Below are 57,541 nucleotides of genomic sequence, written 5' to 3'. Positions count from 1 at the left end.
GCACCCCGGGCAGCTCGACCCGTTGCGAGGCGCGGAGTTCCCGGCCGCGGCCGTGGAGGAACTGCTGCGCTGGACGCCGGGGCCGGTCAGCGGCGGCACGATCCGGATCGCCACGGAGGAGGTGAAGATCGGCTCGACGGTGGTACGGCCGGGGGAGGCGGTCATCCCGTCCACGGCGTCGGCCAACCGGGACGCGGACATGTTCCCCGGCCCCGACGTCCTCGACCTCGGCCGCACCGAGAACCGGCACATCGCCTTCGGCCACGGCATCCACCGCTGCCTGGGGGCGCCGCTGGCCCGGGTGGAGCTCCAGGTGGCGTTCGGGGCGCTGCTGCGCCGGTTCCCCGGGCTGCGGCTCGCGGTCGACGAGCAGGAGCTGACCTGGGGTGCCGGAATGATCCGGGGACTCAGCTCGCTGCCGGTCGCGTGGTGAGCGACTGCCCGCCGGCGGCCGCCGCGCCGGGCAGCGGCCCGGCCGGCGTCCCCGGCAGCGTGCGGGTCAGGTCCCGCAGCAGCTCGTTGACGCGCAGCGAGAACCCCGCGATGACCTCCAGCTGGTCGTCGTCGTACGACTGGAGTACGGCGGTCATCGCGTCCGCGAGCGGGGCGAAGGCCGCGGCGAGTTCCTGCTCGCGGCGGCCGGTGGAGGCCACGATGACCCGGCGCCGGTCGTCGGGGTCGCGGACCCGCTCGATGAAGCCGGCCTTCTCCATCCGGTCGAGCACGGCCGTGGTCGCCGAGGTGCTCATGCCGGTGATCTCGGCGAGCCGGCCGGCGGTCAGACGGGGTTCGCTGCGGGCCAGGTCGACGCACTTCATGTCGGTCGGGTTCAGCCCGAAGCGGGCGGCGATCGCCTGGTGCAGCAGCTGTCCGCGGCCGCCGTTGTCCCGCACCGCGTCCTCGATCGTGGCGATCAGTTCCGGCCTGCGGTGACCGTGCGGGGTTGACATGACGCACCTCCGGGAGCAAAGTATTTCGATGTATCGAGATTTCCGAATCATCGAGAATTCCTGTCTGTAGGACGAGCTTAGCGGTGAGGGGTGGGCATGAACACAGCTGCGGGTGACCAGGCCAAGTGGCGCGTCGAGGGAGTCGTCGAGGCGCCCGTGGAGCAGGTGACCGAGGCCCTGCTGAACGTGCGCGAGGGCGCGGCCGGGGTGGACGGCAACGCCCTGGTGCTGGCCGGCGACCACGTCCGGGAGAGCGGTGCGGTGACTCTGGAGGGCGGCCCCGAGAAGTTCACCGGACGCTTCGGCACCTCCGGCGAGGACTACCTGGAGCTGACCGTCGACCGCGCGGCCGGCGCCGTCGGCGTGCAGACCTGGTTCGGCGGCACCTACACCGTCGAACCCGCGGACGGCGCGAGCCGGGTGGTGCTGCGGGTGCACAACCTGGTCCCGGGCGCCGGACGCCTGGGCCGCAAGGTCGCCGAGATCGGCATCGACGCCCGCCTCGAACGCCTCCTGCTGTCCGTCCTGACGGCCCTGTCCGCCCACCTCGGCGCCCCCGCGCCCACCGGGGTCACCGTCAAGTAGCCCCAGCCCGGCGCGGATCCGAGCCGCAGTCCTGCCTCCTCGCGGATCCGCGCCTCCCCGAACCACAGCCACCCGGTGCCTCATCCCCCGCGGCCCCGGGTGGCTGTGCTGTCACCGGCCGGGTGCGCGTGCCCCGGCCGTAGCACCCGACAGCGGTGTCCTTCACGCCAGTTGGCCGGTTCGAGGCCCATTGGAGCAGTGCGCGAGGCGCGGGTGTGACCCTCTCGGCGACCGTGCGCCACCCGGCGCCGGGCACGAGGAGGCAACATGAGAACGGACCGAACGGCCCGTGCGCGGGCCACCCGCGGGGCGCTGCTGGGCGGCGCGCTCGCCCTCGTGGCGGTGGGTGCCGCACCCGGCCCCGCCGGGGCGTCCACTGCCGGCGAGACCGTCCTGGTCAGCGTCGGCCTGGGCGGCGCACCGGCCAACGGCCCCAGCGAGCGGGCGTCCGTCAGCGCCGACGGCCGCCTGGTGGTGTTCACCTCGCACGCGAGCAACCTGGTCCGCGGCGACCACAACGACTGCAGCGACGTGTTCCTGCGCGACCTCCGGCGCGGCACGACCGTCCGCGTCGGCCGGGGCGTGGACGGGCGGGAACCCGACGGCTGCACCGGCATCGACCCGACCATCAGCGCCGACGGCCACTACGCGGTGTACTCCGCCGACTCCACCAACCTGGTCCGCGGGGTCCGAGACGGCCGTTCCCACATCTACCGCACCGACCTGCGCACCGGCGCCACCGTCCTGGTCTCGGCCGCCGCCGACGGCACCCCCGGCAACGGCGACAGCATGCGCCCCACCCTGTCGGCCGACGGACGGTACGTGGCCTTCGCGACCTCCGCCGACAACGTGATCCCGGGCGACACACCGGCGAGCACCTGGGACACGGTCGTACGCGACATGGTGACCGGCACGACCGTCCGCACCAGCGCCGCCGACGACGGCACCCCCGGCAACGCCGCCAGCGACGGCACCCAGCTCAGCGCCGACGGCCGGTACGCCACGTTCTTCTCCAACGCCACCAACCTCACCCCGGACGACACCAACAAGAAGGTCGACGAGTTCCTGCGCGACCTCGGCACCGGCCGCACCACCCGGCTCAGCGTCTCGGCCGCCGGGGTCCAGTCCGACCAGATCACCATCGGCGGCACCATCAGCGACGACAACCGCTACGTCGTCCTGAACTCGCACGCCACCAACCTCACCGCCGACAGCCCCGCCACCGGCCAGAACCACATCTACCTTCAGGACCTCCAGGAGGGCACCCTGCGCCTCGTCGACAAGGGCGACGACGGCGTGCCCGCGCCGGGCGGCACGTTCTGGGCCAGCATCTCCGGCGACGGCCGGCACATCCCGATGGCGTCCGCGGGACCTCGTCTGGTGCCCGACGACACCAACAACGTGCGCGACATCTTCGTCGCGGACCTGCCCGGCGGCGAGCTGCGGCGGGTGAGCGTCGGCGCGGGCGGCATCCAGGCCGACGCCGCGAGCTACTTCCCCGACGCCGACCAGCACGCCGACACCGTGGTGTTCGCCTCGTACGCCACCAACCTCGTGACCGGCGACACCAACGGACAGCCGGACATCTTCGCGCACCGCGAGAAGCCGTGAACCGCCCGTCCGGACAGCAATCGCAGAGAGGGAAGCAGACCATGGGGATCACAGTCGGCCGCTACCGGCGCACGACGGCGCTCGCCGTGACCACGGCGCTGACCCTGGGCGGACTCGCCCTCGGCGTCACCGGGGGCGCCACCGGATCGACGGCGGCCGACCGGACGGTGCCCGGCACCGTCGTCGTCCAGGAGAACGCGCACGGGCGGGTGCTCACCGCCGACCCGTCGGTGCGCGACAAGCGCGGACTCGTCGCGGCCGTCCACGAGGAGCGCCTGGCCCGGCAGCAGCCGGCCGGTGCGCCCGCCCCGGCGACCACGGCCACCGGCGGCGACGGCGGGCACGGCGACCAGTCCGGGTTCCCGGTCCGCGACCAGTGGCTGAACTCCGCCGGGCACCGCAGGGTCGCGGTGCCCGGCGGACAGGGCGCGCTCGCCGCGGCCGGCGCCAGCTACGTCAAGGTGCCGTACATGGAGTACTACGCGCTGTTCACCGACACCTCCTCCGACGTGTCCTGGCTCGGCGACCGGCCCTTCACCGCCGACAGCATCGAGCACACGGACACCTGGGACGTCGGCTCCGTGGGCGCGCCCTTCTGGGTCGTCGGCGCGCCCCAGGGAGCCGCGGTCAAGAGCACCGGCAGCACCGCGGAGGCGTCCTGGACCACCACCGTCCAGGACAACTGGTACAGCGAACACGCCTACGACCAGGTGGCGTTCTACCCGCCCAGCCAGGACGACTACTCCAACGTGTTCCGCATCAGCCACTCGGTCACCGGCACCTTCCAGTTCGGCTCGTCCTTCTACACCGTGACCAGCCGCGACCGGGCCTACAGCTGATGACCCGGCCCGCCCCGCGGCGCCCGGGCCGCGCGCGCAGGGCAGGACCGCTGGCGGCCCTCACGGCGCTGCTGGCCGTGGCGGCCGGCGGATGCGGCCCGGCCGGCGCCGGCCGGGCGCCCGCACCGGGCGGCACGTCCGGTCCGGACGCCGCGCCCGCGCCCGTCCGGGTCGACGCGCGCGCCCTGCTGCGGGACTCGTGGGTCACCGACGGGCGGCGCGGCTGGTTCATCGACGGTGCCGGCGCCGGCCCGGCCGCCGTGCCCGCCCCGGCGCAGTCGCCGTTCTCCCTCTACGAGACCGACTGGCGGCTGCGGATCGCCGCCCTCCCCGACGCCCGCACCGGCACGCGGATCGACCCCGGCCGGCTGGGGGTGTGGGCCGCGGCCGCGGAGACCGGCCGGCTGGCCTCCTCCGGGCTGCCCGCCCTCGCCCAGGTCGACCTGGCGGTGGACGCCCTCCGCACGGCCGGCGGCACGGTCGACCGCGCGGGCGTCGCCCGCACGCTGGAGTCGCTGCGCGCCGGCGGCGCCTACCGCACCGGGCCGTCCGCGCGTCCCGGCCCGGGCGGCACGGCGGTGGCCGTCCGCGTCCTGACCCGCCTCGGCCTGCCCGTCCCCGCACCGGTGAGGGCCGCCAACTCCCTTGCGTTGAACGGCCTTTCGGCCTGGGACGCGGTCACCGCGCCCGGCGAGGTGGTGCCGGTGCTGGAGACCGCGGCCGCCCTGGGCGTGACCGGCGCCGACCGGGACCGCGCGGCCGCACTCGCCGTGGCCGCGGAACGCGCCCTGAGCCGCCTCGGTATCGACCCGGTGCGGCTCGCGTCGGAGGCGGCGCTGCGCACCGCGGCGAGCCGCCTCCGGGCACGGCTGCCGCGCTTCGCGCCCTCGGCGTGCGACGGACGCACGCTGCCCGACGGAGGCATCGGACTGCCCGGCGCCGGACACGGCGACCCGCAGGCCACGTACTGGGCGCTGCGCCTCGGCTGCTCCGCCGTCCGCGCACCGGCGGCCGGGGCCCACTCCCGGGCCGGCTGGCCGGCGGCGGGCGCCCGGGAGTCGGCGCTGAGCGCCTCGGCGGCGGCCATGGCGGTGGCCCGCTCCACCGGGCTGACGGCCGAGTTCGCCGGGCCGCTGGCCCGCCAGGTGCGCGAGGTGTGGCTGCCACGGGCGGACGGTCCCGCGCCGTACGACACCGCGGACCTGGTGGACCGGGTGAACCTGCGGCTGATCGCCGGCGCGCTGGGCGGGCCGGTGGCGCGCGAGGTCGGCCGCGGACTGCCGGCCCCGACGCCCCGCGCGGTGCGGCCCGGGGACGACGCGGGGCTCCTGCTGAGCACCCTGGACGCCCGCGGTTCGACGGCCGCGGAAGGCGCCCTGTGCGGCGCGCGCTCACCGCTGCGTACGGCGGCCCGCCGCACCGGCGGCTCGATCCTCCGGGCGACCTGGCTCGCCGCCGCGGCCGACCTGTGCCACGACCCGGACCTGCGCGCCCGCGCCGTGGCCCTGGCCCGCGCCCGGCGGGTCACCGGCGGGGTCTACCGGGCCGGCCCCGACCCGTCCTTCGAGGCGTCGGTCCTCGGCACGTGGATCGAGCGCCCCGCCACGGACGCGCTCACCGCCTGGACCCGCGCGGGCCTGTGCCGGGGCGACCGCTGCGCGGAGACGGCCCGCTCGCTGCCGGCCGCGGACCGGACCCCGCTGCGCACCCTCGCCGTCCTGCTCACCGCCCGCACCGGCCACTACGAGGACCTGTTCCCGGTGTCCTTCTGACCGGGCGGACACCGGGCGAGCGGGGGGCGGCGCCGTGCAGGCGAGCAGGGGAGGCCGGAACCGGGCCGGTGCCGGTGGCCGTGCACGCGAGCGGCAGAGGCCGGAACCGGCGGCCGTGCACGCGAGCGGGGGAGAGGCCGGGGCCGGGCGGACACCGGGTGAGGCGAGCGGGGGAGAGGCTGGAACCGGCGGTCGTGCACGCGAGCGGGGAGAGGCTGGGGCCGGGCGGACACCGGGTGAGGCGAGCGGGGGAGGCCTGAACCGGGCCGGTGGCCGTGTACGCGAGCGGGGAGAGGCCGGTGGCGGGTGGACACCGGGTGAGGCGAGTGGGGGAGAGGCCGGGGCCGGCGGTCGTGCACGCGAGCGGGGGAGAGGCCGGTGGCGGGTGGACACCGGGTGAGGCGAGCGGGGGAGAGGCCGGGGCCGGCGGTCGTGCACGCGAGCGGGGGAGAGGCCGGTGGCGGGTGGACACCGGGTGAGGCGAGCGGGGAAGAGGCCGGGGCCTGCGGCTGAGCACGCGAGCGGGCGAGGCCGGAACCGGCGGTCGTACGCGAGTGGCGAGCTGGGCAGAGGGCGAGGCCGGAACCGGCGGCCGTACACGCGAGCGGCGAGCGGGGCAGAGGGGGGCCGGAACCGGCGGCTACGCACACGAGCGGGAGAGCCGACGGAGAGGCCGGCACCCGCGGCCGTACACACGAGCGGGGCCCGTCCACTTCGGTGGGCGGGCCCCTTCGGGGGCCGGGCTGGGCAGCGGTCAGGCCAGGACCGCCGCCACGTGCCGGTCGAGGGCCGCGCCGTCGCGGATCCCGCCGCGGAAGGAGACATAGCCGTCGGGGCGGACTAGGAGCAGGGCGCCGTCCGCCGCGCCGAGACGTGTGCGCAGGCCGCCCGACGGGTCGGTGAGGGTGCCGTCCGGACCCCGCCCGGCGGTGACCACGCGCACCGGTACCCCGGCCCGGCCGGCCCCCGCGGCGGCCTCCTTGGCGGCGACCTCGGCGGCGGCCGGGTCGGCCGGGTCCTCGGGGAACGCCAGCAGCGTCCAGTCGCCCCGGCCCAGCAGCCGGAACAGCCGGTCCGCGCCCCCCTCGCCCTCGACGTCCGGAACCCGCGCACCGGGACCGGGACCCCCGCCGGCGGGGGCGCTCCCGGCGCTGAGCGGACTGTCCGGGTAGCCCAGCGGCAGCCCGGTGTGGCCCGCCCCCGCGTCCCCGCCGCCGGCCCCGGTGAGCCGGGAGCGCAGCAGCTCGAAGGGCGGCACCGGGCCGACCCCGCCCCAGTACGTGCGCTCGTTGCGCTCGGCCAGCGCCAGGGCGATCGGCCTGCGCTCCGCCTCGTAGCTGTCCAGCAGCCGCGCCGACGCCCGGCCCCGGACCACCGCCGCCAGCTTCCAGCCCAGGTTGAACGCGTCCTGCACGCCGGTGTTCATGCCCTGCGCGGTCACCGGCATCACGGTGTGCGCGCTGTCACCGGCCAGCAGACACCGTCCGGCCCGGTAGCGTCCGGCCACCGCGTTGTACAGCCGTACCCGCCAGTTGAACCGGCCGTCGTGGAAGCGCAGGTCGGACACGCCGCTGACGCGCCGGACCGCGTCGAGCACCTCGTCGGCGTCCGGGTCGCCCGACCGGCTGGGGTCGGGGTCGGCGACACCGGCGTAGAAGCGGTGGCGTCCGTCGGGCAGCGGGGCGGTGCCGAGCGAACCCGCCTCGCTGAGGAACAGATGGCAGTGCGCGGGGTCGCCGGGCAGCGAGCCCGTCCAGCGGGCGTCGATCTGCAGCAGCTGGGTGCCCGGGCAGGGCCGCTTCTCCCAGCTCGCCCCGATCGCGTCCCGGACCGTGCTGTGCGGGCCCTGCGCGCCCACCACCCAGCCGGCCCGCACGATGTGCGCGCCGCCGTCGGCCCCGGTCAGCCGGACCGTGACCCGGGCCGGCCCCTGCTCCAGGGAGACCGCGGTCAGGCCGCGCTCGACCCGCACGCCGAGTCCGGCCAGGTGCCGGGTGAGCATCTCCTCCGTCTGCGACTGCCCGATCAGCAGCGGCCGCGGGTAGCGCGTCCCCGGCTGCCCGGCGGGCCTCACCAGCGGCGGCAGCCCGGCGAAGTGGTGGGTGCGGTGGGTGTAGTCGACGCCGGAGTCCAGGTAGGCGTCCACCGGCAGGCCCATCAGGTCGAAGACCTCCAGGGTGCGCTGCCACACCGTGCAGGCCCGCGTCCCTCGGCGCGGTTCGGTGCGCCGGTCCACGATCCGCACGCGCACCCCGCGCCGGGCCAGCTCGATCGCCGTGCACAGGCCGACCGGCCCGGCACCGACCACCAGGACCTCGGGGTCGGTCTCCGCGGCCGTGCTCACGCGCGCTCCCACAGCAGCAGCGAGTGGTGGGACGCGAGCCGGGTGACGCCCGCCGGCCGCAGCCCGGCCTCGGCGGCGAGCGCGGTGAACTCCTCGACCGTGCGCTCGCGTCCCTTGTTGAACACCAGCATCCGCAGGTCGTACTCGGTGTTGAGCTGCTTGCCCTCGTCCTCGGCGATGACCCGCTCGACGACCATGACCCGGCCGCCCTCGGGCAGTGCCTCGGCGCACCGGGCGAGGATCGCCACGGACTCCTTGTCGTCCCAGTCGTGCAGGATCTGGCTCAGCACGTAGACGTCGGCGCCCGCGGGCAGCGGGTCGAAGAACGACTGCCCGACGACCTCGGTGCGCTCGGCGAGCCCGGCGGCCGCGAACCGTCCGGCGCCGCCCTCGACGGTGCCCGGCAGGTCCACGAGCGTGCCGCGGGAGTCCGGCGCGGTCCGCAGGATCGCCTCCAGGAGGGCGCCCGTGCCGCCGCCGACGTCCGCGATCCGGCGGGCCTCGTGCCAGGGGTGGGCGCCGGCCACCTCGGGGGCGAGCCGGCCCTGCACGGCGGCCATCTGGGCGTTGAAGGAGTCGGTCAGTTCCGGCCGGCGCTCCAGGTCGTCCCAGAAGGGCAGGCCGAAGACCGCGTCGTAGCCGGGCTCGCCGGTGCGCACGGCGTGCAGCAGCCCGCCGCAGGCGGCCAGGTCGATACGGCCGCTGGCGCCCTCTAGGTCCAGCCAGTGCCGCATCCGTGAGGGGTGCGTGTCGAGCAGCAGGCGCGAGGTGGCGGTCAGGCCGTACACGCCCGGCTCGTCCTCGGCGAAGACGTCCCGGCAGGCGAGGAAGCGCAGGAGCCGGCCCAGCGCGCCCGCCTCGGTCGACGTCCTCTCCGCCAGCTCGTCGCGGGTGCGCGCGCCCGCCTCGATGTGGTCGGCGATGCGCAGCGTGGCCGCCACGCGCACCGCGATGGGGGTGAACACGTCGACGAAGGCCGGACGCCCGCCCGGCCCCGGTCGCGTGGGCTGCTGCGTGTGCTCCGTGTGCGTGTCGATGGCAATGCACCTCTTCCGGAAGTCCCGTGTGCGGACCCGTGTGCTCCGCGGGCGGTGCGCCGATGGTCCTGACGACGCCTCGACGGGCGCTCAAGCGCGGCTGGGCGCCGCGCCTGAGGGCCGGGCGCCGGGGCCGCTGGGAGGGGCCGGGGGCACCCGCTTGACATCCGCCGACCTATCTCTCTAAATTAGAGATGCACGGAAAGAGAGAAGAACGAAATTAGAGCGTTCAATCGTGGCGCCGCCGCACGCGGCCCACCGCCGACCGAGGGAGAACCGACATGAACACCACCCACGACACGCACGCGACCCCCGTCGCCGGACTCGACGCCCGCGCCGTCCTGACCGGCCTCGCCGACCGCTGGGACGCCGCCGACGGACCCGGCTACGGCGCCCTGTTCACCCCGGACGCCAGCTACGTGCAGTTCAACGGCGTCCTGCTCGACGGCCGCCAGGAGATCGCGGACATGCACGGCCTGATGTTCCGCACGATGCTCTACGGCACCCGGCTGGTGACCCACGAGATCGAGAGCGTCCGCCCGGCCGGCGAGGACCGCGCGATCGTGGTCTCCACCGGCGCCGCCCTCTACCCCTGGCAGAAGGAGGTCACGCCCAAGCGGTTGTCGAGGCAGACCCTGATCCTGGAGCGCGTGGACGGCCGCTGGCTGGTCGCCGGCTTCCAGAACAGCCGGATCAAGCCGTTCCCCACCAGCGGACCCCTCTTCGAGGTGGCGAGCAGGGCCGTCCGCCTGCGTGTCGACCGCGCCCGGCGCGCCGCCTGACCCGTGTCCGCCGCGGGCGCGGACGACGGCGGACACGACCCGGCGAGGCGTGACCGCCGCCCGACGGCGGAGGCGGCCGCGTGACGTGAGCGCCGGACGGCGGACGCGTGACCGCGGCGCCCGACCGCGGAACCGTGACGGCAGCGCCCGACGGCACAAGCGACACGGCGCACGCGCCAGTACGCTGGCCGGAACCGAACGGCAGGAAGGCGACGCGACGATGCGACCGCACGGCGAAGAGGACCGCGAGGACCGCTCCCTGGGCACCCTCATGTCGCTGGCCACGGCCCTGCGGGTGCAGGCGGCCAGGACGGTTCTGTTCCAGTCCGCGGTGGCCCAGTCGGTCGGGCTCAACGCCACCGACTTCAACTGCCTCAGCCTGCTGGACCTGGAAGGCCCGATGACGCCCGGTCAGCTCGCCGAGCGTGCCGGACTGAGCCGCGGCGGAGCCATCACCACGGTGATAGACCGCCTCCAGAAGGCCGGCTTCGTCCGCCGCAGGCCGGACGCCGGGGACCGCAGACGCGTCATCGTCGAAACCGTCCCCGAGGCCTTCGCCGAACGGGTCGACACCGTCTTCACCGACTACCGCGCGGCACTCGGCAAACTACTGTCCGAACTGACCCCCGACCAGCAGGAACTGCTGCTCGACCTGACCCACCGGGGCAACGAGATCTTCCACGCCGAGACCCTGCGGCTCCAGGGACGGGCCTGACGGCCTGCCCCACCACCGCACTAGCGCGGCACGCCACACTCCGGGCGCCCGGCAGCACCACCAGCCGGACCACGCGACCCGGACGAGGTGACCCGCCGTGCTGACCGCCCACTACTCGATCCCGCTGCCCGCCGACTACGACATGGACGTCGTCCACCGGCGAGTGGCGGACCGCTCGGCCCCCTGGGACACGCGGGCCGGGCTGCTCCTGAAGGCGTTCTGCGCCACCGACGCCACCGACGGCGACGGCCACAACAGCTACGCCCCCTTCTACGTCTGGGCCGAACCGCACGAGTTCGGCCGCTTCCTCACCGGCGCCGAGTACGCGGGACTCTGCGCCGCCTTCGGACCGGTGCCGGTACGCACCGGCACCGTCCTGCAGTGCCACCTCGGCTCCGGCCCCGCCGGACACCTCGTCAGCGAGAGCGAGCCGCTCGGGCCCGTCACGGACCTGCGCGACACCGTCCGCGCGGAGGCGGAGCGGCACCGGGCCGTCCTGGCCGACCCGGCCGTCCACTCGCACGTCGTGGACCTCGACCCGGCCACGATGACGCTCACCCGCCGCACGCTCCTGCGCGCCGGGGGAGAGACCCCCCGGCCGAAGAACGGCGAGCGGGTCCTGCGCGTACTGCACCTGTCCCGACCCCCGCAGTCCACCACCGGCTGACGCCCCGTCACACACGGTCGGCTCCACCGCGGCTCAAGCCGCACCCGACGCCGCCGTGACACCTCTGGGCGCACTGTCTCAACAAGGAGTGCATGGTGACCACTACTCCGGTCCGGGGCGACACCCCCACCACGCCGCCACCCCCACACGGCCGCTCCGTCCTCGAGCGCACCGCCGGCTTCGCCCAGCACCACCGGTGGACGGCCCTGCTGCTCTGGGTCGTCGTCCTGGTCGGTGTCTGGACCGCGGCCTCCGCCGTCGGCGACGCCTACCGCGACGACTTCTCCCTGCCCGGCACCGAGACCCAACAGGCGCTGGAGACCATGGAGAAGCACGGCTCGGCGCAGGCCGGCGACACCCTGGAGATCGTCCTCCACGACCGGCAGGGCCTGACCGGCGCCGACACCCGCGGCCGGGTCACGGCCATGCTGGGCAAGGTCGCGAAGCTGCCCCAGGTCGCCGACGTGCGCAGCCCCTACGACGACCGGCAGGCCGTCTCCCGGGACGGCACCGTCGGCTACGCCACCGTCGTCCTCGACGGCAAGTCCGAGGACATGGCCAAGGCGGACACCCAGCGGATCTACGACACCGCCCGCACCGCCCGCTCCGGCGCCCTCGCCGTCGAACTGGGCGGCGACGCGGCCCGCAAGCTCGCCGAACCCGAGGGCGGCGCCGCCGAGGGCATCGGCATGCTCGCCGCGCTGGTCATCCTCGGCCTGATGTTCGGCACCGTCATCGCGGCCGGACTGCCCGTCATCGCCGCGGTGTTCGCCGTCGGCAGCACCCTCGGCGTGATCATCCTGCTCTCGCACGTCTTCACGATCGCCAGCTACACGCCGTACATCATGATGCTCGTCGGTCTCGGCGTCGGTATCGACTACGCGCTGCTGATCTTCGCCCGCTACCGGGCCGAGCTGGTGCGCGGCGCGTCCCCCGACGAGGCCGGCCGGCGCGCCCTGGACCTCGCGGGCCGCACCGTGTTCTTCGCCGGGTGCACCGTGATCGTGGCCCTGCTGGGCCTGGTCGCGCTCGGCCTCGGCTCCCTCCAGGGCACCGCCGTCGCCGTGGCGCTCACCGTGCTGGTCACCATGATCGCCTCGCTCACCCTGCTGCCCGCGCTGCTCGCCCTGTTCGGCAAGCGCTTCGCCCGGCAGTTCACCGCCAAGGCCCGCAAGCGCACCGCGAAGGGCAGGCCGGTCGAGGGCGGGGACCGCTGGCGTGCGTGGGCCCGCCTCGTGCAACGCCGGCCCCTGATCTCCCTGTTGCTGGCCGTGGCCGCGCTCGGAGCGCTGGCCGCCCCGGCGCTCGACCTGCGGCTCGGGTTCGCCGACGCGGGCAACGACGCGGCCGGCACCACCAGCCGCAAGGCCTACGACCTGCTCGCCGACGGCTTCGGCCCCGGCTTCAACGGCCCGCTGATCGTGGTCACCGAAGGCAGCGACAAGGCGGGCGCGGCGCTCTCGCGGAAGCTGAACGACACCCGGGGCATCGCCGCCGCCACCGGACCGATCCCGTCCCGCGACGGCAGGGCGACCACCGTCATCGCCTTCCCCGACACCTCGCCCCAGGACGAGCGCACCACGAAACTGGTGCACACCTTGCGCGACGACGTCCTGGTCCAGCTCCGCAAGGACACCGGCGCCCGCTACCTGGTCGGCGGCGCCACCACGGCCGTCATCGACTACGCCGACACCGTCTCCTCGCGGATGCCCCTGTTCATCGCCATCGTGGTCGGCCTGTCGCTGCTGATCCTGGTCCTGGTGTTCCGCTCGGTGCTGGTCCCGCTCAAGGCGGCGCTGCTCAACCTGCTGAGCATCGGAGCGGCACTGGGGGCGATGACGCTGGTGTTCCAGAAGGGCATGTTCGGCCTGGAACCCGGCCCGATCGAGGCGTATCTGCCGATCATGATCTTCGCGATCGTCTTCGGCCTGTCCATGGACTACGAGATCTTCCTCGTCTCCCGCATCCGCGAGGAATGGAACCGCAGCCGGGACGCCACCGTCGCGATCCGCGAGGGCCTCGCCCACACCGGCTCGGTCGTGCTGGCCGCCGGCGCGATCATGGTCGCGGTCTTCGGCGCCTTCATCCTCGGCGGTGACCGGATGCTCCAGCAGTTCGGCTTCGGCATGGCCGTCGCGGTCTTCGTCGACGCGGTCGTCATCCGCTGCCTGATCGTGCCGGCCGCGCTCCAGCTGATGGGCCGCCACGCCTGGTGGATCCCGGCCTCCCTGGACCGCCGGCTGCCGAAGGTGGACATCGAGAAGCACGGCTGACAGCGGGGCCGTACGAGACGGCCCTCCCCGCACCGGAGCCCGGACGCCCCTGACAGCGTCCGGGCTCCCGCGCTGCGCGCTGCGCGGTGGGCGGTGCGCGGGCGGTGGGCGGCGGCGGTGCGCGGTGGGCGGTGGGCGGTGGGCGAGTGCGCCGCGAGCCGGTCGCGAGGGACGGGGCGTTGGCTGGGGGTGTGAGGCGGGACGGCCACCGGTTCGAGGGCACCGGAGACCGGGCCGACCCCCCGGGCCACGCGACGGCACCGCCGTACGTCACCCGCGGTCCACCCCGTCCCCTCACGCCCGTGGCGCCCGGCGGCTCCCCCCTGCCGGGCGCCACGCGACACCCACGATGGAGGTCGCCCGCACGTACGGCGCCGGCGGCCGCCCCTCGCCGCCGAACGCACGGCGGCGGCCCGGCCCGAGTGGTTCTCGACCAGTCGTCCAAGGGGCCCGGCGAGTCTCACCCCGTGCCCGCCCGACGTCCGCACGGAGGAGCCATGGCCGCCCCGTCCCGACCGCCCGCCGCCGACCCGCGGCCCGCCCCGACCGGCACCGCCCCCGGTGCCGGCCCGCACGACAGCGCCGCCCGGCGCACCGGCCCCCTGCGCCGCCCGCGCTGGTTCACCACCCTCTTCGCCACCGACATCTGGGAGCGCTTCAGCTTCTACGGCATGACCGCGATCCTCGTCCTGTACGCCACCGAGGACACCCGCCACGGCGGCCTCGGCATGGGGAGCGGCGACGCCACCCTGCTGTACGGCCTCTACATGGCCGCCGTCTTCCTGGCCTCCGTGCCCGGCGGCTGGATCGGCGACCGCGTCCTGGGCGCGCGGCGCGCCGTGCTGCACGGCGGCGTCCTGATCACGCTCGGCCATCTGTCGATCGCCGTGCCGGTCACCGGCTCCCTCTACCCCGGCCTGCTGCTGATCGCCTGCGGCACCGGACTGCTCAAGCCCAACATGGCGAGCCTGCTGAGCGCGTTCTACGACCGCGAGGACCGGGCCGGCCGCGACGCGGGCTTCGCCGTCTTCTACATGAGCGTCCAGGTCAGCGCCCTGCTCGCACCGGTCGTCGTCGGCGCGCTCGGCGAGGGGGTCGACTGGCACCTCGGCTTCGGCGCCGCCGCCGTGGGCATGGCCGCCGGCCTTCTCCAGTACGTCCGCGGCTCCCGGCACTTCGGTGACACGGGCGCCGCCCCGGAGCGCTCCGCCACCCCGGCCGAGCGCACCCGGGTCCTGCGGACCGGCCTCGCCGCCATCACCCTGGCCGTCCTCGGCTACGGCACCGACGCGGCCCTCGGCACCTTCCGCATCGCCCATCTCATGGCGCTGTTCGGCCTGTTGTGCGTGGTGGCACCGGTGATCTGCTTCTGGCGGCTGCTGCGCAACCCGCTGCTGACGGCCGCCGAACGGCTCCGGGTGCGCACCTACGTGTGGCTGTTCCTCGCCTCGGCCGTGTTCTGGGCGCTGTTCCTCCAGGGCGGATCGGCCTTCGCCCTGTTCGCCCGGCACGCCACCGACCGCGAGGTGCTCGGCAGGACCGTGCCCGCGAGCTGGTTCCAGGCGGCCGTGCCCCTGTTCGTGCTCGTCCTGGCACCCCTGTTCGCGGCGGTGTGGACCCGCGCGGGCGACAGGGTGCCGACCGCGGTCAAGTACGCGGTCGGCATGGGCACCACGGCAGCCGCCTACCTGGTGATGGCCGCGGCGGCGACACGGACGGCGGACGGCGCCCGCGTGTCGCCCCTGTGGCTGCTGCTGGCCTTCCTGCTGCTGGCCGCCGGGGAGGTCTCCTTCGCCCCGGTCGGGATGAGCGCGTCCACGGCGATCGCCCCGGCCACCTTCGTCAGCCAGATGGTGGCCCTGTTCTGGCTGGCCGGCGCGCTCGGCGGCGGCATCGGCGGCAACGCCCTGAAGATCTCCGGCGACCGGGTGCCCGGCCCCGGCTACTTCCTCGCCCTGGGTACGGCGGCCCTCGTGACCGGCGCGGCCCTGCTCCTGTACCGCCGCCCCCTCACCAGCCGCCTCGGAGTCTGACGAGGGCCGACCCACCGGGGCCGGCCGCCGCCACCAGCACGACGCTCCCGCCCCGAGCGGCCGTGCACCCGGCGGCGCGGTGAACCCGCGAGCCGCGGAGCCGTCGGCCTCAGGGGAGGCGGCGTCCCCGCTTCGCCGCCCGGCGGTCGTGGCCCTTGGTGTCCCACCACTCCTCCAGCAGGGCGTGCACCAGGCCCACGAGCTGCCGCAGCCGGTCGGGTTCGGGGACGGAGGCGGTCAGCACGTCCGTGAAGGACCGGTTGGCCAGGGGCAGATCGACCGCCCACCGCTCGTCCGGCCGGCCCGCACGCTCCACGGTGATCCGGTACGCCGGCACCGCATGGCCGTTCGGGCGGTGGTCCACCGACAGGGCGGCGACGCCGAACCTGACGCCGCCGTCACCGGCACTGTACGAGCGAGCCAGGGCCTGCTCGGCCGGCGTCCGGACCGCCATGGCACCCCGGCCCTCCTCCGAACGGCTCCTGGACGGCGTGCGGGCCTGAGTGGTGTGCTCACCTGCGTGTGAGCAGGCCGCCCACGAACGAAAGTCGCCAAGGCGCTCGCTGTCGGTTCTCAGATGTTCTGGCTGGTTGCCGTCCATCGGTGCCAACGGCCGTCGTGATCCACACCGGCGGCCATATGACAGGCAGTCAGGTGACTGCCGACTGGATGTTCCAAAATCCCCGCTCGATGGTCGCCTCGGTCAGCGGGGGCTCACCGGCCGGAGCACGATCTTGCCGTGGGTGTGCCGCCGTTCCAGTTCGCGGAACGCGTCGCGCACCTGATCCAGCGGATAGACGCGGGCGATCGGTACCTCCAGCTCCCCGCAAGCGGCGAGCCGGGCCAGCTCGCCGAGCACCACCGCGCTCGCCGCCGAGCCCTCTCCGTAGGTTCGCGCACCGACCCTGGCCGCGGCCTGCCAATCGCAGATCGTGTTGATCCGCTCGGGGCGCACGCCCAGCTCCACCGCCAAGTCCACGTAGCCGTCGCCGAACGTGTCGATGAACGCGTCAATGTTGCCCCCGGACGCCTGCCGGATCCGTTCGGCCACGCCCTCCCCGTACGTGACCGGGACGATACCGCGCTCCTTCAGCCAGGCGTGGTTCCGCTCGCTCGCCAACCCGATCACCGTTGCGCCGCGCCGCCGCGCGAGCTGCACGGCGAGGGATCCGACACCACCCGCCGCCCCGGACACCACGACCGTTTCGGCCGGTCGGGGGTCCACCGCGAACACGGTGGCGTATGCGGTCGTGCCGGCCACATACAGCGAACCGGCCACGTCCCAGGAAAGCCCCGCCGGACGCGACACCAGATTCACGTCGTCGACCACGACCAACTCGGCGTGGCTCGCCCGATGGTGGGTGAACCCCAGGACCTCGTCGCCCACTCCGAAACCGCGCACGTGCGGGCCGACCTCCACCACGACTCCGGCGAGGTCGCTGCCCTGCCCGGAGGGGAACGTCGCCGGCCAGCGATCGTGCCGGGCGCCCTCGCGGATCATCACCTCGCCCGGTTGGATCCCGGCCGCGCGGACCTCGACCAGTACCTGCCCAGGGCCGGGCGCGGGCCGCGTCACCTCCTCCACCCGCAACACGTCGATCCCGCCGTACGTATGGAGCCGTACCGCCTTCATCGCGTGATCACCGCACTTCCTCGCTCGGACAGGGCTCGGACGGCCACGCGTCGGCTGGCTGCACAACGACCGTGCCGCGGCATTCAATGGCCCAGGGGCGGAGCGGTATTCCCACGAGCACGGCCCCTGGCGACATCACCCACCACAACAAGCCGTCTGTGACCCGACGAAGAAGGAGGTGGTGGTTGAGGCGGTCCGGGCGTACGTCCCCAGCTCAGCAAGTCATGTCGACTGCGATGAACCGTCGTTGACCGTGGCTGACCGCCCGATGTGGCACGGCTGTGGCACGGGCCTGAACGACAACGGCCCGTGCGGCTTGCCCTCCGGGCGTATCTGCTCAAGACCCGAGACCGGCGGGCCATCCCGTACCGGCGCTGTCCGTCCCGGCTGGCACACTGCCACCATGGACACCACGCCCGAGCAAGTAAGCTCCCGGACAGCCGCCGCATGGACTGTCGCGCTCGCGGTCCTCGGAGGCTTCACCGGCTTCGCCTGGGGCGGACCGTTCCTCGCTGTCACCTGCGGCCTTTCCGTGGGAGGCGGGGCCGCCGTGGGCACGGCCCTGTCCCGCCGTCGCATCGTCGCAACCGTTCGGGAAGGCCAGGGGAAGGCCGCCGCGCTCGGGTACGCCGACGGCATCGCGGACATGATGGTGCTGGGGATATCCGCATACAGGGCCTCCGTCTTTCCGCTGTCCGGCCCCGACGCAGTGGACGCCGCCGAGCGCATGGCGCGTCGCAAGGCCGCCTACCAACTCACGGCCGCCGAGGGGCTTCCCCATCACATTCGTGAGGTCGCGGCCGCCGCTCTCGGAGCGATTGACGAGGGGCGTGACCGCGACACCCAGTCCGCCATCGAGGACCTGATGAAGGCCGTCCAGGAGCAGAGCCGCGGCACCTGACTGAGGGGCCCTGTGCTTCCGAGGACAGCGGTGTTGGGGGTTCTCCTTATGCCGCTGCGTGCAAGTACCCGCCCGGCTCCCAGGTCCCCTCTGTGCGGACGCTGTCCGAAGACCTGGGCATCGGCCGTACGGCTCTGCGTCAGGTGCTGGCGAGGCTCGTCACTGAGGGCGTCATCGAGGTACACGGCCGTAGCTGGGGCAGCTGCCTGACCTGAAAGGCGACTGGAGGCCGCGGGGACCTACCCGAGCCGCCTGACGCGGGCTGAGCCGTCCCGCCGAAAATTTCGACACGTGTTCGACAGGGCCACCCGCGAAAACCTGGTGACAGCCGGACAGCCCCGGGAGCTTCCCCTGATCATCGGGGGAGGGGCCGGGGCTTCGTCGTGTCGCGTGAACCGTGCTCTGAACAGCAAAAACGCCCTCCCAAAGGGAGGGCGGAGACTTGCGCCCCCGGCAGGACTCGAACCTGCGGCCAAGCGCTTAGAAGGCGCCTGCTCTATCCACTGAGCTACGGGGGCCGGGTGTGGTGGCCTCTGTCGTGGGTGCCCGGGTGTGGGCCGTTCCGTGACGTTGCCGGGGACAAGGATAGGGCTCCCGCGTACTTGTCCCTGTTGCTTCGCCTCCGTGGCTTGATGTGGAGGTTCGGTGAAGCGGTCCTGATAATCGCAGGCAGGTACGAATCGTGCACCGCTTTTGGCGCCCCGCGCACCGGGTGTTGTGCACTCGTTATGCCTGGACTGTGGCCGTGTCCCAGTCGTCCCTTCCGCCCGTTGTGTCCTGTCGGCGCGCAGACATGCGCATATGCTTCAGAATTCCCCTAAAATTGGGCATTCTTCGCATGTGGTGACCTTGGACGTACGGCCTCAGCTGCTCGACGCACTCTCCGCCCTGCGCGACCGTGTCGCCGCCGCACGCTTCCCGCTGCCCCTGCCAGGGGCCCCACGCGCGCGTGCCAACCGCGACGAACTCCTGGCCCAGCTCGACGACTACCTGGTGCCCCGGCTGAGAGAGCCGGACGCACCGATGCTGGCCGTCGTGGGCGGATCCACGGGGGCCGGCAAGTCGACGCTCGTCAACTCCCTGGTGGGGCGGCGCGTCAGCGAGGCGGGTGTGCTGCGGCCCACGACACGGACCCCGGTCCTGGTGTGCCATCCGGAGGACCATCACTGGTTCAGCGGGATGCGCGTCCTGCCCGACCTCACGCGCGTGTGGCGGCCTCCGCAGGAGGCGGACGACGACCTGCTGCCCCCCGGCGAGGACCCGGGGCGCGTGCTGCGCGTCGAGACCGCCGACACCCTGCCACCCGGCCTCGCCCTCCTCGACGCACCCGACGTCGACTCCTTGATCGCCGACAACCGGGTCCTCGCCGCGGAGCTGATCTGCGCGGCCGACATCTGGGTCATGGTCACGACGGCCGCCCGCTACGCCGACGCCGTGCCCTGGCACCTGCTGCGCACCGCCAAGGAGTACGACGTCGCCCTCGTCACCGTCCTGGACCGCGTACCGCACCAGGTGGTGTCCGAGGTGTCCCGGCAGTACGGCGCGCTGCTCACCAAGGCCGGACTCGGCCACATCCCCCGGTTCACGGTGCCGGAACTGCCGGAGTCGGCCTGGGGCGGCGGCCTGCTGCCGGCCACCGCGGTGGCCCCGCTGCGGACCTGGCTGACCCATCAGGTCGACGACGCCGCCGCGCGGCAGTACACCCTGTCCCGTACGGCGTTCGGGGTCCTCGACTCCCTGAAGGCGAGGATGCCCGAGTTGGCCAGTGCGGCGGCCGCCCAGTACGCGGCCGCGCTCCGGCTGACCTCCGCCGTCGAGGCGGCGTACGACAGCGAGTACGCGCGGGTGCGCGGGCGCCTCCAGGCGGGCGCCGTGCTCGCCGGCGACGCCCTCAAGCGCTGGCGGGCCTTTCCGCTGGACTGCACCGCGGCGGAACTCCTCGACGCCCTCATGGAGAGCTTCGGCGCCCTCCTGCTGTGCGCCGTCACGGCCGCCGACGAGCGCGTCGAGGAGACGTGGCGGCGCGAACCGGCCGCGGGAGCCCCGGAGCTCTACCACGATCCGTCCGCGGAGGGCGCCGAGCACCGCATCGGCATGGCCGTACGCCGGTGGCGGCGGGAGCTGGAGGAGTACGCCGAGGAGGAGGTGCTCGACCTCGACCGCAGCGTCGCACCGGATGCCGAGGTCGTCGCCGCGCTCGTCGCCACCGCGCTGCTGGGCGGACGCAGGGCGCGGCCGGCCGGTGAGGGGCTGGCCGAGCGGATCGGCGCCCATGGAGCGCTCAGGCTGCGGGACCGCGCCGGGCGGCTGCTCACCGACCACCTCGACCGGGTCCTGCACGCGGAACGCGAGCGCCGCCTCGCCCCCCTGGACGCACTGGAGGTCCATCCGGAACCGCAGGCCGAACTCATCGCCGCGCTGTCCGTACTGCAGAAGGAGAGGTGACCGGTGACCGCCGTCACGGACCACGACCAGGACCACGACCAGGCCCACGAACAGGGCAGGGGCCACGATCAGGAGCGCGGGGAGGGCCGCGACAAGGACGGCGACAACGGTCGCGACCGGGGCACCGAGCAGGGGCACGATCTTGATCGGGGCGCCGACCAGGGACACGACCGCGACCGGGGCGCCGACGAGGACCGTGATCGGGGCGCTCACCCGGGCCGCGATCAGGACCGCGGGGAGCACGCCCAATCCGCCCGACAGGGCGAATCCGCGAGCTCCGGGGAGGACGCCGAGAAGGCACACGCGGAAGGGGAGGACCGGACGGCCGGGAAGGCACACGCGGAGGCGAAGGACCGGACGGCCGGGAGGACCGGAGGGGCCCGCACACGGGCCTCCACCGGAGGCGCTGCCCGCACCGCGGAGGAGAAGTCCGCCGAGCCCACCCCATCCCGGGAGTCCTCCAAGCCTTCTAAGTTCTCCACGTCCTCCACGTCCTCCGAGCCCACCGCGTCCGCTGACGCCTCCGCCGCGCAGCGCCCGGCGCGGCCTTCCGTAACCCCCGAGAAGTCCCCCGACGCGCCCCACCCCGGCGACGGGCACGCGCGCGTGGACGGCGACGCCGAGCGGAACGGCACCCCCGCGCGCGTGGCCCGCGAGAACATCCCCGCGGGGGCGAAGGGCGCCGGCGACACGTCCGGTCGTACGGACACCGGGCACGCGAAGCCGGCGAACCCGGGCCGCACGGAAGGAGAATCGGAGCGCCGGGAGGCGGACTCGGAGCGCCCGGAGGCGGCCCGCGCCGAAGCCGCCGGTGCCTGGGACGACGGGCTGATCGCGCGGCGGGTGACCGAGGGCACCGCCGTGGAGCACGCGCCCGCGGTGGAGAGCAGGGTGTCGGGCCCGCAGACCGTGACCCCGCTGGCGTTCGACGGGCCGCTGCGGTCGCGGCTCGACGCACTGCGCGAGCTGGTGGGCCTGTCCCGCACCCGGCTCGACAGCAGGACCCTCGCCGAGGCCGGCCGGGTCCTCGACGAGGCACAGGCACGGCGCCGGCTCTCCGGCCAGCACACCGTCGTCGCCATCGCGGGCGCCACCGGCAGCGGCAAGTCGCAGCTGTTCAACTCGCTCGCCGGGGTCACGATCTCGGAGACCGGGGTCCGCCGGCCGACCACCGCGATGCCCATCGCGTGCAGCTGGAGCGACGGCGCGGCGAGCCTCATCGACCGGCTCGGCATCCCGGGACGGCTGCGGCGGCGCCCCGTGCAGAGCGCCGAGGCGGAGGCGCAGCTGCGCGGCCTGGTCCTGGTCGACCTGCCCGACCACGACTCGGCGGCCGTGCAGCACCGGGAGCAGGTCGACCGCGTCCTGGCGCTGGTGGACGCGGTGATCTGGGTGGTCGACCCCGAGAAGTACGCGGACGCCGTGCTGCACGAGCGCTACCTGCGGCCTCTCGCCGGCCACGCGGAGGTCATGTTCGTGGTCCTCAACCAGATCGACCGGCTGCCCGGGGAGGCCACCGAACAGGTCCTCGACGACCTGCGGAGGCTCCTCGACGAGGACGGGATCGCCCTGGGCGAGTACGGCGAACCGGGCGCGACCGTGCTCGCCGTGTCCGCGCTGACCGGGGACGGCCTGGGTGAACTGCGCGAGTCACTCGGCCAGTTCGTGACCGAGCGGGGTGCCCCGGGGCGCCGGATCGCCGCCGACGTGGACGCCGCGGCCGGACGGCTGCGGTCGGTCTACGCCACCGGCCGCCGCACCGGCCTCAGCGAGCGGGCGCGCGACGAGTTCGCGGCCCGGCTCGCGGACGCCGTGGGGGCCACCGCCGCGGGCGAGGCGGCCGAGCGCGCGTGGCTGCGCAACGCCAACCGCGCCTGCGGGACGCCCTGGCTGCGGCTGTGGCGGTGGTACCAGGACCGCAGCGAACCGCCCACAGGGCGCGTCCAGTTGCGGAACCAGGCCGACGAGGAGGCCACGGCACGCCAGCGCGTCGAACAGGCGGTACGCACCGTGGCCGACCGCGCCTCGGTCGGACTGCCCACGCCCTGGGCACAGGCGGTGCGCGAAGCGGCCGTACGCGGCTCCCAGGGGCTGCCCGAGGCGCTGGACGAGTTGGCCACGCGCGCGGGACTGCCACCGGGGCGCCCGCCGCGCCCCGGCTGGTGGCCGGCGGCGGTCCTGGCGCAGGCGTCGATGACGATCCTCCAGGTCGTGGGCGGTCTGTGGCTGCTCGGCCAGATCATCGGCTTCATGGCGCCGAATCTCGGCGTGCCGGTGCTGCTGATGGTGTGCGGCATCGTCGGGGGACCGCTCGTCGAGTGGAGCTGCCGGATGGCGGCGCGGGGTCCCGCACGGCGCTACGGCACGGAGGCGGAGCGGCGACTGAGGGAGGCGGCCGCGGGATGCGGGCGGGCCCGGGTCCTCGATCCGCTCGCGGCGGAGCTGCTGCGGTACCGGGAGGTACGGGAGCAGTACGGCCGGGTCATCGGAGCGGGAGCGACCGCGCGGTAGGGAGCCCAGGGGGGGGTGTTCCCTCGTCCGGGTGGCGGAGTTGTCCACAGCCGGGCGGTCGTCCACAGCGCTCGGCGGACTCGTCCCGGCACGGGCAGTCTGGCCGTACGGCGATCGCGACGGACGCGGTCACCGACGTGACGGCGACGGGCGCGACGGCTCGCGGCGGTCACGGTGACCGCGGCGGGCCCGACGGCTCGTGGCCGTCACGGTGACCGCGGCGGGCGGCGCGTCCCCTGCCACGCGGCGGACAGCAGCCGTACGGGGAAGGCCCGTACGGGTATCCACCCGGCGTGGGCGCCGGGCGAGGGAGGGGTTCACGATGAACGAGACGATGGTGTGCGCGGTGGGCAACGTGGCGACGCAACCGGTATACCGGGAGCTGGCGTCGGGCCCGTCGGCGAGGTTCCGGCTGGCGGTGACCTCACGCTACTGGGACCGCGAGAAGAACACGTGGACGGACGGACACACCAACTTCTTCACGGTGTGGGCCAATCGGCAGCTCGCCACGAACGCGGGCGCCTCGCTGTCGGTGGGCGACCCCGTCGTCGTGCACGGCAGGCTGAAGGTGCGCACGGAGTCACGCGACAACCAGAGCCGGACCTCGGCCGACATCGACGCGGTGGCGATCGGCCACGATCTCTCGCGCGGCACCTCGGCCTTCCGGCGCAGCACCAGGCCGGAGGCGGGGTCGGCGCCACCACGGACGGAGCCCAACTGGGAGACCACGCCGACGGATCCCTCGGATCCCTTGGACCAGGCCGACTCCGCGGACCCCACCGGCGCGACGGCCCGGCAGCGGCCGGAACCGGTCGCGGTGGCGTGAGACCGAGTCCGGGACCGCGCTGACCGGATGCTGCTCGTCGACGAGTTCACGCCGAACTCCCTTTGACTTGGCGCGAATTTGTCGACAGGCCCGCCGCCGGTGATCTTGGCGATAACGATTCCGAGTCGGATCGGCCATCCGACGGCATCACCGGGAAGCACGGTGCGCCGCGTCCCTAGGATGCCGAACGTGGCTCCCGTGGCCGCTGATTCTGCTGGTGGGACCTCGCCCCCCACGTCGACGGGTCCTGCTCGAAGGGGAACTCTGTGCATTCTTCGTTCACTGCGCTGTCGGTGCGCGGGCGAGGCGCGGTCCGCCTCGCCGCGGCGACGCTGGTGTCCGGGCTCGTCGCCGCCGGCGTGCTGGCCGGTGCCGGCGCGGCCGCCGCCGCCGACGCGACGTCGCAGGACCAGGGCGGAGCGACCGCCACCATAGGCGGCCTGAAGACGTACGGCACGGCCGTGATCCACGACCCCACCGGGGATCTCCAGGTCTCGGCCGGCCTGTTCGAGATGTCCGTCGACGGCGGCGGCACGCTCCAGACCTACGGCGTCGACCTGCGCAACCCCACGCTGAAGGACGCCAAGTACCACGAGACGCCCTGGAGCGGCACCTCGCTGGGCGTCAACAAGCACGCCGGCACGATCCGTTGGATCCTGCAGAACTCCTATCCGCAGGTCAACGACCTCGCGTCGCTCGCGGCCAAGGCGGGCGTCCGCAGCGGCCTCACCGAGGAGGACGCGGCGGCGGCCACCCAGGTGGCGATCTGGCGCTCCTCGGACGGCGCGGACGTCGACGCCGTCGACCCGCAGGCCGAGAGGCTCGCCGACTACCTGGAGAAGAACGCCAGGACCCTCACGGAGCCCGCACCGTCACTGACCCTCGACCCGCCCGCGGTCGCCGGTCGCCCCGGTGAGCCGATCGGCCCGGTCACCGTGCACACCAACGCGGACAGCGTGACCCTGACGCCACCGGCGGACTCCGCCACCAGCGGGGTGCGGATCGTGGACGGGAAGGGAAAGCGCCTCGCGTCCGCGTCGGACGGCGACAAGATCTTCCTCGACGTGCCCGAGGACACGGCGGCCGGCACGGCCGAGCTGACCGTGCAGGCTTCCACCACGGTGCCGGTCGGCCGGGCCCTCACCTCCGAGAGCCGCAGCCAGACCCAGGTCCTGGCCGGCTCCAGCGAGTCGACCGTCTCCGCCACGGCGAGCGCGACCTGGGCGGAGCAGGGCGCCGTACCGGCATTGTCGGCGGCGAAGGACTGCGCACACGGCGGAGTGCGGATCACCGCCGCCAACGCCGGCGACGCGGATTTCACCTTCGCGCTCATGGGCACCGAGCACACCGTCCCGGCAGGGGTGACACAGACGGTGACGATCCCGCTCCAGGAGGACCAGGCGTACGACTTCGCGATCACCGGCCCGAGCGGCTCCGAGACGCGGTTCGCGGGCGTCCTGGACTGCCGTACCGAGGGCAGCGAGGCCGGCGACGCGGTCCAGACGCTCAGCGAGCCGAGCCCCGCGACGGTCGGCGGCGTCGCGGCGGACACGAACCTCGCCGACACCGGCGGCACCAGCGCGACCCCGCTGATCGCGGGCACGGCCATCGCTCTGGTCGTCATCGGCGGCGCGGCCCTGCTCCTCATCGGCCGAAAGTCCCAGCACCAGGACTGACCCACCGCCCCGGCGGCACCCGGTCCTTGCCAACTCAAAAGGGCATGAAAAGGCCCCTCACCAGCAGGTTTCCCGCCGATTCATGGGCGAGCCTATTGCTGCCTTCGATCCGCGACCAGGGAAGGGGCGGGGGCGCACGTGCCGGTTGCCCGGCAGGCTGACGCCGACGTCTGACGGCAACAGCCCCCGTACGGCGGCGGGCGCGGCTGAACTTCCACGGCCGGCTACCGCGAGCGGCCCAGGCGTGCGCGGCAGCGGGCCGGACCGGGATGATCGGCCCCACAGGAGCCAACAGGCGCTGTCAGCGCACCAGGGTGTGCAGCCCGATCGCCAGAAGAACCACTCCCGCGATCCCGAACTGAATCCGCAAAGTGGTAAGGCTCCTCCAGGGCGTTCCGTACCGGGCCCGACGACGCGTGACCACCACGTCCGCCCAATCCCACACGTCGACCCCGCGGTAGCCGCAGGCCACCGTCATGAGAACGCTGCCAGCGAGCAGTGCGAGCACCCCGCGAAAGACCAACTCCGCTCCCTGGGAACGCGCATGCGGGAGGCCCACGATGCGGGGTGCGGGACGGCCACACGGTCGTGAGCGGCGGTTGCGGGGAATCAGAACCATGACCGCCGGCACGGACAATGCCACGGGGCTCGGACCGCGTGCCGTGCTGGGCCGTCCCTGGGCCGTGCGGGGGTGCCGGAGGTCGACCGACGGCGACCGGCAGTGACAGCCGAGCCACCGTCACCGCCCACGAACCCCCAGCTCACGGCCCCCCGCCCATTCGGGTTAGGACCCGAGGGTGGACGTCAGGCAAGATGGGGTGTATCTGCCCACTGCCAGTTTCAAGCTGCCGGACGGTTTCTCTTGGCTGAGTTCATTTACACCATGCGCAAGACGCGTAAGGCGCACGGCGACAAGGTGATCCTTGACGACGTCACGCTGAGCTTCCTGCCCGGCGCGAAGATCGGTGTGGTCGGTCCGAACGGTGCCGGTAAGTCCACCGTTCTCAAGATCATGGCCGGTCTGGAGCAGCCGTCCAACGGTGACGCCTTCATCTCGCCCGGCTACACGGTGGGCATGCTCCAGCAGGAGCCGCCGCTGGACGAGTCCAAGACCGTCCTGCAGAACGTGCAGGACGGCGCCTCCGAGATCATGGGCAAGCTCAACCGGTTCAACGAGGTCGCCGAGCTCATGGCGACCGACTACTCGGACGCCCTGATGGACGAGATGGGCAAGCTCCAGGAGGACCTGGACCACGCCAACGCGTGGGACCTGGACACCCAGCTGGAGCAGGCCATGGACGCCCTGGGCTGCCCGCCCGGCGACTGGCCGGTCACCAACCTCTCCGGTGGTGAGCGCCGCCGCGTCGCGCTGTGCAAGCTGCTGATCGAGGCCCCCGACCTGCTGCTGCTCGACGAGCCCACCAACCACCTGGACGCCGAGTCCGTGCAGTGGCTGGAGCAGCACCTCGCGAAGTACCCCGGCACCGTCGTCGCCGTCACCCACGACCGGTACTTCCTGGACAACGTCGCGGGCTGGATCCTGGAGCTCGACCGCGGCCGCGCCATCGGCTACGAGGGCAACTACTCCACCTACCTGGAGAGCAAGCAGTCCCGTCTCAAGGTCGAGGGCCAGAAGGACGCCAAGCGGGCCAAGCGTCTGAAGGAGGAACTCGAGTGGGTCCGCTCCAACGCCAAGGGACGCCAGGCCAAGTCCAAGGCCCGCCTCGCGCGGTACGAGGAGATGGCGGCCGAGGCCGACAAGATGCGGAAGCTGGACTTCGAGGAGATCCAGATCCCGCCGGGCCCGCGTCTGGGCTCCATCGTGGTCGAGGTCAACAACCTCTCCAAGGCATTCGGTGAGAAGGTCCTCATCGACGACCTCAGCTTCACCCTGCCGCGCAACGGCATCGTCGGTGTGATCGGCCCGAACGGCGCCGGCAAGACCACGCTCTTCAAGATGATCCAGGGCCTGGAGACGCCGGACTCCGGCACGATCAAGGTCGGCGAGACCGTCAAGATCGCCTACGTCGACCAGGGCCGCGAGAACATCGACCCGAAGAAGACCCTGTGGGCCGTCGTCTCCGACGAGCTGGACTACATCAACGTGGGCCAGGTCGAGATGCCGTCCCGGGCGTACGTCTCCGCCTTCGGCTTCAAGGGCCCCGACCAGCAGAAGCCGGCCGGCGTGCTCTCCGGCGGTGAGCGCAACCGCCTCAACCTCGCGCTCACCCTCAAGCAGGGCGGCAACCTGCTGCTCCTCGACGAGCCGACCAACGACCTGGACGTCGAGACGCTGTCGTCCCTGGAGAACGCCCTGCTGGAGTTCCCGGGCTGCGCCGTCGTGGTCTCCCACGACCGGTGGTTCCTGGACCGGGTCGCCACGCACATCCTCGCCTACGAGGGTGACTCCAAGTGGTTCTGGTTCGAGGGCAACTTCGAGTCGTACGAGAAGAACAAGGTCGAGCGTCTCGGTGCGGACGCCGCGCGCCCGCACCGTGCCACCTACAAGAAGCTGACCCGGGGCTGATCTCTTGCGGCACATCTACCGCTGCCCACTGCGCTGGGCGGACATGGACGCGTACGGCCACGTCAACAACGTGGTCTTCCTCCGGTACCTGGAGGAAGCCCGTATCGACTTCCTGTTCCGCCCGGACAAGGATTTCCAGCAGGGGTCCGTGGTGGCGCGCCATGAGATCGACTACAAGCGGCAGCTGGTCCACCGGCACGCGCCCGTGGACATCGAGCTGTGGGTCACGGAGATCAGAGCGGCCTCCTTCACGCTGACCTACGAGGTCAAGGACCCGGACCAGGTCTACGTCCGGGCCTCGACGGTGATCGTGCCGTTCGACTTCGAGGCGCAGCGGCCGCGCCGGATCACCGCGGAGGAGCGGGAGTTCCTCGCGGAGTACCGGGACGACGACGAGGAGGAGGCCGTCGCCGCATGACGGTCCTCCACCTCGCCGACGAGGGGGAGGCGGCGGACCTCGCTGCCTTCCTCTCCCGGCTGATCCACTACGACCGTGCCGCCGCGGTGCGTGTGCAGGCGGCCGGGACCGCGCTCGCCGTCTTCGGCCGGCCCGCCTCCTTCGAGGTCCTCGCGATCCGCGCGGTGCGCCTCGCCAAGCCGTACGAGCACGGGCTCGACGTCAGCCTGGACGTCACCGTGTCCGCCGGTGAACTCCTGGAGGCCGTCCACGAGTCGGCGGCCACGGCCGCCGTTCCGGTGGCGGTCACCGGTCCGCCCTGGGCCGGGGTGCTGCCGCCGCGGACCGGCTGGCGGGCCGAGCCGGGACTGCCGGCGCCGGAGCGCCTGCGCGCGCTGGTCGCCGCCGCGGTCGGTGAATTCCGCTCCCGCACCGAGGAGTTGGCGCCCGAACAGCGCACGCGTTTTGAACTCGACCGGGTGGGACGGGAGATCTGGTCCCGGACCGTCGGGGGCACCCAGCTGACCGTGCGGGCCGTGCACGCGGCCCAGTCGCTGGGCTTCCTGCGCCCCTCCACCGCCCCCGGGGGCGACCCCGCCCCCGCGGAGGCGCCGCCGAGCCTGTTCTCGTCGGGGGCCTGGCTCAGACTGCGCACCCCCTACGGATCGATCGCCCTGCGCAGGGCGGGCCTCGGGACGCTGGGCGTCAGCGTCCGCTGACCGCGTCGGCCCTCAGCGGGACGACGGGCGACGGCGCCGGGGTGTCACTCCGGGGTGTTGACCATCGAGGCGGCCGCGTACGTCAGGTAGTTCCACAACGTCGTCTCGTGCTCCTCGGACAGACCGAGGGAGTCCACGGCGTCCCGCATGTGCTTCAGCCAGGCGTCGTGCGCCGCGCGGTCGACGGTGAAGGGCGCGTGGCGCATCCGCAGCCGGGGATGGCCGCGGTTGTCGCTGTACGTCGTCGGACCGCCCCAGTACTGGATGAGGAAGAGCGTGAGCCGGTCCTCGGCCGGGCCGAGGTCCTCCTCGGGGTACATGGGCCGCAGGACCGGGTCCTCGGCGACTCCCTCGTAGAAGCGGTGGACGAGGCGGCGGAAGGTGTCCTCCCCGCCGACCTGTTCGTAGAAGGTCTGCTCCTGAAGCGTGCCGCGCCGGATCTCTTTCACCCGTCCATGGTCTCAGACGGCACGACCTGGGACCCGGGGCCCAGGACCTGTCCCGGGCCCTCCCCGCGCCCGCCCCGGCCCGGGCGCGGCACCCACTCCGGATCCGGCTGGACAACCCTCACGGAACAGCTCATTCCGGGCCGTCCGGTCCCGCCGTTCGCCTCGTGCCGCGTCCCGCAGCACAGTGGACGTATGAGCGCGCACGCCCTCGACGGCGACCTGTCCGCCCTCGCCGACTCGGCGCGGGCGTCCCTGGTGCGCGAGATCGAGGCGAGCGGGGCCTGGGCCACCGAACCGGTCTGGCGGGAGGCGTTCGAGGCCGTCCCGCGGCATCTCTTCGTGCCGTACTACTACGTCGGCGTCCGGGGTGGCTACGAACGGAGGTGGGGCCAGAGCCCGGACCCCGGCACCCGGGAGCGCTGGCTGCGCGGCGCCTACGCCGACGCCCCGCTGGCGACCCGGCTGCGCGACGGCGAGCTGCTCTCCTCCAGCAGTCAGCCCTCGCTGATGGCGATGATGCTGGTCGAGCTCGGCGTGCGCGACGGCGACCGGGTCCTGGAGATCGGCGCGGGCACCGGCTACAACGCGGCCCTGCTCGCCCACCGGCTCGGGGCCGACGAACTGGTCACCACCGTCGATCTGGAGCCGGAGATCGCCGAGTCGGCGCGACGGCACCTCGCCGAGGCCGGCCACCACCCGGCCGTCGTCACCGGCGACGGCGCCCGCGGAGTGCCCGAGCGCGCCCCCTTCGACCGGATCGTCGCGACCTGCGCCCTGCCGTCGGTGCCGCTCGCCTGGCCCGCCCAGTGCCGTCCCGGTGCCCGCATCCTCACCCCGCTCGCCACCGGGCTGATCACCCTGACGGTGCGCGACGCCTGGCATGCCGAGGGACGCTTCCTGCACACGCCCGCCTACTTCGTGCCGCTGCGCGGCGCGGACCGCGCCGCCGCGGAGGCGCCGCCACCGGACGAGGTGCCGCGCCGGGCGGCGGAGCACGACCTGTTCCACTTCCTGCTGACCCTGACCCGCGGCTGCCTGGAACCGCGCGAGGCGTACGCGCTGTGGGCGCGCGAGGACATGCCCCGGCGCGAGCGGTACGGCATCACGCTCAGCGGCGGACGCGAGTGGGCCTGGCTGGACGATCCGGAGGGGCCGTACACCTGGCCCCTCCGCTGAACCGGCGGGTCAGCCCCGGCGGACCGTGATCGTCGTCCACGCCCCGACGTGCACCCGGTCGCCGTCCTGCAGCGGCACCGGCACGAAGGGCTGGATCGGCTCCTCCGAGCCGTTGACGGTCGTGCCGTTCGTCGAGTTCTGGTCGACGACCGCCCAGTTGCCGTCCGGCTGCTGCACCAGCACCGCGTGCTGGTGGGAGACGCCCGGGTCCTCCGGCGGCACCGACAGGTCGATGTCCGGGGTGTCCCCGGTGGAGTGGCGGCGCCGGCCGATGGTGATCTGGTTGCCGGTGAGCGTGCGCTGCTGCTCGGGCGAGTACGCGGGCAGGTTGAGGCCCGCCGCCTCGGGGCCGGAGCGGTGCATCATCGCCATGAAGTACTCGCGGTCCGGGCCGATGGTCGCGGTCCAGGTCGCCGGCTGCTGCGGGAAGCCGAGGTGCGGCGGGGCCTGGCCCGAGCCGGGCTGCGGGTAGCCGTAGCCGCCGCCGGGCGCGGTGGCGGACGGCGGGGGCAGCACCCAGTCGTCGTCACCGCCGCCGAAGGACGGACCGCCCTGCTGGGGGCGGCCGGTCTCCTGCGGATAGCCGGTCGGGGCGCCCTGGCCGGGCGGCTGGTACGCCTGCGGGACGCCCTGCCCGCCCTGCGTGGGTCCGGGCCGTGGGGGAGCCTGGCGCGAGGGGTCGCCGCCGTAGCCGGACTGGCCGCCCGGGCCGCCCTGGCCGCCGTAGCCGGGCTGCCCGCCCTGGCCGCCGTAGCCGCCGGGAGGACCGCCCTGGCCGCCGGGGCCGCCGTAGCCGCCCTGCGGGCCGGCGGGGCGCGAGGGCTCCCCGCCGTACGGCGGGATCGGCTCGGCCGGCCGGTTCATCTGCGAGGGGCGCGAGCTCTGGTAGTCGTAGGAGTCACCGCCGCCGTAGGACGGGCCGGGCGGCTGCTGGAAGCGGGGGGCCTGGCCGGAGCCCGGCGCCGGCGGGCGCGGGGCTGCCGGTGTGTACGAAGTGGCCGTGTTCGTCAGGAAGTTCCACCGGCACTCCTCACAGAACGGCGCACCGCCCTCACGGGGCGTACGGCACTGCGGGCACAGCTCCGGCTCGTGGTCGGGCACGGCGGACAGGTGCGGCCGGCCGGGCTGAGTGCCCTGGCCCGGCGGCGGGAAGCCGTAGCCGCTCGGTGGCGGGGGCGGAGGGGGCGGGGGCACGGCACCGGCCATGCGGTGACCGCAGACCTCGCACCAGTCGTCGGAACCCGACTGGTGTCCGTTCGGGCAGGTCGGCATGTCGGCGCTTCCCCCTCTCCTTTTCCGGTCTTTCGACCGGTTTCTCCGACCCCGGGAGGGTCGGGCTCGTGACTCGCTCTGTCACTTCTTTACACGAACAGTCTTTGTGGACCGGGTTTCGAGCGTCATCTCGTCGGCCTCCGCGACCTTCGCCTTCAGTCGCACAGTACCTGTCGCGGCGTCGACCACGTCCACCACCTTCGCAAGCAGTTTCGCAGTATCCGCGTTTCCGGAGTCGCCGGCGAGCTGAACGGCCCGGCCCAGTTTGGCCGTTGCTCCGTCGATATCGCCCGCTTTGCGAAGGTCGAGTCCCTGCTGGATGACCTGGGCCAGTTCGGCCTGGCCGGTGTAGTGCGCGACCTGCGGATTGATGGACGTGGACGCGACCATGTCGTCGGTCCACACGGCCCGTACGAGACCCTGCGCGCCGAGGTTCTGGGCGCCGTCCCCGGGCTGCGGGACGACCAGCGAGACCCGGGCGGCGAGCATCTCCCGGCCCAGGCCCGCGACCGGGACCTCGACGCAGACGTGGTAGTCACGGGACTCGTCCCCCCAGGAGCCGGTGGGGTAGTCGCCGGCGCGCGGGCCCGCCTCGGTGCGGCGGCCGGTGAGGTCCTCGACGGTGGGTGCGACCTGCTTGACGAACTTCACCGTGGTGCCGACCGGCGTCCACAGCCGCAGCGACACGTCCGCGACCTCCTTGCCCATCGCCGTCTCCATCATCCGCGTGAAGTCGGCGGCGAGACCGGCCGGGTCGGCGACGATGTCGGAGGTGCCGAGCAGGGCGGAGGCGATCCCTGTGACTTCTTTCACTTCCCAGTCGGTGCCCACGCCCCGGGCGTCACAGGTGAAGCGCCCGGCGCAGGAGTCCAGGGCGGCCTTGAGGTCCTCGGGCGACTCGTGCTCGTTGCGGCCGTCGGTGAGCAGGATGCCGTGCCGGATACCGACGTCGGCCGAGGACAGCAGGCGGTCGGCGAGGCGCAGCCAGGTGCCGATGGCCGTGCCGCCGGTCGCGGTCAGCTTGCGCAGCGCGTGCTTGGCCTGCCCGCGGGTGGTGGCGTCGGCGACCGCGAGCCGCCCGCCGCCGGGGTAGACCTCCTTGGCGACGTGCGTGCCGCCGATGACCGCGAAGTGCACGCCGTCGCGCAGGGTGTCGATGGCCGCCGAGGTGGCGTCGCGGGCGTTGCGCATCTTCGTCGGCGGGTAGTCCATCGAACCCGAGCAGTCGACCATGATCGCGACGGCCGCGGACGGGCCCTGACCGGGCGTGTAGTGGTGCGGCGCCGCCGCGCTGCCGACCGTGCCGCCGCCGGTGGCGGTCACCGTGACGATGGCGCTGACCTCACGGCCGCCCTCGGGCAGGAACTCGTTCTGGTACACGTCCACCGAGAACTGCGGCACGCGGGACTTCGAGAAATTGGCCATGCCTGTTCACATCCCCCTCGTACCCCGCCGAGGCGGGGCGATGACTGTGGACGACCGGTCCCCACCGGTCCGTCCGGGCTTCCCCCGGGCCCTCCTCGTCGTCCTCCCGCCGCCGTCCGGCGGGCGGCCCCGCGGCGGAGGTGCCGGCGGGGGCCCGGTGGGGCGGACGGGAGTTTCGAAGGCAGGGCCTACGCCGATCCTGCCCCCTGCGGCGGGGCCGGGAACGGCAGCAGCGCCACTGTTACGTTGTCGTGGCCCCCGCCGTCCAGGGCGTGACCGACCAGGACCTGGGCGGCGTGCAGCGGCCGCGCCGCGGCGTCGACGGGGACGATCTCGGCCATCTCCCCGGCCCCCTCGGCGTAGTTCCACAGGCCGTCGGTGCACACCACGACCACACCGGGCCGGTCCGGCTTGAAGGACGCGGTGTGCGGCTCCAGTTCGTAGGCGTCGGCGCCGAGCCAGCCGGTGATCGCGTGGGCGCGTTCGTCGGCGTACGCCTCCGCCTCGTTCATCAGGCCGGCGGCGACCATCTGCGCGGCCCACGAGTCGTCCTCGGTGAGCCGGGCCGGGGGCGTGGCGCGGTCGGCCGGCACCCAGTAGGCGCGGCTGTCGCCGACCCAGCCGACGACCAGCAGCCCGGCAGTCACCACTGAGCCGACGAAGGTGCAGGCGGGGGCGTTCTGGTGCGGGGTGTGCTCGCGGGCCGTGGCGGGTTCCCCGGCGAGCGCGTTGACGGCGTGCGAGGCCGCGATGATCGCGTCGTGCAGGGCCTGCTGCGGATGCGTGCCCGCCGGCAGGGCCGCCAGCAGCGATTCGCTCGCCGCGCGGGACGCGGCGAGCGAGGCGTCGTCCGGGCGGGTCGCCGAGGAGACGCCGTCGCAGACGACGGCCAGGATCACGGGGGAGCCGTCCGGCAGGACGCTGGTGCCGAGGGCGAAGGCGTCCTCGTTGCGGTGGTGGCGCAGGCCGCGGTCGCTGACCGCGGCGACCGGGCCGGCCTCCTGCTCCATGTGGTCGCGCTCGCGGGGCTGGGCGTGCCCGCAGTTCTCGCAGTAGCCGTCGTCGTCGACGCGGCCCGCCCGGCAGGCCACGCACACCTGGGCGCCCGCGGCGGGCGCCGGCGGTTCCGTGGCCGCGCGCGGGTCCGGTGCCTGCAACGGGTACTCCTCGGGTTCCGGCCCGCGGTCGAACCGTACGCCCGCGGCGGGGGACACCGGTGTGCCGGCCTCGTGCGGGACCGGCGCGCCCGTGGCGTGGGACGGCTGCGGCGGCACGGCCGACGGCAGGGCGCGACCGCCCGAGTCGGTCCCCTGGAGGTCCGTCGGCAGGTGCACCGGCGCGGGACGGCCGGAGCTGCCTGGCTCGGGGGCCACGGGCCAGGCCGGGTCGGCGCCCGGCGCGGGCGCTGTCCGGCCGTGCATGGCGATGGTCGGGTTGTCGTCCGGCCGTCCGGGGACGGCGGACAGGTCGTATCCGCACGCACCGCAGAAACGGTCACCCGACTCGAGTGGTTCCTCGCAGCTCGGGCAGGCGGACAGCTGGGGCATCTGCGACATCAACTACACCCACGTCCGGGGGCGGTAACGGTTGGCTCGTTCCACCAGGTCGATCCTCTCCTCGCCGCCGCGTGCGAGCCGGGCCAGCGTGCGGTACGAACGCTCCAGGCCGAAGCGCAGACCCCGCTCGTCCAGGTCGCTGCCGAGCAGCGTCCGCCCCCCGGCGGCACGGGGGTCCCCCCGCCCGGCCGGGGCCGGGAGCGGGTCAGGGGCAAAACCCTGGCCCCCGGAGAGTATCCAGTCCAGCGCGCAGCCGAGGACCTCGGCCGACAACTGTTCACGCCGGGCCGGGTCCAGACCGTACGCGTCCAGCGCCTCGACCTGCCCGGCGGCGGCGGTCAGGTCGTCCAGGAACGGTACGTCACCGGCGGAAGCCGTGCGTTGACGCAGCCGCGCGCGGACGGCCGCCACCCGCGCGGCCGTGTAGTGGATGGAACTCTCCGGCACCGACTCCAGCGTCTGTACGGCGCCCCCGCGGTCGCCGGTCGCGAGCTGCACGCGGGCCAGCCCGAAGGCGGTGCTCACATAGCTCGGGTCGGTCGACCACACCAGGCGGTAGTACTCGGCGGCGTTGTCGAGCTGGCCCAGCACCTCCGCGCACAGGCCGAGGGCCAGCTTGGGCGCCGGCTCGCCCGGGAAGGCGTCGTAGACGGCGTCGAAGGCGAGCGCGGCGCCCTCGTGGTCGCCGGTCACCAGCGCGGCCACGCCCCGGTACCAGACGACCCTCCAGTCGTCGGGCCGCTCCTCCTCCAGCTTCAGCAGGGCCGCGAGGGCCGCGTGCGCGTCGCCGTTCTCCAGCCAGGCGCGGATCTGCCGCAGCCGGGTCTCGGTCGACTCGGCCGGCGCGGCGGCCAGGGCGCCGAGCAGTTCGGCCGGCGCGGTGGTCAGCAGGGCCGCCAGGAAACCGGCGTTGGGGTCGGCCGGGTCGACCAGGGGCACGGGCAGGGCGAGGGCCGCCGCGGCGGCGTCGACGGCCTTGACGATGCCCGCGGACGGCTGGGCGGCGGAGCCCCGGCTGGAGCCCGCCGCGGGACCCGGGACGGGGAGAGGGGCGGCGGCGGGGGCGGCGGCGAGAGCGCCCGGAGCCGGCACGGCGGCCGGGACGTGAACGGCACCCGGAACGGCCGGTGTCGCGGCGGCGGACGCGCCACGGCGTCTCGCCCGCACCACCCGGGCCCCGAGCCGCGACACCTCGCCGTCCAGCCGAGGGAACAACTCCGTGTCGGTGACCCGCACTTCGGGACCGAACAGGGTGGACAGCGCCGGCCGCGCCCGACCCGTCTGCAGGGAGACGACCTCGCGCAGCACGCCCGTCAGCTGCTCGGACAGCTCCTGCGCGGAGGCGAACCGGCGGCCCGGGTCGGGGTCGGTGGCCCGCACCAGCAGCCGGTAGAACGACTCGTAGCGGCGGAAGACCTCTATGTGGTCGGGGTCGGGCAGGGAGTCCACGAAGACGTTCGTGTAGCCCTGGAAGTCGAAGGTCAGCACCGCGAGCGTGCGGGCCACCGTGTACAGGTCGGACGCCACCGACGGGCCGACCTCCGCGACCTCCGGCGCCTGGTAGCCCACCGTGCCGTAGATGGCCGACTCGTCGTCGTCCATCCTGCGCACCGCGCCCATGTCGATCAGCTTGAGCTGGTCCTCGGTCTGGATCGCGTTGTCGACCTTGAAGTCGCAGTACAGCAGGTTGCGGCTGTGCAGGTGACCGAGCGCCTCCAGCGCCTCGATCCCGTACGCGCACGCCTGCTCCACCGGCAGCGGATCCCGCTTGCCCGCGGTCGTCCGGCGGGCGTTGGCGATCTCCTTCAGCGACTTGCCGCCGACGTACTCCATCACGATGTACCCGTCCAGCGAACCCGTGCGCTGGTCGAGGTGCTCCACGAAGTTGTAGATCCGCACGATGTTGGCGTGCTCGATCTCCGCGAGGAAGCGCCGCTCGGAGATCGCGGCGGCCATCGCGTCCTGGTCGCCCGTGTCCAGCAGGCCCTTGAGGACCACCCAGCGGTCCGACACCGCGCGGTCCACCGCCAGGTAGACCCAGCCGAGCCCGCCGTGCGCCAGACAGCCCGCGACCTCGTACTGGCCGTGGACGACGTCGCCGCCCTTCAGCTTCGGGACGAACGAGTAGGGGTGGCCGCACTTGGTGCAGAACCCCTCGGTGCGCCCGGCGTGCTCACCGCGCGAACGCCCCACCGGCGCACCGCAGTCGGAGCGCGAGCAGAACCGCTTGCGCTCGGGCACCTCGGGGTTGTCCAGCACCATCGCGCGCGGGTCGGGCCGCGGCACCCCGGGCACCTCGACCAGGCCGGCGCCCAGGCGCCCGCGGGAGGACGAGGCGGAGGACGAGCCGGAGCTGCGCACCGACACCGAGCGGCCCGTGGAGCGGCCCGACTCCGAGCGCGACAGCCGGCCCGACACCGAGCGCCGGGACTTCGACGACTGCGAGGACGTACGGGAACTGCCGCGGCCGGCGCGCACGCTGACGCTGCCCGACGCGCCGGAGCCCGGGTCGGCGGCGGCACCGGCGGGCAGCCCGCCGGCCGGGGCGGCCACCGGGACGACCGGCGCCAGCCCGCAGGTGTCGCAGTACAGCTCGCCGCCACCCATGTCCTCGTACGTCCCGCCGCAGTCGGGCCGCTGGCAGGTCTGCTGTGCCTGAGTCATGACGTCGAGTCCCCCTTCTTCCTCACGCGCCCGGTCCCCCACGGTCCTGGGGCCCGCCCTGTTCCGGCAGTCGCGGGGCGCCCAGTTGCTCGGCGGCCGCGTGCTGGTAGCGCAGGACGGCCTGTTCGGCCACCCGCAGGTCGCAGGGCGCGCTCCACAGCATGCGCCGAGCCGCGTCGTACCGCTCGATCAGCAGCGAGTCCTCCGCGAGTCCGTGCCGGGCGACCTTCGCCCGGTAGGCGTCGAGCCGGCCGCGCAGCTCCGCGCGAACCGCCAGCGGCTGCGTGACCGCCGTCAACGACTCGCGGGCGCGCAGCAGTTCGTCCTCGGCCTTCTCCTCCAGGGACTCCAGCAGCGGTGACAGCCGGTGCCACTGGGCGTGCCGGCGGTACTCGGCGGCCGTGGCCAGCTGTTCCTGCAGCACGGTCGGCGGACCGCTCACCGCGGGCACCTCGGTGGCGGCGATCTTCGCGAGGACCTCGCCGCGCGCGGTGCGCGCCTCGGCGAGGGTGCGGTCGGCACGGCTGAGCACGTCCCGCAGCCGCAGGAGCCGCTGTTCCGCGTCCTGGCGGACGGTGAGCACCGCGTCGATCTCCCGGCGCACGTCCTCCAGGGCACGCGCCTCCCGGTCGTACACCGTGGTGTCCGGACGGCCGCCGCCCGGCGCGGTGCTTCTGCCCTCGGCGCGCACCCAGAACGCGAGCGGGTCGGACACCACCTGCTCGCGCAGCGACGTCAGGACGCGCGTGATGCGCTCCAGGTCGTCGCCGGCGGGGTGTTCGCCGGGGCGCACCCCCACGGAGTGCGCGAGCCGGCGGGTGCGCTGGAGCTCCGCGGCCAGTAAATCTATCCGGGCGGGCAGCGCCGACCAGACCGCGTCGGCGGCGACGACCATGTCGAGCGAGGTCGCGTACAGCTCGTTCATCCGGTCGACGAGCGTGACCAGCGTGAACCGCTCACTGAGCCGGCCCGGACCACCCGAGGAACCCGCCGCGTCGGCGGCGGCCGTGGTCGACCCGGCGACGGTGACGGACTCGCCGCGCAGCAGCTCGGTCAGCTCCGCCAGGTCCTCGCGGCTGGACCAGCGGCGCCGGGAACGGATGTCACGGGCGGAGCGCAGCGCGCCGGTGTACGCGTCGAAGTACGCCCACAGCAGCGTGATCGACGCGTCGGCGGCGGCCCAGCGCTCCTTGGTGGTGCCGGTCAGGTCGGCGCCCTCCAGGAGTCTGCGGCCCGCGTGGTCCTGGAGGGCGAGGAGCGAGGTCTCGATCGCCTCGTGCTCCGCGCCGAGCCGCGCCAGCGCACGGTCCACCTCGTCCCGGTCCATCACCGGCCCGGCGGGGTCCGTGACGCCCATCGATCACCTCTCGCTGCTGTGGTTGTGTTACTGGTGCCTGGGGTGGTGCGGGGCGTCAGCCGGTCCGCAGGTACACCGGCGGGGGCGGCTCCGACTTCGCCGAGTCCTTGTCCAGTGTGGCCGACAGCCACCGGTCGTAGGAGGCCTGCCAGCCGTCGGTGGTGTCCTTGCGGTAGTCCACCAGGATCTGGTTGACCCGGCGCACCAGGTCGTCGGCGTCCTTGTTCATCGCCACGCCGTAGTACTCGTCGGTGAAGGCGCCGCCCTTGAGCTCGACCGTCGGGTCCTGGGCGGCCTGGCTCGCGGCGAGCGCGCCGTCGGTGACCACGGCGTCGACCTCGCCGAGCTGCAGCCGGACCAGGCAGTCGAGCTGGTTGGGAACGGGCGGGACGACGACGGCGGAGGAGACCAGCCGGTGCCCCTTGTCGGCGAGCAGCAGGGAGTTGGCTATGGAGCCCGCCGCCGTGCAGATCCTCTTGTGCGCCAGCGAGCCGTCGTAGCCCGTGATGCCGGAGGACTTGGGGGCCAGCACCTGCTGGCCCGTCTTGAAGTAGGGGGCGGAGAAGGCGACGTCGTCCAGGCGGTCGCAGGAGATGCTCATGGTGCGCACGACCATGTCGACGCTGCCGTTCTGCAGGGCCGGGATGCGCTGGTTGGTGGGGATCGCCTTGAACTGGACGTCGTCCGGGCTGCCGAGTATGTCCTGGGCGATGCGGTGCACCAGGTCGATGTCGAAGCCCTCCAGCTGCCCGGACGTGCCCGCGTTCGGGTTGCGGTAGCCCCAGCGGTAGCTGTTCTGGTCGACGCCGACGACCAGCTTGCGCTTCTCGCCCGGTCTGGCCTTGATCTTCGCGATGGTGTCCCCGTCCGCGCCGGACGGCGACAGCGTCTGCTTCTCCGGGGCCTTCTCGATCTCCGGGTCGTCGCAGGCGCTGCCGGCACGGGCCTGGCCGGCGCGGGCCAGGCCGGGGCCCGAGGTGCCCGTGCTGCCGTCGCCGTGCGACTGGGTCAGCGGCAGCAGCAGGGCGAAGGCCACCGCGAGGGCGCAGACGACCGCCATCGCACCCACCCCGCCCCAGCCCCGCAGACTGGCCCGCACGTGTCGCGCGTGCATCCTCACGCCCCCTTTCACCGGTACTCCGACAGCCTGCGCCCGATGCCCAGCAGGGCGCCCGCCGCGCCCAGCAGGGCGAGGACGGCGGCGCCCGCCGGCAGTCCGGTCATCGCGTCCAGACCGTCGCCGGCCGCCTGCCTGAACTCGGTCCGCTCGTGCTTCAGCGCCGCGTCGAGGTTGGCGTCGATGCTCGCGAAGCACTCGCCGGTGGCGCCCTTCGCGCCGATCACCAGCTCCAGCGCCTGCTCGTAGTTGCCGTTGTCGTCCTGCTCGCGGGCAGAGGCGTGTCGCTTCTTCCACTCCGTCATGTTGCTCTCGGCCGTCGTGACCGGCTGCCGACCGGACGGGTCGTCGGCGAGCCCCGCGGCCACCGCGAGGCCCTTGCCGAGGGTGTCGATGTCCTTGTCGAAGTCGACGTCGTAGGCGTCGAGGATCCTGCCGTTCACCTTGACCGTCTCGGCGCCGCGGGCCACCAGCGTCAGGTTCTCGTTGCCGCGGGCCTTCAGGGAGGCGATGCGGGCGTCCTGGAGCACGTTGAGTGAGCGGATGCCGTGGTCGTAGGAGTCCTGCAGGCCGGCCCGCGCGACGGTGTGGCCGACGACCAGCCACAGCAGGACCACCGTGGCGCCGGCCGTCGCGGCGACCAGACCGTGGTTCAGGACCCGGTTCGTGCGCCGGTAGTTGCGGTGCTGGGCCCAGGCCAGCGCGGCCAGCGCCAGCACGCCGAGGCCGATGGCGGCCCACGGGTAGGGCGTCGCGTCGGCGTAGTCGTCGCTCAGCCGCTGGTTCTCCCTGGTGTAGAGATCCTGCGCCTTCGGGAGCATCTCCTTCTGCATCTTCTCGTTCGCGTAGCGCAGGTAGGCGCCGCCGACCGGGAAGCCCTGGCGGTTGTACGTCCGGGCCCGCTCGACCAGGCCCTTGTACTGGGGCAGCAGTTCGTTGAGCCGGGCGATGGTCTCCGCCGCCGGGGAGCCGGGGTCGGAGTTGGCGGCGGCCTGGACCAGGCCCGAGGCGGCGGCGTCGATGTCCCGCTCGTAGGTGGCCTGGGTGGCGGCCGACTCCTGGCCGCCGGCGAGGAAGCCGCTGGAGGCGGTCGTGTTGGCGTCGGCGAGGGAACGGTAGATGGCGGCCGCGGCCGAGCTGAGGGGCTGGCTCTTGTGCAGCACGTCGTCGGCGGCGGCCGCCCGCTCGGTGGTCTGCCAGGCGGTGACGGCGCCGAACGCGACGACCAGGAGGGCGACGAAGGCCCCGATGACGCGCAGCCGGCCGGGCTCGGTGCCGGCACCCGCGCGCAGCCGGTCGACACCCTCGGCGAAGGCGGTGCGGCGGGCGGGCGCGGCGGCCGGCGACGCGACGGGGGAGCGCGCGGGGCCGCCCGGCTGCGGCGGGATCGCCGGCATCGTGGGCGCGCCCTGGCCCGGCGGTGGCGCCGCGCTGCTCTTCGTCGGGTGTGTCACTGTTGACCTCCCCCATGGTCATCCGTCGCCGCAAGTATCACCGCCGGCACCGACATGCGCACCGGCCTTCACTGGATCTTGATGGGATCGCAGTGTGCTTGACGGTATTCCGGCACGAAGCCGCGCCTCGCGCCACCCCCCTGTCCATGAATACGCCGGTGGAATCGGTTCGGTTCCCAGCGCCGGCGGGGGGCGCGGGCGGGCGCGCGCCCCCCGAAGTGTGCGCGCCCCTCGTGCGCACGGGCGCTACCCGAAGTGGGCGCGCGCCCGCTCGTGCACCTCCGCTCCGGCGGCCACCCGGTCCAGCCCCAGCAGCACCGCTCCCAGCACCGGCGGCGCGGTCACCACGCGGGGCACCGCCTTCGGTGCCCTGGCGGCCAGCAACTCCCTTATGCCGTCCTCCAGTTGCGGATGACGGGCGGCCATGACGCCGCCGCCCAGCAGGACCGGTGTCTCCTCCTCGAGCAGCCCCAGCCGGGTCAGTGCCACCGTGGCCATCGCCACCACCTCGTCGGCCAGGCGGTCGACGACCGCTCGGGCGACCAGGTCCCCGCCGGCCGCCGTCTCGAACAGCACGGGCGTCAGCTCGTGCCGCCGGTCGTGCTCTATGTGCTCCAGGTGCAGCGCCTCCACCAGGGCGTGCATGGAGCCGAGGCCGAAATGGGCGGGCAGGGTGCGGGCCAGCGCGGTCGGGCCGCCGCGGCCGTCCTCCGCGCGGGCCGCGTGCCACAACGCCTCCTCCGCCAGGCCCCAGCCGCCGCCCCAGTCGCCGGACATCCGGCCGAGCGCGGGGAAGCGGGCGGTACGCCCGTCGGGGAGCATGCCGACGCAGTTGATGCCCGCGCCGCAGACCACGGCCACGCCGCGCGGCTCGGTGATGCCCGCCCGCAGGATCGCGAACGTGTCGTTGCGCACCTCGACGCTCGCGCCCCAGCCGCGCGCCTCCAGCGCCGCCGCGAGCCGCTCCTCCTCCACGGGGAAGTCGGCGTTGGCGAGACAGGCCGACACATGCTCGGCCGTGTCGGTCCCGGCGTCCGCGAAGGCCCGCGACACGGCCTCCGCGAGGGTGTCCACCGCCTCCTCGACGCCGACCGCGGGCGGCCGGAAGCCACCCCCGCGGGCCGTGGCGAGGACGGTCCCGTCGGCCGCCACCACCGCCACGTCGGTCTTGCTGTTGCCCGCGTCGACGGCGAGGACACGTGCGGTCATGCCCACGCGAGGTGCTCCCGGTTGTGTGCGATCAGCTGGTCGGTCAGGGCGTCCGCGTACGCGTGCTGCCCCACGAGGGGGTGGGCGAGCAGCGCCCGGAACACCCGGTCGCGGCCGCCGCGCAGCGCCGCGTCCAGGGCCAGGTCCTCGTAGGCCGTCACGTTCGCCGTCAGGCCCGCGAACAGGGGGTCGACGGGCGCCACGGGCAGCGGGGTGGTGCCCTTGGGGCCCACCGCCGCCTGCACCTCGATCACCGCGTCGTCGGGCAGGAAGGGCAGCGTGCCCCGGTTGTAGGTGTTCACCACCTGGTAGGGGCTGCCGCCACCGCCCAGCAGCCCGGCGGCGAGGTCCACGGCCGCCTCCGAGTAGTAGGCGCCGCCCCGCTTCGCGAGCAGCGCCGGCTTCTCGTCGAGCGCCGGATCGCCGTACATCTTCAGCAACTGCCTTTCCATCTCCGCCACTTCCGCGGCGCGGGACGGCTTGGTGCGCAGTTCCCCGACGACCTCGTCGTGGGCGTAGTAGTAGCGCAGGTAGTACGACGGGACCACGCCGAGGCGGTCCAGGAGCGAGCCGGGCAGCCGCAGGTCGGCGGCGATCGCCTCGCCGTGCTGGGCCAGCAGCCGGGGCAGCGCGTCCTCTCCCTCGGGGCCGCCGAGCCGTACGCCGGTCTCCCAGGTGAGGTGGTTGAGGCCCACGTGGTCGAGGTGGATGTCGGCCGGGGTCACCCCGAGCAGCCCGGCGAACCTGCGCTGGAAGCCGATCGCCACGTTGCACAGCCCGACCGCCTTGTGGCCGGCCTGGAGCAGGGCGCGGGTGACGATGCCGACCGGGTTGGTGAAGTCGATGATCCAGGCGTCCGGGTTGGCCCGGCGGACCCGTTCGGCGATGTCGAGGACGACCGGGACCGTGCGCAGCGCCTTGGCCAGGCCGCCCGCGCCGGTCGTCTCCTGCCCGACGCAGCCGCACTCCAGCGGCCAGGTCTCGTCCTGCTCGCGGGCGGCCTGCCCGCCGACACGCAGCTGGAGGAGCACCGCGTCGGCCCCGTCGACGCCCGCGTCCAGGTCGTCGGTCGTGACGATCCTGCCGGGGTGGCCCTGCCGGGCGAAGATGCGGCGGGCCAGTCCGCCCACCAGCTCCAGGCGTTCGGGGGCCGGGTCCACGAGGACGAGTTCCTCGATGGGCAGGGTGTCCCTGAGCCGCGCGAAGCCGTCGATGAGTTCCGGTGTGTAGGTCGAGCCTCCGCCGACCACGGTGAGTTTCATGCAGCTAACCCTTTACTCCGGTGAGCGTGACACCCTCGACGAACGCCTTCTGGGCGAAGAAGAACACGAGGATCACGGGGGCCATGACCAGCACGGTGGCGGCCATGGTGAGGTTCCAGTCGGTGTGGTGCGCGCCCTTGAAGGACTCCAGGCCGTAACTCAGCGTCCAGGCCGCCGTGTTCTCGGACGCGTAGATCTGCGGGCCGAAGTAGTCGTTCCAGGCGTAGAAGAACTGGAACAGGGCGACCGCGGCGATGCCCGGCCGCGCCATCGGCAGGACGATCCGCAGCAGGGTGCGCAGGTCGCCGCAGCCGTCCACCTTCGCCGCGTCCAGGTACTCGTTCGGGATGGTCATCAGGAACTGGCGCAGCAGGAAGATGGAGAACGCGTCACCGAAGGCCATCGGGATGATCAGCGGCCACAGCGTGCCCGACAGGTCCAGCTGCTTGGCCCAGAACAGGTACATCGGGATGATGACGACCTGAGGCGGCAGCATCATCATCGAGATCACCAGCATCAGCGACAGGTTCCGCCCGCGGAAGCGGAACTTCGCGAGCGCGTACGCCACCGGGATCGACGACACGACGGTGAGGACGGTGCCGAGACCCGCGTAGACCAGCGTGTTCCTCCACCAGGTGAGGAAGCCCGGAGTGTCGAAGACCTTCCGGTAGTTGCCCCACTCCCAGGTGTGCGGGATCAGGTCGCGGCTGAGCGCCTGGGAGTCGCTCATCAGCGAGGTCAGCAGCACGAACACGAACGGCAGCGTGAAGAACAGCGCGACGGCCAGGCCCAGTGAGTGGATCGCGATCCACTCCAGCACGGCCCGGCGGCGGGCGGTGCGCTCGGCGGGAGAGACGGGAGTGGTCAACTCCAGCGGCTTGTCGAGTACTTGAGTCATCAGTCACCTGCCTGGATGAGACCGCCACGGCGCCGCATCAGGAACGCGGTGAACGCCATCGACAGGACGAACAGCACCAGGGCCACCACGCACGCGGAGCCGTAGTCGAAGCGCTGGAAGCCGAGGTTGTAGACGAGCTGGGGGAGGGTGAGGGTGGACTTGTCCGGGTAGCCGGGCTCGAACTGCGTGCCCGCGCCCTGGATCACGCCCGAGGCGACCTTCCCCGCGATCAGGGGCTGTGTGTAGTACTGCATCGCCTGGATCACGCCCGTCACGACGGCGAACATCACGATGGGGGAGATGTTCGGGAGCGTGACGTACCGGAAGCGCTGCCAGGCCGAAGCGCCGTCCAGCTCCGCCGCCTCGTACTGCTCCGTCGGTACGTCGAGCAGCGCGGCCATGAAGATGACCATCAGGTCGCCGATGCCCCACAGCGCGAGCAGGGTGAGCGCCGGCTTGGACCAGGCGGGGTCGTTGAACCAGCCCGGGGCAGGTATGCCGAACTTCTCCAGGATGGAGTTGACCGGCCCCGTACCGGGGTTGAGGAGGAAGGCGAAGGCCATGGTGGCCGCCACCGGCGGCGCCAGGTAGGGCAGGTAGAAGAGGGTGCGGAAGACCCCCGTGGCCGTCTTGATCTTCGTGATCAGCAGGCCCACGCCCAGTCCGAAGACCACCCGGAGGGTGACCGTGACGAGGACCAGCCACAGGGTGTTGCGCAGGGCGGGCCAGAAGAGCGGGTAGTGCTCGAAGACGTACTTCCAGTTCTTCGTACCGCTCCACGTCGGCGGCTTGAAGCCGTCGTAGTGCATGAACGAGAAGTAGACGGTCGACAGCAGCGGATAGGCGAAGAAGACCGTGAAGCCGACCAGCCAGGGCGACATGAAGGCGAGTGTGCGAAGCGCCGACCTGCGGCGCTTCGACGCCAGGGTGATGGTGCTCATCGTCGTCGCTACTTCGCCTGCGCGATGTCCGTGTCGATCTGCGCGGCGGTCTTCTTCAGGCCCGCCTTGAGGTCGCTGACCTTGCCGCTCTCGTAGTCGTAGCCGAAGTTCTGGATCGTCACCAGGTACACGCCGCCGTTGATGGAGGCGGGGGAGGTGGTGGAGTTCGGGTTCGCGGCGATGTCCAGGAACGTCTTGAAGCGCGGGTCGTACTTCAGCTTCGGGGACTTCAGGGCCGCCAGCGTGGAGGGCACGTTGTGGATGGCGTTGGAGAAGTTCACCACCGCGTCCGTGTCGGTGGTGATGTACTTCACCAGCTCCCAGGCCGCGTTCTGCTTCTTGCTGGTGGCGGCGATGCCGGTGATGGTGCCGGTGATGTAGCCCTTGCCGTACTGGTCGGCCTGGTTGTCGGGCACGGGCAGCGGGGCGACGCCGATCTCGAAGTCCGGCTTGGCGTCGACGGCCATGCCCAGCCGCCACTCGCCGTCCAGCTGCATCGCGACCTGACCGGTGTGGAAGGGGTGCTTGGGGCCCCACTCGTCGCCGAGCTTGGAGCGGTAGGTCTCCAGCTTCTTGAAGCCGCCGAGTTCGTCGACGAGCTTCTTCTGCAGGGTGAACCCGGCCGCGAAAGCCGGGTCCTTGGCCACGGCCGACTTGCCGCTCCGGTCGAAGTACGTCGGGGAGAACTGGCCGAGGTAGTGCTCGGTCGTCGACTCCCAGCCGTGGTAGTCGGGCATGAAGCCGAGCTGCTTGAAGCTGTCGCCCTGCGGGATCGTCAGCTTCTTGGCGTCCGCCTCGAACTCCGACCAGGTCTTCGGCGGGCTCTTGATCCCGGCCTTCGCGAAGGCCGTCTTGTTGTAGTACAGCCCGTACGCGTCGCCGAGCAGCGGTGCGCTGCAGCGGTTGCCGTCGAACTGGGTGTACTCGTTCATCGCCCGGGGGAAGGTCGTCTCCGGGTCTATCCCGGCCTTCTTGAAGAACGGGTTGAGGTCGACCAGGGCACCAGAGGAGCAGAACTTGCCGACGTTGTTGGTGGTGAAGGAGGAGATCACGTCGGGCGCCTTCTCACCGCCCGTGCGCAGCGCCTGGTTGATCTTGTCGTCGGTCATGTTGCCGACGACGTTCACGTGGATGTTGGGGTGCGCCTTCTCGAAGCCGGCGATCAGGTCCTTGACGCCCTTCACCTCTCCCGGCGCGCTCCAGGCGTGCCAGAAGTTGATGGTCGTCTCCTTCGACGCGTCGTCGCTCGCGCCGGAGTCCGACTGGCCGGTACAGGCGGTGGCGAGAAGGGCCAAGGAGGCGGAGGCGGCCAGTGCGACGGCCACTTTGCGGGATGTTCCGGGCATGACGAGGTCTCCCTAGGACAGGGCGGGGCAGGGACGGGACGAAGAGGGCGGTCCGTGCGGGGCCGGGACCTGACGGTGACGGTCGGTGGGTGTGCGGGCGGGCTCAGCGCGAGGTGTCGAAGACCTCGTCGCGGGTGGTGGCCAGCGCGCTCTCCAGCGCGCCGCGCACCACGGGGTGTTCACGGACGTCGCCCACGACGAGCCGGGGCCGGGAGGCGGCCAGCTCCTCCAGTTCGGCCTGCACCAGCGCGCGCAGCGTCTCGCCGCCCGCGGTCAGTGAGGCGCCGCTGAGGACGACGAGTTCGGGGTCGAGGACGGACACGAGGGAGGCGAGACCGGTCGCGAGATGCGTCGCGTACGTCTCCAGGAGCCGGCGGTCGGGACCGTCGTCCGCCTGCGCGGCGCGGGCCACGAGTGCGGCCGCGACCTCGGCGTAGGGGCCGGACGGGATCTCCTCGACCCCCATCCGGCGGGCCAGCTTGGGGATCGCCTGCGAACCGGCCAGCTCCTGGTAGCCACCGCTGTTGGCCTTGGTGACCTGCCGGACCAGGGGAGTGCCCGGCACCGGCAGGAAGCCGACCTCGCCGGCGCCGCCGGTCCAGCCCCGGTGCAGCCGCCCGCCGAGGACCAGGGCCGCGCCCAGGCCCCCCTCGTTCCACAGCAGTACGAAGTCGCCGTGTCCGCGGGCGGCACCGAGCCGCTGCTCGGCCACGGCCACGAGGTTGACGTCGTTCTCGTACTCCACCGGCATCGGCAGCGTGGCGGCGAGCTCGTCGAGCAGCGCCGGGGTGTGCCAGCCGGGGAGGTGGGAGGCGTAGCGCAGACGGCCGGTGTTGGGGTCGAAGGCGCCGGGGGTGCCGATGACGAGCCGGTGCACGTCGTCCCGGGCCAGGCCGGCCGCCTTCACCGCGCCGTCGAGGGCGTCGGTGACCTGCTGGACGACCGGGGTGCCGGTGCGCCTGCCGGGGGTGGGCAGTTCGTACCGGCCGATGGTGCGGCCGGTGACGTCGGCCACGGCGGCGAGGATGCGTTCGGGGGTGACGTCCAGTCCGGCGGCGTACGCGGCCGCCGGGTTGACCTCGTAGAGCTGGGCGTTGGGGCCCGGCCGGCCCTCCGTGGTGCCGGTGGCCAGGACCAGCCCCGCCGACTCCAGACGGGCCAGCAGCTGCGAGGCGGTCGGCTTGGAGAGGCCGGTGAGTTTGCCGATCCGGGTGCGGGACAGCGGCCCGTGCGCCAGCAGCAGGTCCAGAGCGGCCCGGTCGTTCATGGCGCGCAGGACGCGCGGGGTGCCCGGCGTACCGGCGGTTCCTGCCATGGGGTCGACACCTGCCTCTCGGCCGTACAGCTTCTCAGTGACCTGGTGGGTTCGTCCACGGGTGATCACGGAGGGACCGTTCGAAGATCACTGTTAGGAAAGTTTCCTATCGGGTGGCAGGAACGTAAGCCCAGGGGGAATAAGCCGTCAATAGGGACAGCCCCCGAGGCAACAGACTCGTTACCTGCGGGGGCCGCACGTTACTCGCGGGGGCCGGTCACCGGCCCCCGTCGCGTTCCTACTTCGCCGCCGGGCGCGGGGCCACGATCGGAGAGGCCGCCGCCGACTGGGGGGAGTCGGCGTTGGAGTACACCGACGGGGCCGCCACGGCCGCGACCGCCGTGTCCGCGGCGGCCTCCCCCTCCTCGGGCTGGGCCGTCGCCCCGCCCACGATGCGGATGTCGGCCGCGTCGAAGGCCCGCTTGACGCGCCAGCGCAGTTCGCGGGCGACGGTCAGGGACTTGCCCGGCATCGTCTTCGCGGAGACGTGCACGACCATCGAGTCCAGCAGCACGCTGTCCAGACCCAGGACCTCGATCGGCCCCCACAGGAGCTCGTTCCAGGGCTCCTCCTTGCTCATCTTCTCGGCGACCTCGTCGAGCGTGGCCTTGACCCGGTCCAGGTCCTCGGACGCCTTCACGGTCACGTCGACGCCCGCCGTCGCCCAGCCCTGGGAGAGGTTGCCGATCCGCTTGACCTCGCCGTTGCGGACGTACCAGATCTCGCCGTTGTCACCGCGCAGCTTGGTCACCCGCAGGCCGACCTCGATGACCTCGCCGGAGGCGACACCCGCGTCGATCGAGTCGCCCACGCCGTACTGGTCCTCCAGGATCATGAAGACACCGGAGAGGAAGTCCGTCACCAGGTTGCGGGCGCCGAAACCGATCGCGACACCCGCCACACCGGCCGAGGCCAGCAGCGGGGCCAGGTTGATCTGGAAGGTGCCGAGGATCATCAGCGCGGCCGTGCCGAGGATCAGGAAACTCGCCACCGAGCGCAGGACGGACCCTATGGCCTGCGAGCGCTGGCGCCGGCGCTCCACGTTGACCAGCAGCCCGCCCAGCGCCGTGCCGTCGACGGCCTGCACGGTCCGGGTCATGCGATCGATGAGCTTGGTGATCGCGCGCCGCACCATCACTCTCAGCACACCCGCGATCACCAGGATCAGCAGGACCCTGAGCCCGATCGCGAGCCACGTGGACCAGTTCTGCTCGACCCAGCTGGCGGCGTTGGTCGCACTCTCCTGGGCGTCCTGGAGCGAGGGGACGGCCGGGGTCGTCGACTCGGACGGGGTCGGCGTCGGCGAGGAGCCGACGGCGAGCAGGACGGCGGACAAGGACACGGCAGGTACCTCCAGGTGCTGCGCTTCCGCACCCGGCGGGTGGTCAAGGTCACGAAAAGGTCACCGGGCGGCAGACCCACCACACTAACGGTGCATCGTGTGTGGATCGGTGCGATGTCCGGGGGAGAGACCGTGCTCACCTGGGCATGTACCACCGTGTGGTCGAAAACACTCCCAGCCCGTTACCGGGACATGGTGGCGCTTCCACCAGGCAAGAGGGGAGACTGACTACGGATCGTCCCGGCGCGAGCCACGCGCCGCCGGCGTACAAGGAGGCCATCCGTGCCGCATGTCCTGGTCCTCAACGCGTCGTACGAGCCCCTCGGCGTCGTACCGCTCCGTCGCGCGCTCGTCCTCGTCCTGGAGAACAAGGCGGTCTCCCTCGAGGAATCCGGCGCCTTCATGCACAGCGCCACCGTCACAGTCCCCGCACCCAGCGTGGTCCGGCTCAAGCGATTCGTCCGGGTTCCCTATCGGGGGCCCGTTCCTCTGACCCGCCGGGCGCTCTTCGCGCGTGACGGGGGCCGGTGCATGTACTGCGGTGGCGTCGCAACCAGCGTCGACCACGTCATCCCGCGCAGCCGCGGGGGCAAGCACGTCTGGGACAACGTGGTGGCGTCCTGCCGCCGCTGCAACCACGTGAAGGCCGACCGCCATCTCGTCGAGATCGGCTGGCGGCTGCGCCACAAACCCGCCCCGCCCAACGGCCTGGCCTGGCGCATCATCGGCACGGGCCACCGGGACCCCCGCTGGATGCCGTACCTGCAGCCGTTCGGCGCGGACGACGCCCTGGCCCGGATCGACGGCATCTCCGCCTGAACATCCGGGCTTTCGCACGGGTGGCTCCGGGGGAGCGCGGTGCGCGGCGAGGTGCGGTGGGTTGCCGGTGCGCGGTGAGGTACCGGTGTGCGTTGAGGCGCGGGGGCGTGCGGGGACGCGTGCGCCAGTCGCGGTGATACGCGGCGGCTGGGGCTGAGGCGCGGTGCGCGCCGGGCGGCCGACCTGGCCCCGCACCGACCCCTGGAGCCCCGGCGCACGCCTCCCACGAGCCGAGGCCCACGTCCCCCTGGAACCCGGGCGCATGCCCCCGGGGGGGAGCCCGAGCCCCCGCCCTCTACCCCTGCCGCAGTTCCCCCGGCCGTACCGCTCGGCGCAGCAGGGGCAGGGACGTCGCCGCGGCCGCCAGGCAGGCCGCGTAGACCACGACGGGGACCAGGAGAGCCGCGTACGGCACGGCCGGGTCGGTGTACTCGGTGGCGATCGACGCGTACCAGGCGCCGACCGTCATGCCGCCGGCGCCCGCCACCAGGACGGCCGGGGCGAGCGGCAGCGCCGTCTCCAGGAGCAGCGCCCGGGCCAGCACCCCGTGCGGCACGCCGGCGGCGCTCTGCGCGGCCAGGCCCCGGCGGCGGCCGGCCAGTGACTCGGCGGTGCCGACGGCGAGACCGGACAGGGCGATCGCCAGAGCGAGGAGGATCGCGGCGCCCGTCAGGTTCAGCCCCGTGGTGTAGAAGGACATGTGCCCCCCGAGGCGCCCCGCACGGTCCATGCCGTGGAGGTCGGCGAGGAGTGTCCGCCGGACCCCCACGAAGGCCGTTGCGCTCACCGTCACCAGGAGGACGGCGGCGTGGGTGCGGGCCGCCGCCCACGGGTCGTCGCGCAGTCGTTCCGCCGCGATCAGCGTCACAGCGGTCCGCGCCCGCCGGGAGAGCAGCCGGCCGGCGAGCCCGGCCGAGGCCCCGGCGAGCAGGACCCCGCCCGCTCCGGCCGCCGACAGCAGCCCGACGGCCAGCAGCGGCGCCCGTACGTATCCCCGCGTACTCCCGTGACCGGCGGACGTGCCGGTCACGGCGCCCGCGGCGACCACCGCCACGAGCAGCACCGCCCCCGCGAACAGCAGTCCCGGTCCGCGCCCCGACTCCGGCCGCACCCGTCGTACGGAGCCCAACGGCTCGGCGACGACCCGGCGCAGCGCCGGCACGCCCACCGCGGTGCCCAGCACGGGCACGCCGAGGGCGACGGCCGCGATCCCGGCCCAGGTGAGGCCGGACGGGTGGTCCCACAGGCCCAGCACGCAGGCGACCGCCGCGACGCTGACGAGCGCCGAGCCGAACAGGCAGGCCGGACCACTCTCCAGCGCCGCGATCCGCCGCACCTGCGCGGGTGTCGCCCCGGCCAGCCGCAGCGCGGCCAGCCGCCGGTCGCGGTGCACCGCGCCGATGCGCGCGCACTGGCCCAGGAAGCCGAGCACCGGTACCAGCAGGAGCAGCAGGACGACGATGGCCCCCGAGCGCTGGCCGGGCCCGTTCAGCAGGCCGCCGCCGAAGGGCAGGGCGTGGAAGCCGCGGAGGGAGGCCAGGATCACCGCGGCCAGGGCGAACGCGGTCGCGAGCGCCGAGCCGGCCGCGGTGAGCGACACGCGCCACCACTCGCCGCGGTCGGAGCCGCGGGTGAGCTGCCGGGCCAGGCGCAGATCGGAGCGGACGCTCGTCACGCGGTCACCTCCAGCGGGGACACGGCGCCGTCGGCGAGACGCACCTCGCGGTCCGCGTAGGCGGCCACCTGGGCGTCGTGCGTGACCAGCAGCACGGCGGCGCCGCACTCGCGGGCCGTGTGCACCAGCGCCGTCATCACCTGCTCGCTCGCCAGCGAGTCCAGCGCCCCGGTCGGCTCGTCGGCGAAGACCACCTTCGGGCCGGTGACCAGGGCCCGGGCCAGCGAGGCCCGCTGGGCCTGGCCGCCGCTCAGCTCCCCGGGCCGCAGCCCCGCCTGTCCGCACACCCCGAACCGTTCCAGCCACTCACCGGCCCCGGCGTGGGCCTCGGCGCGGGAGGTGCCCGCGAGCATCAGCGGCAGCGCCACGTTGTCGAGGACGGTCAGTTCCGGGATCAGCTGGCCGAACTGGAAGACCAGACCGAAGTCGGTGCGGCGCAGCTCGCTCAGCCGGTCCTCGGGCAGCCGGTCCAGCCGCCGTCCGCCGTACGTCACCGAGCCCGCGTCGGGGCGGACGATGCCCGCGAGGCAGTGGAGCAGTGTGGACTTCCCGCTGCCGCTCGCCCCGGTGACGGTGAGGATCTCGCCCGCGTGCAGCTCGACCGAGGCGCCGCGCAGGGCCTCGGTCCTGCCGTACGTCCTGACGAGACCGTGGGCGGCCAGCAGCGGTGCCGTGTTCTCCCCGTTGCTCATGCTGTGTCGACCTCCGCGGTCAGGGTGGTGAGCCGGGCCGCCGTGGTGGTCATCCAACGGAGGTCGGCGTCGAGGTGGTTGAGGGCGTAGTCCGCCGAGAGCACGGTCGAGAGGTCCGTGCCGGTGGCCGTCTTGAGGGCCGTGAGCTGGCGCATCCGCTCCATGTGGGCGGTGCGCTGGGCTCTGAGATAGGCGTCCGGGTCGCCGCCGGTGAGGATCGAGACGACGACCTTGGCGAAGATCTCGTTGGTGACGAAGGGCGCGGGCGGGGCGATCTCCCCGGCCCAGTGGGCCAGTTCGCGGTTGCCCTCGGCCGTGGACCGGTACTTCGTCCGCTCGGGCCCGCCGTCGGCGTCGGTGCCGTCGATCTCGGCGAGACCGTCACGGACCAGGCGTTGCAGGGTCGTGTAGACCTGCCCGTAGGCCAGCGGGCGGGCCTGCGGGAATCGTTCGTCGTGGCGTCGCTTGAGGTCGTAGCCATGGCTCGGCCCCGAGGCGAGCAGCCCCAGCAGGATGTGGCGGGTGCTCATGGCGATCATTATGCACTCGATACATGTACTGAGTGAATAGCTGGCGCCGGTCGGTCGGCCGGAAGGCCGCCGGGGAGGGCGAGGCCGACCCGGGAAGGTGGGGCCAAAGGTGCAGAATGTGACCAGTCGCACGTTGTTGTGTTCCGCACGTCTGCTGCCGCGTCCGCTGGGTAGGGCTGCGGTGACCGCCGTCGTACCCGACAAGGAGGCCCCTGTGGCCGCATCGGCACACCTTCTGCTCTCGGCCCTCTCCAAACCGGAGACGCCCGCCGAACCCGAGGCGCACCTGTGCGTCCTCAGCGCGGAGGGCGACCGCGCCGAGGCCCCGCTCACCAGCGAGCCGCCGCTGCCCGACGCCGAGCCGCTCACCAGCGAGCCGCCGCTGTCCGAGGCTTCGGCGCTGACCAGTGAGCCCGCCGCCCACCCGGATCTCGACCACCCGGAGCTGTAGATGACCGCACCCGGGCCGGCCGTACTCCCCGGCGAGGACCTGACCCGGCTCGCCGGGCTGCACGGCGTCGCCACCTCCTACAGTCCCTCCCCGGGCCGCACCGTCGCCGCCTCGGCCACCGCGGTCACCCACACCCTCGCCGCTCTCGGCGTCGACACCGGCACCCCCGAGGCCACCCGGGCCGCCCTCGCCGCCCGCGAGGCCGAACTGGCGGCCCGGCTGCTCCCGCCGACGGTGGTGTGCTGGGCCGGTGCCGCCCCCGACGCGCTCGACGCGCTGCCCGAGGGCACCCGGCTGCGGGTGGAGACCGAACAGGGCGAGACCCGCGCCGGAGCCGACGACCTCCCGCCCGGCGTCCACCGGCTGACCGCGCTCGCACCCGACGGCCGCACCGCCGAAGCCCACCTCGTCGTCGCCCCGGCCCGGCTGCCCGCGCCCGCCGGACGCTCCTACGGCGTGCTCGTCCAGCTCTACTCCCTGCTCTCGCGGCACTCCTGGGGCATGGGCGACCTCGGGGACCTCGGTGAGCTGGCCGGCTGGGCCGGCCGTGCCCTCGGAGCCGGATTCGTGCAGGTCAACCCGCTGCACGCGGCGGTGCTCGGCACCCCCACCGATCCGTCCCCCTACCGCCCCTCCTCACGCCGCTTCCCCGACCCGGTGCACCTGCGGATCGAGGACATCCCCGAGTTCGCGTACGTCACGGACCGGGCCGCCGGACCGGACGGCGCAGGCGGTGCGGGCGCCGACCGGGTGCGCGTCCTGCTGGAGCGGGCCGGCCGGCTGCGAGAGTCGGTGCTGGACAAGGACGCGCTGATCGACCGGGACGCCGTGTGGCAGCTCAAGCGGGAGGCGCTGGAGCTGGTCCGCGAGGTGCCGCTCGGGCCCGGCCGCCGCGCCGCCTACGCCGACTTCCTCGCCCGCGAGGGCCAGGCCCTGGAGGACCACGCCACCTGGTGCGCGCTCGCGGAGGTGCACGGCCCGGACTGGCACCGGTGGCCCGCCGGCCTGCGCGACCCCCGCTCCGCCGAGACGCGGCGCGCCCGCACCGAGCTGCTGGACCGGGTCGACTTCTGGTCGTGGCTCGCCTGGCTCACCGACGCCCAGCTCACCGCCACCCAGCGCGTCGCGCGCGAGGCCGGGATGCCGGTCGGGATCGTGCACGACCTCGCGGTCGGGGTGCACCCGCAGGGCGCCGACGCCTGGGCGCAGCAGGAGTACTTCGCCGCCGGGATGTCGGTGGGCGCCCCGCCGGACGCCTTCAACGCGCGCGGCCAGGACTGGGGTCTGCCGCCCTGGCGCCCCGACCGGCTGGCCGAGTCGGGCTACGCGCCGTTCCGGCGGCTGCTGCGCGCCCTCTTCCGATTCGCGGGCGCCCTGCGCATCGACCACGTCATGGGCCTGTTCCGCCTGTGGTGGGTCCCCCAGGGCCTGCCGCCCACCGAGGGCACCTACGTCCGCTACGACGCCGAGGCCATGCTCGCCGTCCTGGTGCTGGAGGCCTCGCGGGCGGGGGCGCTGGTGATCGGGGAGGACCTCGGCACCGTCGAGCCCGGGGTGCGCGAGACGCTGCGCGAGCGCGGGGTCCTCGGCACCTCGGTGCTGTGGTTCGAGCGCGACTGGGAGGGCGACGGCCGACCGCTGGCGCCCGACCGCTGGCGCTCCGACTGCCTGGCCACCGCCACCACCCACGACCTGCCGTCCACGGCGGCCCGTCTCACCGGTGAGCACGTCGAACTCCGCGACCGCCTGGGTCTGTTGACCCGTCCGCTGGAAGAGGAGCGCGCGGAGGCGGCGGCCGACATCGGTGAGTGGCTGGAGGTGCTGGCCCGGCTGGGGCTGCTGCGAGGGACCGGCGGCGCGAGCGCCTCCTCCGAGGAGGCCGAGGTCCAGGCGGTCCACCGCTTCCTGCTCGGAACCCCCGCGCGCATGGTCGGCGTGTGGCTGCCGGACACGGTCGGCGACCGGCGTCCGCAGAACCTGCCGGGGACGTGGGACCAGTACCCGAACTGGCGTCTGCCGATCGCCGACGCGGAGGGCCGGCCGGTGACCCTGGAGGAGCTGGCGGCCTCGCCCAGGCTGCACGCGCTGATGGACGTCCTGCGGGAGCAGGCACCGGGGACGGGCATGTGACCGGGGCCGCGGGACCGTCCCGCCGCCCCCGTACGGCACCCCCCGGACGCGCGCCCCGCGCGGCCGTTCGCTACGTTGGCCCTGTGGACAAGAAGAACGCCCTGCGCGCCGGCGCCCTGGCTGCCGGTACGACGCTGATGATGCTGCTCATGACGTCTCCCGCGCTCGCGCTGACCCGCGACGACGGCGACGACCCCGGCAAGGGCCTCAGCGTCATCGAGACGCTGGGCCTCTACGTGCTGGCCCCGCTCGCCCTGTTCGGGATCATCGCGGGTCTCGTGATGGTCCTGGACAAGTCCACGGACCGTCAGCCCAAGGAGAGGGCCAGGGCGAAGGCCTGACCCGGGCGAAAGCCCCGGAAGGGGCCGGGCTCCGGTCCGGCCGTGCGCTCCGACGAGGGCGCCGACCCCGCCCCGCGTACGCGCCGACGGCCGTACGGGGGTGTGGCCGGCGCCCTCGATGCGTTCCGGATGAGGCGGGCGGGATGTCCGGCGCCCGGTGGGACGTGCGGCGGGCGTCCGCCTTGTGGCGTCGCCCCGTCCCCGCGTGACGCGACTCCCGGAGGTACCCGTGGCCGAAGACGTCTGCCGCAGCTGCGGCAAGCCGCTCGCGGCGCGCGCGGGCCGTACGGGACGCAGCTCCGTCCACTGCTCCGCCGCCTGCCGGCAGCGGGCGTACCGGGAGCGGCAGGCCCCCGCCGGGGTGAGCGTCGCGGGGCTGATCGACGACATCGGGCGGCCCGGGCCGCCGCCCGCCGGATGGCCGGACGCGGCTCCGGGGTGATCCTCACCCTCAACAGTGGTTCCGCGCACGGCAGTCCGATGACGGGCGGCACCGGCGCCGCGGACGCCGCGACCGACACCCTGGTGCGCGACCTGGCCATCGAACTCGGTCCGCGCGGAGTGCGGGCGGTGTGGGACTGTGGGCGGCCGGCGTGCCCGAGACGCTGACCCGGAAGAAGCTGAGCGCCGTCAACGCCGACCTGTCCCTCGACGACGCCGCCCTCCGGGGGCCGCTCGCCGACCGGGCCGGCCTGCGGATGACCCGCCGCGACCCGACGCCCGCCGAGATCGCGGCCACCGCCGTCTTCGTCGCCTCCGACCACGCCGGCGGCGTCACCGGCATCTTCGTCGACGTCACCGGCGTGATGTTCCCCGGCTGAGCCGCCGTAGGACCGGCCCGGTGCGCGGTGGGCGGACGACCTGACCGGCCGTCCGC

General features: G+C 73.5%; 47 protein-coding genes, 1 tRNA gene and 2 pseudogenes (1 of these 50 cut by a window edge). 26 read left to right on the top strand and 24 right to left on the bottom strand.

Annotation, left to right across the window (positions count from 1 at the left end; all coding sequences use genetic code 11):
- Positions 1-433, top strand: the final stretch of a protein-coding gene (locus tag ABZT03_RS24485) for a cytochrome P450 (RefSeq protein ID WP_356042607.1). Its footprint begins 824 nt before the window's first position; the window shows 433 of its 1,257 coding nt (coding positions 825-1,257); its start codon lies beyond the left edge, outside the window; its stop codon occupies positions 431-433.
- On the opposite strand, the gene ABZT03_RS24480 is transcribed toward ABZT03_RS24485, so the two are convergent.
- A complete protein-coding gene (locus ABZT03_RS24480; protein ID WP_356042605.1) occupies positions 408-950 on the bottom strand; it encodes a MarR family transcriptional regulator in 543 nt (180 codons plus the stop codon). The genes ABZT03_RS24485 and ABZT03_RS24480 overlap by 26 nt on opposite strands.
- A gap of 96 nt (positions 951-1,046) precedes the next feature.
- Between ABZT03_RS24480 and ABZT03_RS24475 the strand changes: the two genes are divergently transcribed.
- The 4 genes from ABZT03_RS24475 (at position 1,047) to ABZT03_RS24460 (ending at position 5,757) form a co-directional block, all read left to right on the top strand.
- The gene (locus ABZT03_RS24475) at positions 1,047-1,535 is read left to right on the top strand and encodes a hypothetical protein (protein ID WP_356042603.1); all 489 of its coding nucleotides are present in this window, start codon (positions 1,047-1,049) and stop codon (positions 1,533-1,535) included.
- Positions 1,536-1,802: 267 nt separating this feature from the next.
- Positions 1,803-3,146, top strand: coding sequence for a hypothetical protein (locus ABZT03_RS24470; RefSeq protein WP_356042601.1), 1,344 nt, complete (start codon positions 1,803-1,805; stop codon positions 3,144-3,146).
- Between the two features lie 41 nt (positions 3,147-3,187).
- Positions 3,188-3,985, top strand: coding sequence for a hypothetical protein (locus ABZT03_RS24465; RefSeq protein WP_356042599.1), 798 nt, complete (start codon positions 3,188-3,190; stop codon positions 3,983-3,985).
- Positions 3,985-5,757, top strand: coding sequence for a hypothetical protein (locus ABZT03_RS24460; RefSeq protein WP_356042598.1), 1,773 nt, complete (start codon positions 3,985-3,987; stop codon positions 5,755-5,757). The genes ABZT03_RS24465 and ABZT03_RS24460 overlap by 1 nt, the downstream gene beginning before the upstream one ends.
- 754 nt (positions 5,758-6,511) lie before the next feature.
- On the opposite strand, the gene ABZT03_RS24455 is transcribed toward ABZT03_RS24460, so the two are convergent.
- Positions 6,512-8,101 (bottom strand): FAD-dependent oxidoreductase, encoded by a 1,590-nt coding sequence (locus tag ABZT03_RS24455; RefSeq protein ID WP_356042596.1) that lies wholly within the window; start codon positions 8,099-8,101, stop codon positions 6,512-6,514.
- Positions 8,098-9,066 (bottom strand): methyltransferase, encoded by a 969-nt coding sequence (locus ABZT03_RS24450; protein ID WP_356042594.1) that lies wholly within the window; start codon positions 9,064-9,066, stop codon positions 8,098-8,100. Before ABZT03_RS24450 ends, ABZT03_RS24455 begins: the two co-directional genes overlap by 4 nt.
- 353 nt (positions 9,067-9,419) lie before the next feature.
- Between ABZT03_RS24450 and ABZT03_RS24445 the strand changes: the two genes are divergently transcribed.
- The 5 genes from ABZT03_RS24445 to ABZT03_RS24425 all read left to right on the top strand — a co-directional run bounded on the left by ABZT03_RS24445 (position 9,420) and on the right by ABZT03_RS24425 (position 15,608).
- Positions 9,420-9,920, top strand: a complete 501-nt coding sequence (locus ABZT03_RS24445) for an SgcJ/EcaC family oxidoreductase (RefSeq protein WP_356042592.1) — start codon at positions 9,420-9,422, stop codon at positions 9,918-9,920.
- A gap of 220 nt (positions 9,921-10,140) precedes the next feature.
- Complete coding sequence (locus ABZT03_RS24440; protein WP_356042590.1) at positions 10,141-10,635, top strand: MarR family transcriptional regulator; 495 nt, start codon at positions 10,141-10,143, stop codon at positions 10,633-10,635.
- Positions 10,636-10,732: 97 nt separating this feature from the next.
- Positions 10,733-11,302, top strand: a complete 570-nt coding sequence (locus ABZT03_RS24435; RefSeq protein WP_356042589.1) for a DUF4865 family protein — start codon at positions 10,733-10,735, stop codon at positions 11,300-11,302.
- A gap of 92 nt (positions 11,303-11,394) precedes the next feature.
- Positions 11,395-13,575 carry an MMPL family transporter gene (locus ABZT03_RS24430; protein ID WP_356042588.1) on the top strand — a complete coding sequence of 727 codons (2,181 nt, stop codon included), beginning with the start codon at positions 11,395-11,397 and terminating at the stop codon, positions 13,573-13,575.
- A 497-nt stretch (positions 13,576-14,072) separates the two neighbouring features.
- Positions 14,073-15,608, top strand: coding sequence for an oligopeptide:H+ symporter (locus ABZT03_RS24425; RefSeq protein WP_356042587.1), 1,536 nt, complete (start codon positions 14,073-14,075; stop codon positions 15,606-15,608).
- A gap of 109 nt (positions 15,609-15,717) precedes the next feature.
- Here ABZT03_RS24425 and ABZT03_RS24420 read toward each other — a convergent pair whose 3' ends face one another.
- Together ABZT03_RS24420 and ABZT03_RS24415 are read right to left on the bottom strand one after the other, a co-directional pair.
- On the bottom strand, positions 15,718-16,062 hold the full coding sequence (locus tag ABZT03_RS24420; protein ID WP_356042586.1) for a hypothetical protein: 345 nt from the start codon (positions 16,060-16,062) through the stop codon (positions 15,718-15,720).
- A 249-nt stretch (positions 16,063-16,311) separates the two neighbouring features.
- A complete protein-coding gene (locus tag ABZT03_RS24415) occupies positions 16,312-17,241 on the bottom strand; it encodes an NADP-dependent oxidoreductase (RefSeq protein WP_356042585.1) in 930 nt (309 codons plus the stop codon).
- A gap of 403 nt (positions 17,242-17,644) precedes the next feature.
- On the opposite strand from ABZT03_RS24415, the gene ABZT03_RS24410 reads away from it, so the two are divergent.
- Both ABZT03_RS24410 and ABZT03_RS24405 read left to right on the top strand, forming a co-directional pair.
- Complete coding sequence (locus tag ABZT03_RS24410; protein WP_356042584.1) at positions 17,645-18,142, top strand: hypothetical protein; 498 nt, start codon at positions 17,645-17,647, stop codon at positions 18,140-18,142.
- Positions 18,139-18,336, top strand: a pseudogene (locus ABZT03_RS24405) (GntR family transcriptional regulator); the annotation flags it as partial. The gene ABZT03_RS24410 and the pseudogene ABZT03_RS24405, both read left to right, overlap by 4 nt.
- Positions 18,337-18,587: 251 nt before the next feature.
- Here the strand turns inward: ABZT03_RS24405 and ABZT03_RS24400 are convergent.
- Positions 18,588-18,660, bottom strand: a tRNA-Arg gene (locus tag ABZT03_RS24400).
- Positions 18,661-18,982: 322 nt separating this feature from the next.
- Between ABZT03_RS24400 and ABZT03_RS24395 the strand changes: the two genes are divergently transcribed.
- The 7 genes from ABZT03_RS24395 (at position 18,983) to ABZT03_RS24365 (ending at position 29,243) form a co-directional block, all read left to right on the top strand.
- Positions 18,983-20,587, top strand: a complete 1,605-nt coding sequence (locus ABZT03_RS24395; protein WP_356042582.1) for a dynamin family protein — start codon at positions 18,983-18,985, stop codon at positions 20,585-20,587.
- Between the two features lie 3 nt (positions 20,588-20,590).
- The gene (locus ABZT03_RS24390) at positions 20,591-23,098 is read left to right on the top strand and encodes a GTPase (protein ID WP_356042580.1); all 2,508 of its coding nucleotides are present in this window, start codon (positions 20,591-20,593) and stop codon (positions 23,096-23,098) included.
- Between the two features lie 322 nt (positions 23,099-23,420).
- Entirely contained in the window at positions 23,421-23,924 is a 504-nt protein-coding gene (locus ABZT03_RS24385; RefSeq protein ID WP_356042578.1) for a single-stranded DNA-binding protein, read from the top strand.
- Positions 23,925-24,190: 266 nt separating this feature from the next.
- The gene (locus tag ABZT03_RS24380) at positions 24,191-25,600 is read left to right on the top strand and encodes a TQXA domain-containing protein (RefSeq protein WP_356042576.1); all 1,410 of its coding nucleotides are present in this window, start codon (positions 24,191-24,193) and stop codon (positions 25,598-25,600) included.
- A gap of 862 nt (positions 25,601-26,462) precedes the next feature.
- Positions 26,463-28,127: an energy-dependent translational throttle protein EttA gene (gene ettA, locus ABZT03_RS24375; RefSeq protein WP_356042575.1), complete on the top strand. Its 1,665-nt coding sequence runs from the start codon at positions 26,463-26,465 to the stop codon at positions 28,125-28,127.
- A 4-nt stretch (positions 28,128-28,131) separates the two neighbouring features.
- A complete protein-coding gene (locus tag ABZT03_RS24370; protein WP_356042573.1) occupies positions 28,132-28,545 on the top strand; it encodes a thioesterase family protein in 414 nt (137 codons plus the stop codon).
- Complete coding sequence (locus ABZT03_RS24365; RefSeq protein WP_356042571.1) at positions 28,542-29,243, top strand: hypothetical protein; 702 nt, start codon at positions 28,542-28,544, stop codon at positions 29,241-29,243. The genes ABZT03_RS24370 and ABZT03_RS24365 overlap by 4 nt, the downstream gene beginning before the upstream one ends.
- A 44-nt stretch (positions 29,244-29,287) precedes the next feature.
- On the opposite strand, the gene ABZT03_RS24360 is transcribed toward ABZT03_RS24365, so the two are convergent.
- A complete protein-coding gene (locus ABZT03_RS24360; protein WP_356042569.1) occupies positions 29,288-29,692 on the bottom strand; it encodes a globin in 405 nt (134 codons plus the stop codon).
- Between the two features lie 192 nt (positions 29,693-29,884).
- Here ABZT03_RS24360 and ABZT03_RS24355 point away from each other — a divergent pair, with 192 nt between their 5' ends.
- Positions 29,885-30,868, top strand: coding sequence for a methyltransferase domain-containing protein (locus tag ABZT03_RS24355; RefSeq protein ID WP_356042567.1), 984 nt, complete (start codon positions 29,885-29,887; stop codon positions 30,866-30,868).
- A gap of 9 nt (positions 30,869-30,877) precedes the next feature.
- On the opposite strand, the gene ABZT03_RS24350 is transcribed toward ABZT03_RS24355, so the two are convergent.
- From ABZT03_RS24350 to ABZT03_RS24285, 14 genes are all read right to left on the bottom strand, one after another.
- Complete coding sequence (locus tag ABZT03_RS24350) at positions 30,878-32,140, bottom strand: FHA domain-containing protein (protein ID WP_356042565.1); 1,263 nt, start codon at positions 32,138-32,140, stop codon at positions 30,878-30,880.
- 81 nt (positions 32,141-32,221) lie between these two features.
- Positions 32,222-33,565, bottom strand: a complete 1,344-nt coding sequence (locus ABZT03_RS24345) for a VWA domain-containing protein (protein ID WP_356042563.1) — start codon at positions 33,563-33,565, stop codon at positions 32,222-32,224.
- 188 nt (positions 33,566-33,753) lie between these two features.
- On the bottom strand, positions 33,754-35,124 hold the full coding sequence (locus ABZT03_RS24340) for a protein phosphatase 2C domain-containing protein (protein ID WP_356042561.1): 1,371 nt from the start codon (positions 35,122-35,124) through the stop codon (positions 33,754-33,756).
- On the bottom strand, positions 35,125-37,785 hold the full coding sequence (locus ABZT03_RS24335) for a tetratricopeptide repeat protein (protein WP_356042560.1): 2,661 nt from the start codon (positions 37,783-37,785) through the stop codon (positions 35,125-35,127).
- 22 nt (positions 37,786-37,807) lie between these two features.
- Positions 37,808-39,142, bottom strand: coding sequence for a hypothetical protein (locus ABZT03_RS24330; RefSeq protein ID WP_356042558.1), 1,335 nt, complete (start codon positions 39,140-39,142; stop codon positions 37,808-37,810).
- A 55-nt stretch (positions 39,143-39,197) separates the two neighbouring features.
- Entirely contained in the window at positions 39,198-40,256 is a 1,059-nt protein-coding gene (locus tag ABZT03_RS24325; protein WP_356042556.1) for a glutamate ABC transporter substrate-binding protein, read from the bottom strand.
- 14 nt (positions 40,257-40,270) lie between these two features.
- Positions 40,271-41,713, bottom strand: coding sequence for a hypothetical protein (locus ABZT03_RS24320; protein WP_356042555.1), 1,443 nt, complete (start codon positions 41,711-41,713; stop codon positions 40,271-40,273).
- Between the two features lie 246 nt (positions 41,714-41,959).
- The gene (locus ABZT03_RS24315; protein WP_356042554.1) at positions 41,960-42,928 is read right to left on the bottom strand and encodes a BadF/BadG/BcrA/BcrD ATPase family protein; all 969 of its coding nucleotides are present in this window, start codon (positions 42,926-42,928) and stop codon (positions 41,960-41,962) included.
- On the bottom strand, positions 42,919-44,184 hold the full coding sequence (locus ABZT03_RS24310) for a 6-phospho-beta-glucosidase (protein WP_356042553.1): 1,266 nt from the start codon (positions 44,182-44,184) through the stop codon (positions 42,919-42,921). Before ABZT03_RS24310 ends, ABZT03_RS24315 begins: the two co-directional genes overlap by 10 nt.
- Before the next feature lie 4 nt (positions 44,185-44,188).
- Positions 44,189-45,082, bottom strand: coding sequence for a carbohydrate ABC transporter permease (locus ABZT03_RS24305; RefSeq protein WP_356042551.1), 894 nt, complete (start codon positions 45,080-45,082; stop codon positions 44,189-44,191).
- Positions 45,082-46,023 (bottom strand): sugar ABC transporter permease, encoded by a 942-nt coding sequence (locus ABZT03_RS24300; RefSeq protein ID WP_356042550.1) that lies wholly within the window; start codon positions 46,021-46,023, stop codon positions 45,082-45,084. The genes ABZT03_RS24305 and ABZT03_RS24300 overlap by 1 nt, the downstream gene beginning before the upstream one ends.
- A gap of 8 nt (positions 46,024-46,031) precedes the next feature.
- Positions 46,032-47,369: an ABC transporter substrate-binding protein gene (locus ABZT03_RS24295; RefSeq protein WP_356042549.1), complete on the bottom strand. Its 1,338-nt coding sequence runs from the start codon at positions 47,367-47,369 to the stop codon at positions 46,032-46,034.
- A 103-nt stretch (positions 47,370-47,472) separates the two neighbouring features.
- Positions 47,473-48,684 (bottom strand): ROK family transcriptional regulator, encoded by a 1,212-nt coding sequence (locus tag ABZT03_RS24290; protein ID WP_356042548.1) that lies wholly within the window; start codon positions 48,682-48,684, stop codon positions 47,473-47,475.
- Between the two features lie 238 nt (positions 48,685-48,922).
- Positions 48,923-50,026 carry a mechanosensitive ion channel family protein gene (locus tag ABZT03_RS24285; RefSeq protein ID WP_356042546.1) on the bottom strand — a complete coding sequence of 368 codons (1,104 nt, stop codon included), beginning with the start codon at positions 50,024-50,026 and terminating at the stop codon, positions 48,923-48,925.
- Positions 50,027-50,308: 282 nt separating this feature from the next.
- On the opposite strand from ABZT03_RS24285, the gene ABZT03_RS24280 reads away from it, so the two are divergent.
- Positions 50,309-50,845 (top strand): HNH endonuclease, encoded by a 537-nt coding sequence (locus ABZT03_RS24280; RefSeq protein ID WP_356042544.1) that lies wholly within the window; start codon positions 50,309-50,311, stop codon positions 50,843-50,845.
- Between the two features lie 295 nt (positions 50,846-51,140).
- Here ABZT03_RS24280 and ABZT03_RS24275 read toward each other — a convergent pair whose 3' ends face one another.
- From ABZT03_RS24275 to ABZT03_RS24265, 3 genes are read right to left on the bottom strand one after another with little or no spacing between them, the layout of a single operon-like run.
- Positions 51,141-52,520, bottom strand: coding sequence for an FtsX-like permease family protein (locus tag ABZT03_RS24275; protein ID WP_356042542.1), 1,380 nt, complete (start codon positions 52,518-52,520; stop codon positions 51,141-51,143).
- Positions 52,517-53,212 carry an ABC transporter ATP-binding protein gene (locus ABZT03_RS24270; protein ID WP_356042540.1) on the bottom strand — a complete coding sequence of 232 codons (696 nt, stop codon included), beginning with the start codon at positions 53,210-53,212 and terminating at the stop codon, positions 52,517-52,519. Before ABZT03_RS24270 ends, ABZT03_RS24275 begins: the two co-directional genes overlap by 4 nt.
- On the bottom strand, positions 53,209-53,742 hold the full coding sequence (locus ABZT03_RS24265; RefSeq protein ID WP_356042539.1) for a PadR family transcriptional regulator: 534 nt from the start codon (positions 53,740-53,742) through the stop codon (positions 53,209-53,211). The genes ABZT03_RS24270 and ABZT03_RS24265 overlap by 4 nt, the downstream gene beginning before the upstream one ends.
- A gap of 214 nt (positions 53,743-53,956) precedes the next feature.
- On the opposite strand from ABZT03_RS24265, the gene ABZT03_RS24260 reads away from it, so the two are divergent.
- The 5 genes and pseudogenes from ABZT03_RS24260 to ABZT03_RS24240 all read left to right on the top strand — a co-directional run.
- Entirely contained in the window at positions 53,957-54,193 is a 237-nt protein-coding gene (locus tag ABZT03_RS24260) for a hypothetical protein (protein WP_356042537.1), read from the top strand.
- Complete coding sequence (gene malQ, locus ABZT03_RS24255) at positions 54,194-56,323, top strand: 4-alpha-glucanotransferase (RefSeq protein WP_356042535.1); 2,130 nt, start codon at positions 54,194-54,196, stop codon at positions 56,321-56,323.
- A gap of 83 nt (positions 56,324-56,406) precedes the next feature.
- The gene (locus ABZT03_RS24250; RefSeq protein WP_356042533.1) at positions 56,407-56,664 is read left to right on the top strand and encodes a hypothetical protein; all 258 of its coding nucleotides are present in this window, start codon (positions 56,407-56,409) and stop codon (positions 56,662-56,664) included.
- A gap of 229 nt (positions 56,665-56,893) precedes the next feature.
- Positions 56,894-57,106: a hypothetical protein gene (locus ABZT03_RS24245; protein WP_356042628.1), complete on the top strand. Its 213-nt coding sequence runs from the start codon at positions 56,894-56,896 to the stop codon at positions 57,104-57,106.
- Positions 57,061-57,485: pseudogene (locus tag ABZT03_RS24240) on the top strand (SDR family oxidoreductase); the annotation flags it as partial. The gene ABZT03_RS24245 and the pseudogene ABZT03_RS24240, both read left to right, overlap by 46 nt.
- Positions 57,486-57,541 lie beyond the last annotated feature (56 nt).

The organism is Streptomyces sp. NPDC005574, assembly GCF_040605435.1.
Lineage (GTDB): Bacteria > Actinomycetota > Actinomycetes > Streptomycetales > Streptomycetaceae > Streptomyces.
Note: the sequence above shows the minus strand (reverse complement) of the source record. Positions and strands in the feature narration are given on the sequence as shown.

What these genes read in the sequence shown, in the direction of transcription:
- ABZT03_RS24480 (WP_356042605.1), bottom strand. Translation starts at nt 950, where the DNA reads ATGTCAACCCCGCACGGTCACCGCAGGCCGGAACTGATCGCCACGATC.
- ABZT03_RS24475 (WP_356042603.1), top strand. Translation starts at nt 1,047, where the DNA reads ATGAACACAGCTGCGGGTGACCAGGCCAAGTGGCGCGTCGAGGGAGTC.
- ABZT03_RS24470 (WP_356042601.1), top strand. Translation starts at nt 1,803, where the DNA reads ATGAGAACGGACCGAACGGCCCGTGCGCGGGCCACCCGCGGGGCGCTG.
- ABZT03_RS24465 (WP_356042599.1), top strand. Translation starts at nt 3,188, where the DNA reads ATGGGGATCACAGTCGGCCGCTACCGGCGCACGACGGCGCTCGCCGTG.
- ABZT03_RS24460 (WP_356042598.1), top strand. Translation starts at nt 3,985, where the DNA reads ATGACCCGGCCCGCCCCGCGGCGCCCGGGCCGCGCGCGCAGGGCAGGA.
- ABZT03_RS24445 (WP_356042592.1), top strand. Translation starts at nt 9,420, where the DNA reads ATGAACACCACCCACGACACGCACGCGACCCCCGTCGCCGGACTCGAC.
- ABZT03_RS24440 (WP_356042590.1), top strand. Translation starts at nt 10,141, where the DNA reads ATGCGACCGCACGGCGAAGAGGACCGCGAGGACCGCTCCCTGGGCACC.
- ABZT03_RS24430 (WP_356042588.1), top strand. Translation starts at nt 11,395, where the DNA reads ATGGTGACCACTACTCCGGTCCGGGGCGACACCCCCACCACGCCGCCA.
- ABZT03_RS24425 (WP_356042587.1), top strand. Translation starts at nt 14,073, where the DNA reads ATGGCCGCCCCGTCCCGACCGCCCGCCGCCGACCCGCGGCCCGCCCCG.
- ABZT03_RS24420 (WP_356042586.1), bottom strand. Translation starts at nt 16,062, where the DNA reads ATGGCGGTCCGGACGCCGGCCGAGCAGGCCCTGGCTCGCTCGTACAGT.
- ABZT03_RS24415 (WP_356042585.1), bottom strand. Translation starts at nt 17,241, where the DNA reads ATGAAGGCGGTACGGCTCCATACGTACGGCGGGATCGACGTGTTGCGG.
- ABZT03_RS24410 (WP_356042584.1), top strand. Translation starts at nt 17,645, where the DNA reads ATGGACACCACGCCCGAGCAAGTAAGCTCCCGGACAGCCGCCGCATGG.
- ABZT03_RS24385 (WP_356042578.1), top strand. Translation starts at nt 23,421, where the DNA reads ATGAACGAGACGATGGTGTGCGCGGTGGGCAACGTGGCGACGCAACCG.
- ABZT03_RS24365 (WP_356042571.1), top strand. Translation starts at nt 28,542, where the DNA reads ATGACGGTCCTCCACCTCGCCGACGAGGGGGAGGCGGCGGACCTCGCT.
- ABZT03_RS24355 (WP_356042567.1), top strand. Translation starts at nt 29,885, where the DNA reads ATGAGCGCGCACGCCCTCGACGGCGACCTGTCCGCCCTCGCCGACTCG.
- ABZT03_RS24350 (WP_356042565.1), bottom strand. Translation starts at nt 32,140, where the DNA reads ATGCCGACCTGCCCGAACGGACACCAGTCGGGTTCCGACGACTGGTGC.
- ABZT03_RS24345 (WP_356042563.1), bottom strand. Translation starts at nt 33,565, where the DNA reads ATGGCCAATTTCTCGAAGTCCCGCGTGCCGCAGTTCTCGGTGGACGTG.
- ABZT03_RS24335 (WP_356042560.1), bottom strand. Translation starts at nt 37,785, where the DNA reads ATGACTCAGGCACAGCAGACCTGCCAGCGGCCCGACTGCGGCGGGACG.
- ABZT03_RS24330 (WP_356042558.1), bottom strand. Translation starts at nt 39,142, where the DNA reads ATGGGCGTCACGGACCCCGCCGGGCCGGTGATGGACCGGGACGAGGTG.
- ABZT03_RS24325 (WP_356042556.1), bottom strand. Translation starts at nt 40,256, where the DNA reads ATGCACGCGCGACACGTGCGGGCCAGTCTGCGGGGCTGGGGCGGGGTG.
- ABZT03_RS24310 (WP_356042553.1), bottom strand. Translation starts at nt 44,184, where the DNA reads ATGAAACTCACCGTGGTCGGCGGAGGCTCGACCTACACACCGGAACTC.
- ABZT03_RS24305 (WP_356042551.1), bottom strand. Translation starts at nt 45,082, where the DNA reads ATGACTCAAGTACTCGACAAGCCGCTGGAGTTGACCACTCCCGTCTCT.
- ABZT03_RS24300 (WP_356042550.1), bottom strand. Translation starts at nt 46,023, where the DNA reads ATGAGCACCATCACCCTGGCGTCGAAGCGCCGCAGGTCGGCGCTTCGC.
- ABZT03_RS24295 (WP_356042549.1), bottom strand. Translation starts at nt 47,369, where the DNA reads ATGCCCGGAACATCCCGCAAAGTGGCCGTCGCACTGGCCGCCTCCGCC.
- ABZT03_RS24290 (WP_356042548.1), bottom strand. Translation starts at nt 48,684, where the DNA reads ATGGCAGGAACCGCCGGTACGCCGGGCACCCCGCGCGTCCTGCGCGCC.
- ABZT03_RS24270 (WP_356042540.1), bottom strand. Translation starts at nt 53,212, where the DNA reads ATGAGCAACGGGGAGAACACGGCACCGCTGCTGGCCGCCCACGGTCTC.
- ABZT03_RS24265 (WP_356042539.1), bottom strand. Translation starts at nt 53,742, where the DNA reads ATGAGCACCCGCCACATCCTGCTGGGGCTGCTCGCCTCGGGGCCGAGC.
- malQ (WP_356042535.1), top strand. Translation starts at nt 54,194, where the DNA reads ATGACCGCACCCGGGCCGGCCGTACTCCCCGGCGAGGACCTGACCCGG.